This window comes from Marinobacter sp. (genome assembly GCF_034669625.1).
Lineage (GTDB): Bacteria > Pseudomonadota > Gammaproteobacteria > Pseudomonadales > Oleiphilaceae > Marinobacter.
Map to the genome: position 1 here is coordinate 173,015 of NZ_JAXMOY010000005.1, position 57,671 is coordinate 230,685.

At 54.4% G+C, this 57,671-nt stretch carries 51 protein-coding genes (2 of these 51 running past the window's edge); 13 read left to right on the forward strand and 38 right to left on the reverse strand.

The genetic code is table 11. The features are described from left to right. From VOI14_RS06550 to VOI14_RS06580, 7 genes are all read right to left on the reverse strand, one after another. A protein-coding gene (locus VOI14_RS06550) for a DUF4397 domain-containing protein (protein WP_323751229.1) crosses the window boundary here: on the reverse strand, positions 1 to 645 show its 5' portion. It extends 753 nt beyond the left edge of the window; only the first 645 of its 1,398 coding nucleotides appear in the window; its start codon is at positions 643 to 645; its stop codon lies off the left edge, out of view. A 173-nt stretch (positions 646 to 818) separates the two neighbouring features. Beyond that, a complete protein-coding gene (locus VOI14_RS06555; RefSeq protein ID WP_323751230.1) occupies positions 819 to 1,076 on the reverse strand; it encodes a DUF2798 domain-containing protein in 258 nt (85 codons plus the stop codon). Positions 1,077 to 1,159: 83 nt separating this feature from the next. Further along, on the reverse strand, positions 1,160 to 1,930 hold the full coding sequence (locus tag VOI14_RS06560) for an SDR family oxidoreductase (protein ID WP_323751231.1): 771 nt from the start codon (positions 1,928 to 1,930) through the stop codon (positions 1,160 to 1,162). Between the two features lie 15 nt (positions 1,931 to 1,945). Continuing rightward, positions 1,946 to 2,635, reverse strand: coding sequence for a histidine phosphatase family protein (locus VOI14_RS06565; protein WP_323751232.1), 690 nt, complete (start codon positions 2,633 to 2,635; stop codon positions 1,946 to 1,948). Further along, a complete protein-coding gene (locus VOI14_RS06570) occupies positions 2,635 to 3,699 on the reverse strand; it encodes a phosphotransferase family protein (RefSeq protein WP_323751233.1) in 1,065 nt (354 codons plus the stop codon). The genes VOI14_RS06565 and VOI14_RS06570 overlap by 1 nt, the downstream gene beginning before the upstream one ends. 38 nt (positions 3,700 to 3,737) lie before the next feature. After that, entirely contained in the window at positions 3,738 to 4,559 is an 822-nt protein-coding gene (locus VOI14_RS06575; RefSeq protein ID WP_323751234.1) for an SDR family oxidoreductase, read from the reverse strand. Between the two features lie 116 nt (positions 4,560 to 4,675). Next, positions 4,676 to 5,884 carry an acyl-CoA dehydrogenase family protein gene (locus VOI14_RS06580; protein ID WP_323751235.1) on the reverse strand — a complete coding sequence of 403 codons (1,209 nt, stop codon included), beginning with the start codon at positions 5,882 to 5,884 and terminating at the stop codon, positions 4,676 to 4,678. A 149-nt stretch (positions 5,885 to 6,033) separates the two neighbouring features. Here VOI14_RS06580 and VOI14_RS06585 point away from each other — a divergent pair, with 149 nt between their 5' ends. Next, positions 6,034 to 6,933 (forward strand): LysR family transcriptional regulator, encoded by a 900-nt coding sequence (locus VOI14_RS06585; RefSeq protein WP_323751236.1) that lies wholly within the window; start codon positions 6,034 to 6,036, stop codon positions 6,931 to 6,933. On the opposite strand, the gene VOI14_RS06590 is transcribed toward VOI14_RS06585, so the two are convergent. Then, positions 6,930 to 7,286, reverse strand: coding sequence for a hypothetical protein (locus VOI14_RS06590; RefSeq protein WP_323751237.1), 357 nt, complete (start codon positions 7,284 to 7,286; stop codon positions 6,930 to 6,932). The two genes, VOI14_RS06585 and VOI14_RS06590, sit on opposite strands and share 4 nt — an antisense overlap. A 186-nt stretch (positions 7,287 to 7,472) precedes the next feature. On the opposite strand from VOI14_RS06590, the gene VOI14_RS06595 reads away from it, so the two are divergent. Both VOI14_RS06595 and VOI14_RS06600 read left to right on the forward strand, forming a co-directional pair. Beyond that, the gene (locus VOI14_RS06595; RefSeq protein ID WP_323751238.1) at positions 7,473 to 8,627 is read left to right on the forward strand and encodes an isocitrate/isopropylmalate dehydrogenase family protein; all 1,155 of its coding nucleotides are present in this window, start codon (positions 7,473 to 7,475) and stop codon (positions 8,625 to 8,627) included. Between the two features lie 44 nt (positions 8,628 to 8,671). After that, positions 8,672 to 9,931 carry an aspartate aminotransferase family protein gene (locus VOI14_RS06600; RefSeq protein WP_323751239.1) on the forward strand — a complete coding sequence of 420 codons (1,260 nt, stop codon included), beginning with the start codon at positions 8,672 to 8,674 and terminating at the stop codon, positions 9,929 to 9,931. Between the two features lie 81 nt (positions 9,932 to 10,012). Here the strand turns inward: VOI14_RS06600 and VOI14_RS06605 are convergent, their stop codons facing one another. Both VOI14_RS06605 and VOI14_RS06610 read right to left on the reverse strand, forming a co-directional pair. Continuing rightward, entirely contained in the window at positions 10,013 to 10,582 is a 570-nt protein-coding gene (locus VOI14_RS06605) for a DUF1439 domain-containing protein (RefSeq protein ID WP_223133854.1), read from the reverse strand. Positions 10,583 to 10,650: 68 nt separating this feature from the next. Continuing rightward, entirely contained in the window at positions 10,651 to 11,877 is a 1,227-nt protein-coding gene (locus tag VOI14_RS06610; protein ID WP_133006236.1) for a pyridoxal phosphate-dependent aminotransferase, read from the reverse strand. A gap of 157 nt (positions 11,878 to 12,034) precedes the next feature. Here VOI14_RS06610 and VOI14_RS06615 point away from each other — a divergent pair, with 157 nt between their 5' ends. Further along, complete coding sequence (locus VOI14_RS06615) at positions 12,035 to 13,012, forward strand: D-2-hydroxyacid dehydrogenase (RefSeq protein ID WP_323751240.1); 978 nt, start codon at positions 12,035 to 12,037, stop codon at positions 13,010 to 13,012. Between the two features lie 133 nt (positions 13,013 to 13,145). On the opposite strand, the gene VOI14_RS06620 is transcribed toward VOI14_RS06615, so the two are convergent. From VOI14_RS06620 to VOI14_RS06630, 3 genes are all read right to left on the reverse strand, one after another. Further along, complete coding sequence (locus VOI14_RS06620) at positions 13,146 to 13,811, reverse strand: response regulator transcription factor (RefSeq protein WP_323751241.1); 666 nt, start codon at positions 13,809 to 13,811, stop codon at positions 13,146 to 13,148. A gap of 43 nt (positions 13,812 to 13,854) precedes the next feature. Then, on the reverse strand, positions 13,855 to 15,804 hold the full coding sequence (acs, locus tag VOI14_RS06625) for an acetate--CoA ligase (protein WP_323751242.1): 1,950 nt from the start codon (positions 15,802 to 15,804) through the stop codon (positions 13,855 to 13,857). A gap of 193 nt (positions 15,805 to 15,997) precedes the next feature. After that, a complete protein-coding gene (locus VOI14_RS06630) occupies positions 15,998 to 17,536 on the reverse strand; it encodes a fatty acyl-CoA reductase (protein ID WP_323751243.1) in 1,539 nt (512 codons plus the stop codon). Positions 17,537 to 18,279: 743 nt separating this feature from the next. Here VOI14_RS06630 and VOI14_RS06635 point away from each other — a divergent pair. Together VOI14_RS06635 and VOI14_RS06640 are read left to right on the forward strand one after the other, a co-directional pair. Then, positions 18,280 to 18,933 (forward strand): class I SAM-dependent methyltransferase, encoded by a 654-nt coding sequence (locus tag VOI14_RS06635; RefSeq protein ID WP_323751244.1) that lies wholly within the window; start codon positions 18,280 to 18,282, stop codon positions 18,931 to 18,933. A gap of 45 nt (positions 18,934 to 18,978) precedes the next feature. Then, positions 18,979 to 19,986 carry a DUF2156 domain-containing protein gene (locus VOI14_RS06640; protein ID WP_323751245.1) on the forward strand — a complete coding sequence of 336 codons (1,008 nt, stop codon included), beginning with the start codon at positions 18,979 to 18,981 and terminating at the stop codon, positions 19,984 to 19,986. Here VOI14_RS06640 and murI read toward each other — a convergent pair. Then, complete coding sequence (murI, locus tag VOI14_RS06645; RefSeq protein WP_323751246.1) at positions 19,978 to 20,808, reverse strand: glutamate racemase; 831 nt, start codon at positions 20,806 to 20,808, stop codon at positions 19,978 to 19,980. The two genes, VOI14_RS06640 and murI, sit on opposite strands and share 9 nt — an antisense overlap. A gap of 2 nt (positions 20,809 to 20,810) precedes the next feature. Next, positions 20,811 to 21,638 carry an NAD(+) diphosphatase gene (gene nudC / locus VOI14_RS06650; protein WP_323751247.1) on the reverse strand — a complete coding sequence of 276 codons (828 nt, stop codon included), beginning with the start codon at positions 21,636 to 21,638 and terminating at the stop codon, positions 20,811 to 20,813. Between the two features lie 136 nt (positions 21,639 to 21,774). Here nudC and plsB point away from each other — a divergent pair, with 136 nt between their 5' ends. Beyond that, positions 21,775 to 24,246 (forward strand): glycerol-3-phosphate 1-O-acyltransferase PlsB, encoded by a 2,472-nt coding sequence (plsB, locus tag VOI14_RS06655; RefSeq protein WP_323751248.1) that lies wholly within the window; start codon positions 21,775 to 21,777, stop codon positions 24,244 to 24,246. Between the two features lie 31 nt (positions 24,247 to 24,277). On the opposite strand, the gene VOI14_RS06660 is transcribed toward plsB, so the two are convergent. The 9 genes from VOI14_RS06660 to cysM form a co-directional block, all read right to left on the reverse strand. Continuing rightward, positions 24,278 to 25,102, reverse strand: coding sequence for a class I SAM-dependent methyltransferase (locus VOI14_RS06660; RefSeq protein ID WP_323751249.1), 825 nt, complete (start codon positions 25,100 to 25,102; stop codon positions 24,278 to 24,280). Positions 25,103 to 25,120: 18 nt separating this feature from the next. Continuing rightward, positions 25,121 to 25,828, reverse strand: a complete 708-nt coding sequence (gene tsaB / locus VOI14_RS06665) for a tRNA (adenosine(37)-N6)-threonylcarbamoyltransferase complex dimerization subunit type 1 TsaB (RefSeq protein WP_323751250.1) — start codon at positions 25,826 to 25,828, stop codon at positions 25,121 to 25,123. Positions 25,829 to 25,860: 32 nt separating this feature from the next. Next, on the reverse strand, positions 25,861 to 26,514 hold the full coding sequence (gene adk / locus VOI14_RS06670; protein ID WP_323751251.1) for an adenylate kinase: 654 nt from the start codon (positions 26,512 to 26,514) through the stop codon (positions 25,861 to 25,863). A gap of 228 nt (positions 26,515 to 26,742) precedes the next feature. Next, entirely contained in the window at positions 26,743 to 28,113 is a 1,371-nt protein-coding gene (locus tag VOI14_RS06675; RefSeq protein WP_323751252.1) for an HDOD domain-containing protein, read from the reverse strand. Between the two features lie 69 nt (positions 28,114 to 28,182). Next, entirely contained in the window at positions 28,183 to 30,828 is a 2,646-nt protein-coding gene (gene ppc / locus VOI14_RS06680; RefSeq protein ID WP_323751253.1) for a phosphoenolpyruvate carboxylase, read from the reverse strand. 75 nt (positions 30,829 to 30,903) lie between these two features. Next, the gene (mazG, locus tag VOI14_RS06685; protein WP_323751254.1) at positions 30,904 to 31,749 is read right to left on the reverse strand and encodes a nucleoside triphosphate pyrophosphohydrolase; all 846 of its coding nucleotides are present in this window, start codon (positions 31,747 to 31,749) and stop codon (positions 30,904 to 30,906) included. Next, on the reverse strand, positions 31,746 to 33,983 hold the full coding sequence (relA, locus tag VOI14_RS06690) for a GTP diphosphokinase (RefSeq protein WP_323751255.1): 2,238 nt from the start codon (positions 33,981 to 33,983) through the stop codon (positions 31,746 to 31,748). Before relA ends, mazG begins: the two co-directional genes overlap by 4 nt. Before the next feature lie 72 nt (positions 33,984 to 34,055). Then, entirely contained in the window at positions 34,056 to 35,408 is a 1,353-nt protein-coding gene (rlmD, locus tag VOI14_RS06695; RefSeq protein WP_323751256.1) for a 23S rRNA (uracil(1939)-C(5))-methyltransferase RlmD, read from the reverse strand. A 28-nt stretch (positions 35,409 to 35,436) separates the two neighbouring features. Beyond that, the gene (cysM, locus tag VOI14_RS06700) at positions 35,437 to 36,330 is read right to left on the reverse strand and encodes a cysteine synthase CysM (RefSeq protein WP_323751257.1); all 894 of its coding nucleotides are present in this window, start codon (positions 36,328 to 36,330) and stop codon (positions 35,437 to 35,439) included. A gap of 158 nt (positions 36,331 to 36,488) precedes the next feature. Here cysM and VOI14_RS06705 point away from each other — a divergent pair, with 158 nt between their 5' ends. Next, a complete protein-coding gene (locus VOI14_RS06705; RefSeq protein ID WP_323751258.1) occupies positions 36,489 to 39,353 on the forward strand; it encodes an ATP-binding protein in 2,865 nt (954 codons plus the stop codon). Between the two features lie 5 nt (positions 39,354 to 39,358). On the opposite strand, the gene pdxJ is transcribed toward VOI14_RS06705, so the two are convergent. The 13 genes from pdxJ to rpoE all read right to left on the reverse strand — a co-directional run bounded on the left by pdxJ (position 39,359) and on the right by rpoE (position 52,663). Then, positions 39,359 to 40,093: a pyridoxine 5'-phosphate synthase gene (gene pdxJ, locus VOI14_RS06710; protein ID WP_323751259.1), complete on the reverse strand. Its 735-nt coding sequence runs from the start codon at positions 40,091 to 40,093 to the stop codon at positions 39,359 to 39,361. Further along, positions 40,090 to 40,830, reverse strand: coding sequence for a DNA repair protein RecO (recO, locus tag VOI14_RS06715; RefSeq protein WP_323751260.1), 741 nt, complete (start codon positions 40,828 to 40,830; stop codon positions 40,090 to 40,092). The genes pdxJ and recO overlap by 4 nt, the downstream gene beginning before the upstream one ends. A gap of 7 nt (positions 40,831 to 40,837) precedes the next feature. Then, on the reverse strand, positions 40,838 to 41,755 hold the full coding sequence (era, locus tag VOI14_RS06720; protein WP_323751288.1) for a GTPase Era: 918 nt from the start codon (positions 41,753 to 41,755) through the stop codon (positions 40,838 to 40,840). Further along, a complete protein-coding gene (gene rnc / locus VOI14_RS06725) occupies positions 41,755 to 42,444 on the reverse strand; it encodes a ribonuclease III (protein WP_323751261.1) in 690 nt (229 codons plus the stop codon). Before rnc ends, era begins: the two co-directional genes overlap by 1 nt. Continuing rightward, complete coding sequence (locus VOI14_RS06730; protein ID WP_323751262.1) at positions 42,441 to 42,827, reverse strand: DUF4845 domain-containing protein; 387 nt, start codon at positions 42,825 to 42,827, stop codon at positions 42,441 to 42,443. The genes rnc and VOI14_RS06730 overlap by 4 nt, the downstream gene beginning before the upstream one ends. A gap of 26 nt (positions 42,828 to 42,853) precedes the next feature. Then, entirely contained in the window at positions 42,854 to 43,636 is a 783-nt protein-coding gene (gene lepB / locus VOI14_RS06735; protein ID WP_323751263.1) for a signal peptidase I, read from the reverse strand. A 17-nt stretch (positions 43,637 to 43,653) separates the two neighbouring features. Then, on the reverse strand, positions 43,654 to 45,456 hold the full coding sequence (gene lepA, locus VOI14_RS06740; RefSeq protein ID WP_323751264.1) for a translation elongation factor 4: 1,803 nt from the start codon (positions 45,454 to 45,456) through the stop codon (positions 43,654 to 43,656). A gap of 102 nt (positions 45,457 to 45,558) precedes the next feature. Continuing rightward, a complete protein-coding gene (locus VOI14_RS06745; protein WP_323751265.1) occupies positions 45,559 to 48,282 on the reverse strand; it encodes an EAL domain-containing protein in 2,724 nt (907 codons plus the stop codon). Positions 48,283 to 48,406: 124 nt separating this feature from the next. Beyond that, a complete protein-coding gene (locus VOI14_RS06750) occupies positions 48,407 to 49,882 on the reverse strand; it encodes a DegQ family serine endoprotease (protein ID WP_323751266.1) in 1,476 nt (491 codons plus the stop codon). Positions 49,883 to 49,966: 84 nt separating this feature from the next. Beyond that, positions 49,967 to 50,416: a SoxR reducing system RseC family protein gene (locus VOI14_RS06755; protein WP_323751267.1), complete on the reverse strand. Its 450-nt coding sequence runs from the start codon at positions 50,414 to 50,416 to the stop codon at positions 49,967 to 49,969. Beyond that, on the reverse strand, positions 50,406 to 51,452 hold the full coding sequence (locus VOI14_RS06760; RefSeq protein ID WP_416361393.1) for a MucB/RseB C-terminal domain-containing protein: 1,047 nt from the start codon (positions 51,450 to 51,452) through the stop codon (positions 50,406 to 50,408). The genes VOI14_RS06755 and VOI14_RS06760 overlap by 11 nt, the downstream gene beginning before the upstream one ends. Positions 51,453 to 51,469: 17 nt before the next feature. Next, positions 51,470 to 52,030 carry a sigma-E factor negative regulatory protein gene (locus VOI14_RS06765; RefSeq protein ID WP_323751268.1) on the reverse strand — a complete coding sequence of 187 codons (561 nt, stop codon included), beginning with the start codon at positions 52,028 to 52,030 and terminating at the stop codon, positions 51,470 to 51,472. A 15-nt stretch (positions 52,031 to 52,045) separates the two neighbouring features. After that, complete coding sequence (gene rpoE / locus VOI14_RS06770; RefSeq protein WP_416361394.1) at positions 52,046 to 52,663, reverse strand: RNA polymerase sigma factor RpoE; 618 nt, start codon at positions 52,661 to 52,663, stop codon at positions 52,046 to 52,048. 207 nt (positions 52,664 to 52,870) lie between these two features. On the opposite strand from rpoE, the gene nadB reads away from it, so the two are divergent. The 5 genes from nadB to VOI14_RS06795 all read left to right on the forward strand — a co-directional run bounded on the left by nadB (position 52,871) and on the right by VOI14_RS06795 (position 57,161). Then, positions 52,871 to 54,478, forward strand: coding sequence for an L-aspartate oxidase (gene nadB / locus VOI14_RS06775; RefSeq protein WP_323751270.1), 1,608 nt, complete (start codon positions 52,871 to 52,873; stop codon positions 54,476 to 54,478). A 42-nt stretch (positions 54,479 to 54,520) separates the two neighbouring features. Next, positions 54,521 to 54,793 carry a succinate dehydrogenase assembly factor 2 gene (locus tag VOI14_RS06780; protein ID WP_323751271.1) on the forward strand — a complete coding sequence of 91 codons (273 nt, stop codon included), beginning with the start codon at positions 54,521 to 54,523 and terminating at the stop codon, positions 54,791 to 54,793. Between the two features lie 64 nt (positions 54,794 to 54,857). Next, the gene (locus VOI14_RS06785; protein ID WP_323751272.1) at positions 54,858 to 55,253 is read left to right on the forward strand and encodes a hypothetical protein; all 396 of its coding nucleotides are present in this window, start codon (positions 54,858 to 54,860) and stop codon (positions 55,251 to 55,253) included. Between the two features lie 14 nt (positions 55,254 to 55,267). Next, a complete protein-coding gene (locus tag VOI14_RS06790; protein WP_323751273.1) occupies positions 55,268 to 56,236 on the forward strand; it encodes a folate-binding protein in 969 nt (322 codons plus the stop codon). A 91-nt stretch (positions 56,237 to 56,327) separates the two neighbouring features. Then, positions 56,328 to 57,161 carry an HDOD domain-containing protein gene (locus tag VOI14_RS06795; protein ID WP_323751274.1) on the forward strand — a complete coding sequence of 278 codons (834 nt, stop codon included), beginning with the start codon at positions 56,328 to 56,330 and terminating at the stop codon, positions 57,159 to 57,161. A gap of 13 nt (positions 57,162 to 57,174) precedes the next feature. On the opposite strand, the gene ung is transcribed toward VOI14_RS06795, so the two are convergent. Next, on the reverse strand, positions 57,175 to 57,671 hold the 3' portion of the coding sequence (gene ung, locus VOI14_RS06800; RefSeq protein WP_323751275.1) for a uracil-DNA glycosylase. It continues 229 nt past the right edge of the window; only the last 497 of its 726 coding nucleotides appear in the window; its start codon lies off the right edge, out of view; it ends in the stop codon at positions 57,175 to 57,177.

Consider the following 57,671-nt stretch of genomic DNA (forward strand, 5'->3'; position numbering starts at 1 on the left):
CGCAGCGATCAGAAGATCAGACGCCTCGGGTAAGGCAACGGGGCCGCTGTCATAAACCACGGTACTGCTCCCATTAGGCGTAACCCGAACCTGATAATTACCCGCTTCGAGCTCTAGAGGCCCCACCGCCTCGCCGAAGGCAAAGCTGAAATTGGGCTCGGCTGGCAGAGCCGCACCATCCGCCGTCACATAAACCGACACTTCGCCGGCTGCTTCCTGAGCAGCCGGCGAAAGGTGCGCGACTCTGATCCGTGCTGAATTTGCACTTTCTCGCTCTCCATCATCCGTAAGCACCAAAGGAAAAGCGCCCTCAGCCACCGACCCCGTCGCAATTACGTCGTAACGAGTAGCGGCATCGAACCGCGTACTGCCCACTGAAATGACCGTCAATTCGTCACCGTCCGGAAGCTGAGCGTTGACATCGACCGAGTAAAAACCGCTTTCAGGTGTAAGAACGGCTGCCTGCTTGAAACTGGCACCCATCACAAGCGTTTCACCGTTGAAATTAACGTTTACCGGAGGGGCGTCGGCAACGGCATGCAGGACCCGGATATTCGTTCGTTTGGTGCTACCCGAACCATCTGAGCAGCCCGCCAGCACGAGTGTGCCAGCCAGGATAACAGGTAGGACGACGATATTTTTCATGATCAGTTTTCCTCGCATCAATAGATGGGTGCTTCAGGCTTAACAGATTCAAACCGGCACTAATTCAATCCATGAGTAATGCGTTGAAGCTACTTACGGCGAGGATGAGCAGATGGATTTACATTATTTTACATTTGGAACCCAGCGTGAGGGGGGAGCCGGCTTCAATTTGATCAGGTATTGCTATCAGGCCCTGATATCTTTTCGATCGTTGCATCGGCCAGCTTGCCTGCAAGCGGAGCGACAAAGATCACCAACGGAAACGAAACGGCCCAGGCGACCAAAAACGCACAGCCCCAGCGAACCACGAACCCGTCGGCCAGTCCAGTATTGATCAGGGTGATGGTACCCGACATCATCAGAGACATCATGCCGGACATATAAAGTGCAAAAATCAGGCGACGGGCGCGGATAACGGTAAACTTTGACATCAAGAGTTCTCGGCTAATTTCTTTCAAAACAAAAAAGCCGGGAGAGCTAGAACCCTCCCGGCCATCTCATTATACCCTTGAAATCAGATCGTCAGATAACCGCCGTCCGCATTGATGCAGGCGCCTGTCGTATAGCTGGAGGCATTCGACACCAGATAAAGAACGGTGCCCGCCATTTCGTCCGGATCAGCAACACGCTTCATGGGGATATGTGCCATGGCTTGTTTCTTGATTGCATCATTGGTGGTCAGCGCGCTGGCGAATTTGGTATCTGTCAGGCCTGGCAGCAGGGCGTTAACCCGCACATTCTGCTGTCCCAACTCCATGGCGAAAGACCTGGTCATAGAGATGACCGCGGCCTTGGTTACCGAGTAAATGCCCTGGAAATGTCCCGGGTTCACACCGTTCACAGACGCGACGTTCACGATGGAGCCACCGCCGTTTTTCTTCATCAACTGGGCACCGCGGGCGCACATGAAGAAGTAACCACGAATATTGACGTCCACGGTCTTCTGGAAGGCCCCCAGGTCGGTATCTTCAACGGGTCCAAAGTAAGGGTTGGCGGCTGCGTTGTTCACCAGAATATCCAACTTCCCGTGCGTTTGGGCAATGTGCTCCCAGGTAGCTTCGATCTGATCCATTTCACCAATATGGCAGGCAAGGGCTTCGGCACTTCCGCCTGCCTCACGAATACTGCTGGCGACGGTTTCGCAGTCATCAATTTTTCGGCTACTGACGATCACGTGAGCACCGTAGGTTGCCAAAGTACGGGCAATGCTTTCGCCAATGCCACGGCTGGCACCGGTTATCAGGGCAACTTTTCCGGTCAGATCAAACAGGTTCGCGTTGCTCATAGTTATTCCTCAGTGTTATCGGTATGTCACCAGAGCGGGGTTTTCCGCTTCAAGGTGGCTGTAGTTATTGAATACGGCCAGACTGCGTCGGGAGCCGGAATAAAGAATGCGGGAGACGCTGGTATTGGCGATCACGTTGTTCATTTCCAGCGCTTTTTGGTCTGAAAGCTCCAGTAAATACTGGGCAATGACCGCAATAGGCCCACCCGACGTGGAGACAATCACGTCTGTGCCATCGGCCATCTCGACCAGCTGATCCAGTGCCTGATTCACCCGCTGTTTGAAGCCATGCCAGGTTTCGGCGTATTCGCCATCGTATTCGCCGCTTACCCAGCGCTTCACCGCCTTCTCGAAAGCCGTCTGGAACGCCAGCGCCGGCTTTGGAAAACTTGCCAGATCCCGCGCCATCGCTTGCTTATCCGCCCACTCGGGGTGCAGGCGCTCCACCACCTCAACATGATCAAACTCGTTCAGGCCTTCGAGCACCTGCATGTCCGGCAAGGCCGCACCATAACCGGTTGTCAGCGCTTCCACGGTCTCGCGATGGCGCTGGAGATCGCCACCAAAGATGGCGCCAGGCTCCACTTTATCCGCCAGCCAACGGCCCAACACCTTGCCTTGTTCCCAGCCTCGCGTTGAAAGCTGATCGTAATTTTCTTTGCCGAAGCTCGCCTGACCGTGACGCACCAGATAGATCGTCGCCATTACAGAGTGCTCTCGCTAATCAAGCGCAGACAGCGCTTTTCAAGATAGTTGGCCGCGTGACCAAAGGCGGCAAAGCGCTTGTCCTTGGTTTGACCGTTGTAGTAACGGTAGTAGATCTGCTGAACAATCACTGCCAACCGAAACAAACCGTAGATTTCATAGAAATCAAAGTTATTCGCCCGGAAACCGGATTTTTCCATGTAGTACTCCACCACTTCCTTGCGGGTCAACATGCCCGGCTGGTGGGTGGGCTGACGGCGCAACATATGGAACGGGCCTTCGTCATCCGCTTCAATCCAATAAGCCAGAGTATTCCCCAAATCCATCAATGGATCCCCGATGGTGGCCATTTCCCAGTCCAACACCCCCATCACTTCAAACGGGTTATCAGCGTTCAGCACCACGTTATCAAAGCGATAGTCGTTATGGATAACCACTTGGGCCACGTCATCGGGCATTTTATCGTTCAGCCAGCTCATCACCGCTTCGAAGTCACCCACATCTTCCGTGCGCGCCTTGCGGAACCGGTCACTCCATCCACCAATCTGGCGCTGAACATAACCGGCACCTTTGCCCAGCGTGTCCAGTCCCGCGGCTTTCGCGTCAACGGTGTGAAGGTCAACCAGCTTGTCGATCACGTTCAAACACAGCTTGCGGGTGTCCGCTTCGCTTAGCTCCAGGTCACTGGGGAAATCCTGACGCAGGATGATGCCCTTGAGCCGCTCCATCACGTAAAAATCACAGCCGAGTACGCTGTGATCGTCACAGATGGCGACAATGTTTGGTACGTAGGGATAAACCGGCTTCAAAGCCTCCATCACCCGCGCTTCGCGCAGCATGTCGTGGGCTGATTTGGCAATTTTTCCGAACGGCGGGCGGCGAAGTACATAGGACTGGTCACCGTAGTCCACCTGATAGGTCAGGTTCGACGCACCACCCGGGTACTGCTTGATGGTGGGCTGGCCGACCAATCCGGGAATAGCCTGTTTCATGAACTGGTCAACCACCTGGATGTCCAGCTCTTCGCCTTCCCGAATGTCTACGGCCTGATCAATCTGTGTCATTCTTTCTCTCCTGTGATCCTGCGGGCAAGCTCGGCTTATCAGGCGTTGCTTTTGCCTCCCATCTTGTTCATCCAACGCTTGGATTCCTGATGCATCAACCAATCAAACGCTTTCGGTGCATGGCGTTTGAGCATCCACATCCGGCGCTCTTTTGCATGAGGCAAGACCCAAAAATCATTGTTCTTCACGCTGCGAAAGATATCGTCAGCGACGTTTTCCGCAGTGATGCCAGATCGTTTCATCAGCTTGTTGACGTTCTGCTGGATCCCCGGAATATCCGAGCGCATACCGGTCGTCAGATTCGTCGGGAAAAACGCCGGGCATACGCAACTGACCTGGATACCGGCATCCCGCAATTCCTGGCTCAGGGTTTCTGACAGCGCAATCACAGCGGCCTTGGATACGTTGTAGCTGTTCATCAAAGGCGCGAGCATCAGCCCAGCCATAGAGGCGATATTTACGAACGCGCCAGACCCTTGCTCTTTGAACAGAGGAGTAAAGGCTTTACAGCCACGCACAACGCCGAGTACGTTGATATCGAGAATCCACTCCCAATCACCGATGGTGGTGTCTTCAATAGCCCCGGCGGAGCCGACGCCAGCGTTGTTTACCACAACGTCCACACCGCCCCACTTCTTCACCAGGTCGTCCCGGACTTTTTCGAAGTCGCTCAGGCGACGAACATCGCACTCTACAAAGTAACCTTCGCCACCGGCGTTGTTCAGTTCTGCCTCAACCGCAACGCCCTGCTCCGGGTTAATATCCCCGATGCAGACCTTGGCCCCTTCCTTCGCATACCGCAATGCAATCGCCCGGCCCAAGCCACTGGCCCCGCCGGTTATGAATACTCGCTGTGTCATTCGTGTTTTTCTCCGTTTATTTTGGAATTTGTTATGGTCATCCGAGCAAGCATCACACCGCCGGCATCCGGCACCTGACCTCCAGGCCAGGACGCCGCAATCACCCAAGTGAACACTTACTTATATTTGCGAAGCTCGAGTCGGGTCACCATCGCCCGATGAACCTCATCCGGGCCGTCAGCCAATCGCAGAACCCGAGCATAGCCGAACAGTGCTGTCAGCGGGAAATCATCATCGCTGACGCCTGCACCACCGTGAATCTGAATCGCATCATCCACAATCTGCTGCAGCATTGCAGGCACCACAGCCTTGATCATGGAAACCTCCTGTAACGCCCCCGCAATGCCTTTGGTATCCAGCGCCCAAGCACACTTCAACGTCAACAATCGCGCCTGTTCGATGTTCATACGGGCATTGGCGATAATGTCCGGGTTGCCGCCGAGTTTCGCCAGCGGACGACCGAACGCCTCGCGGCTCTGGGAACGCTTTATCATCAACTCCAGGGTACGCTCGGCAGCGCCGATCGCACGCATGCAGTGGTGCACACGACCTGGCCCCAAGCGACCTTGGGCGATTTCGAAACCACGGCCAGGGCCTGCAATGATGGCGTTCTTGGGCAGACGGACGTTTTCAAACAGCACCTGGCCGTGACCATAGGGCTCGTCGTAGGCACCGAATACCGGCAGCATGCGTTCGATGGTGATGCCCGGGGTGTCCAGCGGCACCAGCACCATAGAATGGCGGCGGTGTTTCTGGGCGTCGGGATCAGTGACGCCCATGAAGATACCCACTTTACAGTCGGGGTGTCCAACACCGGTGCTCCACCATTTGCGGCCGTTCAGGACCACTTCGCCGCCATCCACAACAGCAGAGGCTTCCATGTTGGTCGCATCAGAGGAGGCAACGGCCGGCTCAGTCATGAAGAACGCAGAACGGACATCGCCACTCATCAGCCTGGGCAGCCATTGCGTTTTCTGTTCTTCTGATCCGTAGTGGATCAGCACTTCCATATTGCCGGTGTCTGGCGCGTTGCAGTTGAAGATCTCCGGAGCAATGAAGCTGCGGCCGGTTTCTTCGGCAATCAAGGCGTAATCGGAGTTCAGCAGACCACAACCGTGCTTCTCGTCCGGGAAGAACATGTTCCAAAGGCCTTGGGCTTTGGCTTTTTCTTTCAACTCTTTGATGATCGGCAGAACCACCCACCGGTTTTCCTGGGACGCCAGCTCCTTATAGTACTGCTCTTCAATCGGGTAGATTTCGTCTCGCATGAACGCTTTCACGCGCGTCAGATAATCTTGGCCCTTCTCGGAAATATTAAAATCCATGGTGCAGCTCCTCGCGCTTACCGGCCCCACTTTCCGGGGCGCCCGTTCAATCAAAAGGCAGACAGTCTATGAGGCAACATGCTATTACGCGACTGAATTGTTCTAATCGTTTATCATTACCCTGACTTATTCAGAAACGGACGTTCATTATGGCCCTTAATCGACTCGACCTTAACTTGCTGCACGTGTTCGACACGATTTATCGGGAAGGCAGTCTGACCCGCGCGGCCAAGGCCCTGCATCTGACACAGCCCGCGGTGAGCCACTCACTTGCTAGGCTGCGGGACCATTTTGATGACCCGCTGTTTACCCGCCAAGGCAATCAAATGGTGCCCACTCCATTGGCGCGGCGTTTTCTGGAATCGATGCGGCCTGGCCTGAATCAGGTGCAAAGTGCGGTAAACCAATTTCACGCCTTCGATCCCGCCAGCCAGCGCAAGACCTACGCACTGGGGCTGAGAGACGTTCTGGAGTCGACGTTTCTACCGAAACTTATGAACCGGCTGGCGCCCTACCCGGACATGGACATTGCCAGCCAACGCGTGGCAAGGCGTGAAATGGAAACGCAGCTGGCAGCGGGCAAACTGGATTTTGCCATTGACGTGCTGCTGCCCGTCAGCAACCAAACCAGTCACGAGCTGCTGCAACAAGACCGACTGGTGGTTCTGGCGCGCAAGAAACACCCAGCCCTACAGAAGGGGCTGGCCATGTCATCCTATTTGGAAGCCAAGCACGTACTGGTCTCGTCGCGCAGCGAAGGACTCGGTCTAGAGGATTTTGCGTTGTCTCGCCAGGGCGCGCAGCGGGATATCCGATTGCGTTGTCAGCACTACTATGCGGCTTGTCGCGTCGTAGAAGCTTCAGACTTGTTGCTGACCATGCCGGAAACCTACGCCAAGATCATCGCCGAGCGCGCAGAGATAGAAGTGCTGGCCCCGCCAGCCGAAATGCCATCGCTTGATGTCCACCTATACTGGCACAAAGCCTATGAAAGGGAGCCCGCTCTGGTGTGGTTCCGCAAGTTACTGCGCGACCTGCAAGAAAGTTAATAGGCTCCGACTAGCATCAGAAACCCCATAAAGCTGGCGGCGGTGATGCTTAACGACAGCACGACTATGCCAAACCCCCACCAGATAACCGCCCCGCTGGAAATGTTCACGTCATGGCCCAGCAGGGTGCGGTAGAACGCCCAAGGCCCTAGAACAAACGCACCCACCACAGCAAACACTAGCCCTATGGCAATACCGGCAAAGGTCCAGGTCGCCAGAGCCGTGGCCCGGTCGGATACGTGTTCCTGCACGCCATGATGCTCAAGGAACTTCTTGCAGAAGAACCAAATCAAGCCAAACAAAGCAGCCACAAATACGAGCGCACCAATGAACGTGAGAATCCGGTAGAGCACTTGAACATCCTGTTTCCGAGGGGTTAATAGAAGCCTGAGCCATCGATCCGCCACTATAACCATCATCGATCGCAAGACACAACAGAGCCTTGATTTCGTGGTCTATGGGAACTGGCATATAGACACTTCAGGGCTACACTGGGGTTGTTGAATCCGCTTACCCTAAACCGTTCAGGAGGTTCGGGAATGACCCAAACCACCCGTATCGCAGTTACCCCCGGCGATGGCATTGGCCCAGAGGTTGTTGCCGCCGCTATTCACTGTCTGGAAGTTCTGCGCACAAAACACCAATTACCATTGGAATGGACACGCTTCCCGTGGCCTTCTCATGCCTGGCACGAAGAACACGGAGAAAGCTGGCCGGCCGATGCGTTGGCACAGCTAAAGTCATACGATGCCATTCTCCTGGGCGCACTGGGTGACCCCGGCCCGGTCAACGACCCAGACCGTTACTTACTCTCGGACAGTGTCTCGCTCTCGCCCCTTCTCGAGATGCGAAAAGGCTTTGACCAATGGGTCTGCGAACGCCCGGCTCGCCTCCTGCCCGGAGCAAGACAGTATCTGAAAGATGACCGGGCTAAAGACATCGACATGCTGGTGATCCGTGAAAACAGTGAAGGCGAATACGTCGGCCAAGGTGGCCGCCTGCGTCAGGGCAGCACAGACGAGGTCGCCACCCAGATGGAAGTGTTCACGCACCGAGCCACCGAACGGATTATTCGTTACGGCTTCGAGCAAGCGCGAGCGCGAGCGTCCGAACGCTTCGAACAAGGGCGCGCCAGAAGCTTCAAAACCCTGGATGGGCGCACCTGCGAAAGCCAAGTGTGTGTGATCACCAAACGAAACGCGCTGAGGCATTGGGGTGATCTGTATACGGAAGTCTTCGAGGCCGTCAGTAAAGACTACCCCGATGTCGCGACTCATCACGAACTGGTTGACGCGGCCTGCATGAAGTTCGTTCAGTGCCCCTGGGCCTTCGACGTGGTTGTTGCCAGCAACTTGCAGGGCGACATTCTGACAGACCTCGCGGCAGTACTCTCAGGCGGCATGGGAGTCGCCCCTTCGTGCAACCTGAACCCCACCGACCCCGACATGCCGTCAATGTTCGAGCCGACTCACGGCAGCGCCCCTGACATCGCAGGAAAAGACATTGCCGACCCCACCGCCATGCTTTTCACCACAGCTCGCATGCTGGCATGGCTGGGACGTAAGGACCCTAAACTCACGGCGGCAGGCAAAGAGCTGTTTGATGCCGTGGCCGCCGATCTCGCTGAAAAAGGCAGCGAACAACGCAACACTCAGGAAATCAAAGACGCTATTTGTAAACGGCTGGCCCCGTGACTAGGCTGCTAAAGAGTTTCCAAATTCATTCCGGGAGGTAATCAATGACCGACCATAAGGGCAAGCTGTCCCCTTTGCTGAAGCAAGCCACAGGTGTCACTGCCGCCAAAGGCGAAGGTGCTTACATTATCGACCCTGAAGGCCGTCGCTATCTGGATTTCACTTCTGGAATCGGGGTGACCAGTACCGGCCATTGCCACCCGAAAGTAGTGGAGGCGGCCCAGAAACAGGTCGCCACCATGGTTCATGCGCAGGCCACCACAGTCATGAACCCCAGGCTACCGGAATTGGCGGAGAAATTGGGCGAGCTCACGCCGGATCCGCTGAATGCCTTTTTCTTCTCAAACGCAGGTACCGAAGCTGTCGAAGGGGCCATTCGGCTGGTTCGCCAAGCCACGGAACGCCCGAACATCATCGTATTTCACGGCGGCTTTCACGGCCGCACCATGGGTTCACTCTCATTAACCACCTCCAGTGTTGGTTTGCGGGCCGGTGTCAGCCCGATGATGAGCGGCGTTGTTGTCGCACCCTTCCCCCACGCGTTTCACTATGGCTGGAGCGAAGAGGAAGCCACCGACTTCTGTTTGCGAGAGCTGGACCGGATTTTTGTCACATATTCAGCCCCCAAAGAAACAGCGGCCATGTTCATTGAACCGGTGCAGGGTGAAGGCGGTTATGTCCCGGCCAACACCCAGTTCATGCAAGGACTGCGGGAACGCTGCGACCAACACGGCATCATGCTGGTGTTTGATGAAGTGCAAGCCGGCTTCGGCCGCAGCGGCAAGTTCTGGGCTCACGATCACTTCGGGGTCACACCCGATGCCATCCTGATCGCAAAAGGCTTGGCCAGCGGCTTCCCCATCTCGGCGTTGGCTGCGTCAGAAGAAACCATGGCCAAAGGCTGGCCGGGTTCTCAGGGTGGCACCTACGGCGGCAATGCGGTTTCAGCCGCGGCAGCCATCGCCACCATTGACGTGATCCGCGAAGAAGGTCTCGTCGACAATGCTGAGCGAATGGGTCAGCGCCTGCGCAGTAATCTGGAATCACTGAAAAAAGATTATCCAGACATGGCGGACATTCGGGGTATGGGCCTGATGCTCGGAGTGGAAATGCGTCGCGGCGACAGCCCGGATGGAGAGCGGGCCGGCAACATTCTCAAGGAGTGTGAAAAACGTGGTCTGCTGATGTTGCGCTGCGGCCCCTATCAGGAAATCGTACGCTGGCTACCGCCACTGATCGTTAACCAGGCGCAAATTGACGAAGCCACCCGTATCTTTGAGGAAGCGCTGAAAGCAACGGCTTGAACAAGCTTTTCTCCCACAGCAAAAAGGCCGGATGAAACAAGTTCATCCGGCCTTTTTTTACCTGTATGCAGCGACTCGATTCTACTCCGCCATCACAAGTTCCAAACGACCGCTGGCAACCCGGATATCCATCGGCACAATACCTAACAGGCGCTGAGCCGTATTTGTCTCATCCAAACGGTAAACCGGCATGGTTTCCAGCATTTGCGCCACAACCCGCATGACAGAGTCGGTCACCGGCCCCAGATCGCCCTTGAAGAACGGCGAATCAATCGAGCTTTCCAACAGTTGCAGGCGGCGGATGTAGATCGCTTTTTCCTCGCTGTCGTACACCGGCGCGCCTTCTACTTTGAGCGCAAGATCAACCGGCAGCTTGGCCAAAAGTGCATTCAGAGCAACCTGCCCCTTCAGATCAATAACCGCCACATCACGGCCATCAGGGCCCAGAGTAATGTCCGCGTCCGTCAAACTGAGGCTGAGCGGAGAGCCACTTTGAAGCTGTTCGCGATCGTATTTGGCAACCGCATTCTTCAAATGCTGCTCCACTTCACCCTCGGTAATCGAGTACGGGGAAAAACTGGCACAACCGCTTGCCACAACAACCGCAAAGATCAGTGCCAAACGCACAATCGGTTTAAGTATTTCGTTCATGTATCAGCCTCCTCGGAAGACTCCTATAGTGCGGCATCTCCCGGGAGCTGACAACTTACAGTCCTGTATCAGAACTTCTGTTTGGCCATCCAGGGGATAATCCTGTCAAAAGCTTCATCCATCCGTTCGCAGCTGAGTGAGAAGCTGAATCGGAGTGCGTTGGAGCAATGGTCACCGAAGGCATCACCCGGCACCACGCAGACGCCCGTTTCTTTCAACATTCGCAGCGCCACATCGGAGCCATCCACATGGGGTGGCAAATTGGGGAAGGCGTAAAAGGCACCCCCAGGTTTGTAACCCGTAAGGTGAGGTGTACGGTCAATCAAATTGGCGATATTGTCCCGACGTTCGCGATAAATGTTCACCATATCCTGCACACAATGCTGTTCCGCCGTGAGCGCTGCGACTCCGGCAAACTGAGCCGGTGTGTTGGCCACCGACGTGGTAAACATATGATAACGCCGCAACGATTTGATCGCCGCCTGACTCGAGATCACCCACCCCACCCGAAGACCGGCCATACTGTAAGTTTTCGAAAAACTGCTGATACACATGATGTTATCAAGGTCGACGGCACAGCTCAGGACACTGGCAAAATCCTCGTCATCAAACAGCATATGGTCGTACACCTCGTCGGCGTAGACCTGAATGCCCCGATACGCGCACTCTTCCAGAATCGTCTCCACGGTACTTCTGGGGTACACCGCCCCGGTGGGGTTATTGGGGTTGTTAAGCACCAACGCAAAAGTACGAGGCCCCATAGCCCGTATGACATCATCGGGGTCAAGCTGATGGTTGTTTTCAGCATAGGTTGGGATGTACTTCACTTCCCCGCCGGTCATCCGAATCAGCGGCGCATAGAGAAGAAACGATGGATCGGTAACAAGAAACTGTCGCCCCGGCGCCGAGGTCGCCGAGATCGCCAAATACAGCGCCTCAGTCGCCCCGCTGGTGATCAGGATGTTGTCCCGGGTCAACTTTCGGTTATAGCGCTTGCCGTAATAATCTCGTAAAGCCACCAAGAGCTCTGGCAGGCCCGCGTCCATTGTATAGCCTGTCTGTCCGGCGTTCAGCGCATCAATGTAAGCCTCGATAATGTGCGGTGGTGTTGGTTGGTCTGGCTGCCCAATCGAAAGATGGATAACATCTTTCATGCTGGAGGCCATATTCACAAGCTTTCGAATTCCCGATACGGGAATGGCCTGCATCGAAGGATTCCAACTGGCCTTCGCTTTCCGGTACTTCATTTTGCGAGACGTTGCCTGGCCCACACTCTTGTTCAACGGTTCCGGCATGTCCACCTCCTTGCACGTCAGGGGAATAAAGGCTTACCTCGAGCGTAGCACGAAGCCCCGGGGGTACAAGTAAAGACGTTGATTTGACCACAGCTTTGCTGACAACCAGACTGTGTAATCATAAACGTACAGACTGCCAACCCATTCTGGAGCTGACATGACAGAGTCCCGAAAACCGGTTGTAACCGTGCTTACCGCCCCTAATGACCCCACTCCACCGGGCATTGAGCCTCTTCGTGAACACGCCGAGATTCGATTCGCCTGTGATGAACAATCACTCCGCGACACACTTCCCGGAACCGATGTGATGATGGTGACGGACTTCCGCACCGAAGCTCTTGAAGCGGCCTGGCCCGCAGCCGATCGCCTGCAATGGATTCACGCCACCAGTGCCGGCGTCGATGCTCTGATGTTCCCGGCCCTGATCGACAGTGACGTCACCGTGACCAACGCCCGTGGCATCTTTGACCGCACCATTGCCGAGTACGTGCTGTGCTCCATTTTGATGTTTGCCAAAGACTTTCCCGAGTCTCTCAGGCTGCAGGCCAAGCGCCAGTGGAAGCACCGGGATACGGAACGCGCTGAAAGCAAAACCGTACTTGTGGTCGGTGCCGGCTCGATAGGCCGGCAAATCGGCCGGCTGGTTAAAGCCATTGGCATGCATCCCCACGGGATTGCGAGAACGGCCCGAGAATCCGACCCGGATTTCGACGCAGTGCACAGCAATGAAGCCTTGTATGAGCAACTCAAACTAGCCGATTTTGTGGTGATTGCTGCACCGCTAACGCCTCAGACCGAAGGACTGTTTGACGCCAAAGCTTTTTCGGCGATGAAAAACTCTGCCCGACTGATCAATATCGGGCGTGGACCTATTGTGAATACGGAAGCGCTGATCAAAGCACTGGATGACGGAGAAATTGCCGGAGCGGCACTCGATGTGTTCGAGGAAGAGCCGCTACCTGAAGATCATCCACTTTGGGCTCGGGAGAATGTCATTATGACGGCCCATATGGCGGGTGATTTCATTGGTTGGAACAAGGCTCTGACCGAGCAGTTTTTAAAGAACTTTGACCAATGGTCGCAAGGTGCGGAAGTATTTAACCTGGTGAACAAAAAGCTGGGTTACGCCGGCTAACTCCCGACCAGACTTCGGCAAAACTCTCCGAGGCCGTCAAAAACAGCCTCGGAGGATGCGTTTATAAAACAAAGAGACAAAAAACGGGAGCCTAAGCTCCCGTTTTCATTTCAACCATTTACACCGTCGGAACCTAACTTCCTGAAAGCGATTGCTCGGAAGGATCAAGCTCCATTTGCTGGATGGCAATAACGGCCTGAGTCCGATTCCGCACGCCCAGCTTGCGGAACACGGCTGTGATATGGGCCTTGATGGTCGCTTCTGACACATCCAGATCATAGGCGATCTGCTTATTCAGAAGCCCCTCAGCCAACATACCCAGCACGCGGAACTGCTGAGGCGTCAGAGAGGCCAGTCGCTCCGAGAAGTCGGTGGATTCAGACTGCATCCGCTCAATCTTGTCGGCAACGCCTTCGGGTAGCCACACATCGCCTTCCAAAACAGCTTGAATCCCTTCAGTGATCGTCGGAAGTGGCGCGCTTTTCGGGATAAAACCCGATGCACCGTAATCGACAGAGCGTCGCATCACCTGCAAATCTTCGGAGCCTGACACAACCACCACAGGCAAGCCCGGATACTGGCCTCGCATAAACACCAAACCTGAGTAGCCATGCGCTCCTGGCATATTCAAATCCAGCAAAATCAGGTCAGCATCGGGGTTAGCCTCTACCGCCGCCTGTAATGCCTTGATGCTGTCCACTTCTACTGTGTTTACATCCGGCACTGCCTGGTTGACCGCCTGTTTCAAGGCTGCTCGAAACAACGGGTGGTCATCAGCGACGATAATTGTTTGTGTCATTCCACACATTCCTCACAGGTTATTAGTTGGCAAAGGCCATCGTTTAGCTCGACGACCGGCTGCCAATCAGTTCGTCCACAACGCTCGGATCGGCCAATGTGGAGGTATCCCCAAGCTGGTCGTGTTCATTAGCCGCAATCTTACGCAAGATTCTGCGCATAATCTTGCCTGATCTCGTTTTCGGAAGGCCAGGTGCCCACTGAATCACATCGGGGGATGCAATCGGCCCGATTTCTTTGCGTACCCACTGGACCAATTCTTTCTTCAACTCGTCAGAAGGCTCTTCGCCTTGCATCAGCGTTACGTACACATAGATGCCCTGACCCTTGATTTCATGGGGATAGCCCACCACCGCAGCCTCGGCCACCTTATCATGTGCAACCAGTGCACTCTCGACTTCCGCGGTTCCCAAACGATGACCCGACACGTTCAGTACGTCATCAACACGACCGGTAATCCAGTAGTCGCCATCCTCGTCTCTACGTGCGCCGTCACCGGTAAAGTACATGCCCTTGTAAGTGCTGAAATACGTTTGGATGAAACGTTCATGATCACCGTAAATGGTGCGCATCTGTCCAGGCCAGCTATCCAGAATCACCAGATTGCCCTCGGTGGCGCCCTCCAACAGATTACCCTCGTTATCCACCAGAGCCGGCTGAACACCAAAGAACGGCCGGGTGGCCGAACCGGGTTTCAAATCAACAGCACCCGGCAGCGGCGCAATCAGAATGCCGCCGGTTTCGGTTTGCCACCAGGTATCAACGATCGGGCATTTACCGTTACCAATCACACGGTGGTACCACTCCCAAGCCTCCGGGTTAATCGGTTCACCTACAGAACCCAGTACCCTCAAACTTTCACGGGTAGTGCCATCCATGCAGGACTCGCCTTCGGCCATCAAGGCCCGAATCGCAGTCGGGGCAGTGTACAGAATATTGACCTTATGCTTATCAACCACCTGACCCATACGTGAGCTGTCAGGATAATTGGGCACACCTTCAAACAGCAAGGTGATCGCGCCGTTCGCCAACGGGCCGTAAAGAATATAGCTGTGCCCGGTTACCCAGCCAAAGTCAGCGGTACACCAGTAAACATCACCATCGTGATAATCAAATACATACTGGTGGGTCATGGAGGCATAAACCATGTAACCACCGGTAGTATGCAGCACACCTTTCGGTGCGCCGGTCGAGCCAGAGGTATACAGCATGAACAGCGGGTCTTCCGCATTCATGGGCTCTGGTTCGCATTCAGCAGAAGCATGCGCCATCAAGTCTTCGTAACAAACATCTCGGCCCTCGGTCCAGGGCACCTGATCGTTGCCCGTGCGCTTGACCACAATCACACAATCAACGTTGGCTTCACTTTCATGCTTAAGTGCGGCGTCGACATTCTTCTTCAACGGAATGGCTCGGCCACCGCGCAGGCCTTCATCCGCGGTAATAACGAAGCGGGACTTACCGTTAACAATACGCGCTGCGACAGCTTCCGGAGAGAAACCACCGAAAACGACCGAGTGAATCGCACCAATGCGGGCACAAGCCAGCATCGCCACTGCCGTTTCAACGATCATCGGCATGTAAATAGTAACCACATCGCCTTTCTTAACGCCCTGCTCTTTCAGCACGTTGGAAAACTTACACACCTCTTGGTGAAGCTCGCGGTAGGTCACATTGCGGGAGACTGAAGGATCATCGCCTTCAAAGATAATGGCTGTCTGATCCCCACGCTCTGCGAGGTGTCGGTCCAGACAGTTAGCCGATGCGTTCAAAACGCCATCTTCGAACCATTTGATGGACAGGTTGTTGTAATCATAGGTACTGTTCTTAACCTTGGTAAACGGTTTGATCCAGTCAATACGCTTGCCATGCTCGCCCCAGAATTCGTTTGGGTTTTCAACGGACTGGCGATACATTTGCTCGTATTGCTCCGCGGTCACCAATGCGGTTTTCGCGATATCTGGTTGAACCGGATATACCTTCTTATCTGTCATCGTATTCCCCTTGGTCAGAGTTATTATCTTTGTCGAATATCAGTGCAAGGCGGGTGGAACGCAGTGCCGCGTTCGAAAATATGAATACGTATAGTTCAACATGCGAATCACTAAACAATGAATTAGACGAACGTCCAAAGGGTTGCCAGAGGGCGAATCACCGCTCTGGCAACCGTCAAACGATCAAGCCAAATCAAGCCGCGCGTTTAGGCTGCTGTTTCGACTTAAAGCGGGGTGTTTTGCGGGCTTTAAGGGCATATCGATTCAGCCCGGCCAAGTGGATTTTTCGTAGGTAGGCTTCCCAGACAATGGCACGTGCATCTACGGGAAATAAACTTTCATCAACATCACCTGAACGTTTTGCTAGCGCGAGCAACTCGTCATTTCGGAAGATATAATCGGGTGAGGTATAAAACCCGAAGATCGTTGCCAGCGACTGAGTGGTCTTCAGGTTTCTCAGCAATTTCAGATCAGAACTACTCCCCAGACGCTTAAGAACCCCATTGGTCAGACTCAGAGGCAGGCGCACACCGCTCACCACTAGATCGAACAAGGTTCTGTTTACGGCAATAAAGGGCTTGGTGGGCTTTCGGTAAAATAAGTGGTCATAGGCCGCATAATTCACTTTTGCTTCCGCAATCAAGTGATCTATGAACTCTCCGATGGTGACCGGGTTCGAGCTACCACTGCAACACTGGTAAATCCTGTGCGCGTCCGGCTCGACCAATGCTTCCGCCAGCGCAAGAATGATGGAATTGGCGACGAGGTCCACTGGAATGACATCGATAACACCCGAGCGCTCACCCGGAAACAAAGACACTTTCTCCCGGGCATACGCCAGAATAATCGCATCGGCAACTTTAACCCCCTCAATCCAGCCAGCGGCGGGCTCCTCAAGAGCGCTTTCAATAATAGAAGGTCGAACGATCGTCAGGCTTCGGCCGTGCAACGCTTTGACCAACAACTGTTCACCCAGCCATTTGGTAAACGTGTAGGTGTCGCTCCATCCATAACGCCGAGCTTCCCGAAGCCCCAGCTCGACCAACCTCTTTTCCAATGCCTTCCCTGTATATCCGGCACGCTCATCGTCAATTTTTTTCTGAAGTGACCGGATCAGCGCGTCAACCTCGTAGTATCCGTGCTCAGAACGCGGTATCGACTTCTTTGCTGGCTTGATGATGGTTTCGGCCACCTGCCCGCTATTCATGCCATTTACATAGCAAGTAGAAACCTGCAATACCGCCAGTTCAGGATTCCGGTGCGCAAGCTCCGCGATGTTATTCAGGCACAGCGTATTGATCATCAAAGCTTGATCTAGTGCTTCCTGAAAGTTCACGCTGGCCGCAGAATTGATAACCGCATCCAGATCGCCAGCCAGTTCTTGAAAATGCTCATCCGCTATTCCGAACGATGGCTCAGTCACCTCACCGGTGATGCAGTGAATCTTCTCAGCAATAAAAGATTCAAAACCATCTGAATCGTTTTCACGCATTCGATCAAACACCGACGAGGTCGCAACCTCTGCGAGAAAACGACTGCGAGCATCCGAGTGCCGGCGGTTGGCTCGAATCAATAGATAAATGCCACCGATATCAGGCACGGTTCTCATAAGTTTTTCCAGAACGACCTTACCTAAAAAACCAGAGGTACCTGTAATCAGCACCCGTTTGCCCTTAAGCCGACCCAATACTTGAGATGTAGCCATACCCGCTGCTGCCTGATCATTCTCCATTTTCTGAACTCCGTATCTCGACCCCGTTGACCGGATTAAGCAACCCCTAAGGCTAGACGATGCTTTGCTCTTTTTTCGTTCAATATTTGCACAACCAGTATGACAAGACGGTGACGAGCTGCATACTTAATAAACAAGTTTTCGCGGCATACTGCTCCGTCTACCCCCAACTGCCCGCCGAATCTATAGAAAACTACTCACATTACATTCCTGCTAAAGTACAACCTAAATACATCGGACTGAGTATTTGGTCATCCGGAAATATTCTCTAAGCTCGAACGCCCAATAAGAATGAACATCTACTCATGTATTTTTCTGCGAAGAACCAGATGTGATGCCAGCTTTACTCACAACATATAACAACGATAACGTCTGGCGCACTCATATCTCTGTTAAAGCGGCGCGGCTACCGTATCGTTGCTACCCGCAAGTGCAAGGCTTCTTCTACTGGCCAGCACAACCCGCCTCCGAAATCAGCAAAATCCTGAACGCGAGAGACCGTTACCTCATTCATACCTACTGAAATTTAATTGTTCTACATTCCTAATCAAAACGTTGATGAGGTTTGCAAAGCGTTGCACCTCGTTATTTTTTGTATCATGAAATGCGCGCTACTACACATATTTCGCACACCCCCTTCTCTAATCTAAGCCGACACACGCACGTCACTGCAACAACCCTTTAAACGGTTAATAACGACAACAAGGTGGCGGCAAACAGAGACCAGGTAGAAGGCGGTAATCATGCGCGACAAGTACAAATACATCGGTCCCGTTTACGATTTTCTCAGCAATCTCTACAGCGGCAAAAACATTCATCACTGTAAAACCGCCATGCTGGATGTGGAAACCGTCCAAAAAGGCGACCGGGTTTTATTTGCCGGTGTCGGGCATGGTCGTGACGCCATTCGCGCCGCGGAACTCGGGGCCGATGTAACGGTGGTTGATCTGTCGGAAACCATGCTTCGCAAGTTCGGTGATGCCCTGCGTGACGAAGCCCCGCACCTGACCATTCGTCACATTCACAGCGATATCATGAAAGTGGATGAGGTTGGCCAGTACGACATGGTGGTCGCAAACTTTTTCTTGAACGTGTTCGATGAAGACATGATGGTTAAAGTGCTGGAACACCTTATCAGCCTGGGTCAGTCAGATGCCAAAATCGTGGTTGGCGATTTCTGCTACCCGACCGGAAATATTTTTTCTCGTACGTTCAAAAAGCTGTATTGGTATATGGCCGTTTTTGTCTTCTGGCTGTTCGCCAACAATGCCTTCCACAAGATCTACAACTATCCCGAACACATGCAGCGCCTGGGTCTGCAGGTGCGTAAAAAGAAACACTTCAAACTTCTCAACATGGATTGCTACTGGTCAATTCTTGGCCAGAAAAACGCCTAAAACCGATTAACCAGCATAATAAAAACAGGTTACGGGAGCTTTACTATGTCAGACCAGATTCTCGCACTCGACGGCATCAACGATAACGCTGATAGTCACTTCACCTTCGCGGAGCGGGTGAACTGCCTGAAGCAACACGGCACGCATTCCCAGTCGTTTTCCACCCTGCAACCCGGAATGCAATATTTTGATGTACCGGGCGTAGGCTACATGGCCTACATGCGAAAATGGGGCGGCACCTTCGTGCTGTCCGATCCGGTCGCTGCCGAGGCCGACTTTCCGGTGATTCTCGAGCAGTTCCAGCAAACATTCCCGAACGCCTCATACATCCAGGTATCCAAGGCTGTTGTGGACTTTCTCCATTTGCGCTTCGGCCTTTACGGCACACAGTTTGGCTGCGAATCGCGAATCGATCTTCAAAAATGGTCACTGACGGGGAAAAAGAAGCAAATCCTGCGCACTGCCTTGAACCAAGCCGAAAAGCATGGGATCACCGTCAAAGAGCGCTACAGCGACGACCATACCCGGGAAATATCAGAAGCATGGATTCGTACCCGTAAGTGCAAGAGCAATGAGATACGATTCCTGATTCGACCGATGGAAATGGATTACCGAGAGAACGAACGGCACTTCTATGCCTATCAAGACGGTAAGGCCGTTGGCTTTATCTATTTTGACCCGATTTACCGCAACAATAAAATCATCAGTTACGTGCCCAATATCTCGCGGGCAAATGCGGACTTTCGCCAAGGCATTTTCTACACCTTGATGGCCCACGCCATGAACGTATTTAAGGAAGAAGGGGTGCCGTTTATTGATCTGGGTTTGATTCCACTGTCGCTGGACAAAGCGACAGAACACCAAGAAAGCCAGCTATTGAAAAAACTGATGCACGGCATTTATGAGAAAGGAAACTTTCTATACAACTTCAAAGGCTTGGAATTCACAAAATCTCGTTTCCGGGGCGAAAACTTCAAAACCTACTGTTGTCACAAACGAGCCATTCCGGCCGTTGAATTCTTCGCGATGTTCAAGCTGACCCGGCTACTTTAAGCTGGGCCAGCGGCTCTTCACCTCGGCGGCAGGGATACCCATGCCATCCAGAAACCGTGCAATATCGGCGGGTGCCGGGCCGGTAAAACAAGCTGCAATCAGAACCGCACCAGACACACCTTCGGGGTTCTTCGCCTCAGCCAGCAAACCCACTTGTTCCAGCCAATGTGCGACACGCCGTGCAATCGCCTCTCCTGATTCCACCCAGAACACCACGTCAGGTAAACTTTTTCGAAGCCAGGGCAACAACAGCGGGTAATGGGTACAGCCCAAAACCACAGTGTCCACCCCCCGTTGATGTAACGGTAACATCACCTCGTCTAACAGCGCTTGCTCCAGTTCGCGCCCGGATACCAATTCCTCCGCCCAGCGCACAAGATTCGGGTCGCCTAATCGGGCCACCTCGCAATCACCGGCAAAATCCCTTATTAATTCGTCCAGATACGCTCGTTTGATCGTAGCAGGGGTAGCCAGCAAACCGATCTTTCGATTCACGGAGTAAGACGACGCCGGTTTTATGGCAGGCACCACACCCACCACCGGTATCTCGGTCTTAGCTCTCAGGTGGGGCAAGACGACCGTACTTGCGGTGTTACAGGCAATGACGATGACATCACAAGACTCTTGCTGAAGACACTGTTCAATCAGCGTGCAGCAACGATCTATGACCACCTGTTCCGGCTGATCACCGTAGGGAAAACCGGCATTGTCAGCCAGGTACACCAATTTTGCCCCTGGCAAGGCCCGATGAATGCAGGCCGCCACGCTGAAGCCACCCACACCGGAATCGAACACCAGTACTCGAGGGTGACGCTCGCCCATCTTCAGGATGACTCTCCGCCAGCAGCAATGGCGTCTTTCATGCTATGAATCAACTGCCCTGCAATGGTGGTCACCGGAGGGACGGGGGGATGTTCATTCGAGGTGTACCAGCCAGCATCGGCCAGCTCATCTTCCTGAAGCACGAGTTCACCACCCTGATAGTCAGCAAAAAAACCCATCATCATTTGGTGAGGAAATGGCCAGGCCTGGGAGCTCTGATACCGGATATTTCCCACATCCAGCCCGGTTTCTTCTTTCACTTCTCGAATAACGGCTTGTTCCAAGCTCTCGCCCGGCTCAACAAAGCCGGCGATCAAGCTGTAAAAGTTACGGGTAACACGCGACGACCTAGCCAACAAGAACCGATCATCGCGCCGGATAACCACAATGACACAGGGTGAAATTCTGGGATACCAAGGAATATTGCAGCGACCGCACCAACGGGCACGTTCTCTCGGGTGTGCTTGCGTAGATTCACCACACCGGCCGCAGAAACGGTGGTCTTGCCACCACTGCCAAACTTGATACCCGGTGCTAAGAAGCTCTGTAGGCGCCTCCGGCATCTGCAATATGGCATCCCTAAGGGTAACGGTACTCAAACCCGGCAGCCCCGTGTCGGGCAAGGTGCTGACAAAAAGCCTATGCCCACACCAGGTGCCCATGGCCAAAGCTTCTGGTCGGCTGTCGCCCATTTCGGGCCCACCCCAGCGCAAAAACCACCCATTACCGGGTTTTATAATGCTGCTACCGGAAAACGCCAACAGCAGGTCGCCATCTTTTGGCGCCTCGTCACTCCAACCGGGCACCCACTGCGCGCTGTGATTCCCCATCGCCCTACCCCAATTACCTAATGCCGAAAAGTAATGTAACACATCAAATTAACCGTCCAGAATGACTATACGACTTTTCGCCCTCGCGACAACCCGTTAAACTTGGCCACTGTTTCTAGGTCCGGAGTTACACCTTATGCGATTTTATCAGGGCGTTCGCAGCCTGATCCTGTGTTTTTTCCGCAAGATTCTGTTTTTATGGGTTCGCACAGACGTCAGCGGCAACACGTTGGAAGATCTCGGTCTCGATCCTGAAAAGCCGGTGTGCTACGTGCTCCAGTACAGCTCCCTGTCCAGCCGCCTAGTTCTGGAGCAAGAGGTCATCCGTGCACAATTAGCCGGCCCCGCACCGGAATTACCGGTCAAAAACAGTGCTACCCATTCGTTTTTCTTCCTCTATGAACGGGTTGGCGGGCTCTTTCGGGGTGGCCGACAAAAACCGGTACCGACCAAAGAGTTCAGTGAACTCGTTGAATTCGGCGTTAACCATCCTGAACAAGATGTGCAAATAGTGCCGGTTTCGCTGTTCTGGGGGCGCTCGCCGGATAAAGAAAAGTCCCTGGTTAAACTCCTCCTGTCTGACACTTGGTCCGTCGCCGGTCGACTACAGAAACTGTTATTGATTCTGGTTCACGGCCGTAGCACCTACGTGCAGTTCAACCAGCCGTTGTCACTTAAAATGGTGGTTGACGAGTACCGTGACAACGAAGAAAAAGCCAGACGCAAACTCGGCCGCATTCTGCGCACCCATTTCCGGCGCGTACGCCAAGCCGTTCTCGGCCCAGACTTATCCCACCGCCGTACGCTCGTTGAGGGCCTGCTGCGCACCCAAGCGGTAAAAGAGGCCATACGAGAGACCGCCGCCAAAGAAGACATCGCACCCGAAAAGGTACGCGCGCGGGCGTTCAAATACGCCGACGAAATTGCCGCCAGCATGTCCGTAGTAACCATCCGTTTTATGGAGCGGGTGCTCGCGTGGCTTTGGAACCGTATCTACAACGGCATTGCTATCAATAACATTCAAGTTGCAAAAGCGGCGGCGCAAGACAGCACGGTCGTTTATGTACCTTGCCACCGCTCTCACATCGATTACCTGTTGTTGTCCTATGTGCTCTACAAAAACGGCCTTATGCCGCCCCACATTGCGGCCGGCATTAACCTGAACATGCCCATTGTCGGCCCCATCCTTCGACGGGGTGGCGCCTTCTTCATGCGCCGGAGTTTCAAAGACAACCCGCTATACGCCACCGTCTTTAACGAATACATGCACGTGATGTTCACACGGGGTTATTCGGTCGAATATTTCGTTGAGGGCGGTCGATCCCGTACCGGGCGTATGCTGCCACCTCGTCCCGGCATGCTGTCTATGACAGTGCGCAGCTTCCTGCGTGACAACCGGAAGCCGATCGTTTTCGTGCCAGTGTATATCGGTTACGAGAAGGTGATGGAAGGTCGCTCCTATCTCGGTGAACTGCGAGGTAAAAAGAAACAGAAAGAAAGCGTATTTGGGCTCGCCAAAACCGTCCGTAAACTCAGCAACTCCTTTGGCCGCGTCTCTTTGAACTTCGGTGAGTCTATCCCGCTGGCTAACGTGCTGGACGACGTTCGAAGCACCTGGCGCGACGAGGCCTATGATGCAGAGTATCGACCTGACTGGCTCAATGAAGCAGTCTCCGAGTTGTCTCAGCGAGTGGCCGGCAACATCAATGCTGCGGTGGCAGTAAACCCCATTGGCATCACGGCGACCGTATTGCTAGGTACCGAGCGTATGGCCATGGACGAAGGTCAACTCGTGCGTCTGATGGACCAATTCGCCGGCATGCTCAAAGCCTTCCCCTATGCCGACACGGTTACACTGCCTGAAGGTGACGCGAAAGAATGGCTAACCTACTGCGAAAATATGGGACTGGTGAACAGACTGCCCCAAAAGCTGGGCGACATCATCTCACTGGAAGGCTCCAACGCCATTCTAATGACCTATTACCGCAACAACATTCAGCACCTGTTCGCCCTGCCAGCACTGATTGTGAGTTTGTTTGAGAACAAGGTTTGCCTGCGCCGGGAGAAAATCATTTTCCTGGCAAGCGTCGCTTACCCTTACCTTCAGTCAGAACTCTTCCTTCGATACTCACAGGAAGAAATTGAAAGCATCATCCATCAATGGATCGATGTATTGATTCAGCAAGGACTGCTTGTAGCCATTGAGGACGGCAAGCTGAGCCGCCCCGAAGAAGGCACAGAAGCCATGCTGCGAGCACGCATTCTCTCGCGCTTTGTCATCCAGACCCTTGAGCGCTATCACATCGCTCTGGGCATTCTTCGTAAATATGGCTCAGGCAAACTGACGGCCGCTGAACTGGAAGAACAAAGCACGCTGCTGGCGGAGCGAATGTCGATTCTGTTTGGTCTGAACGCGCCGGAGTTTTTCGACAAAACCCTGTTCCGCAGTTTCATTGCCAACATGCAGAAAAACGACGTGCTCATTGCGGATGAAGAGGGCCGCTTGTGTTACGGCGAAGGACTGGATGAAGTGGCAGAAGATGCCCGATTGGTGCTGAGCGTTGAGAAGCGGCAGGCCATTCAACAGATCACTATGATGGACGCCTGAACCACGAATGCCTGACCGGGCTGAATGTGCTTCAGATCGGCAGGGCTTTCAGCGGATATATGTCATAGCGGCTGCTTTTACCCTCAACCTGCGCAGCCGGCTCCAGGCCCTCCACTGAGGGTGCCTTGCGAGGCCGTTTAACGACCACCCGGTAGCGAGCAGCGGCAAGTGCGGCTTCCAGCAACTGCGCCGAATCATCGTCGTCGCCAACCACCTGCCGGAACACCTGCATTTCCTTCTTCACCAGGGCCGATTTATCACGGTGGGGAAACATCGGGTCCAGATACACCACATCCGCGACTTCCTCACCGGCTTGTCTCAGCCAGTCCACGGAATTACCGGTCAACAAGGTCATGCGTTGGATCACAGACGCGCACTCGGCATTCAGTGCGGCGCGAGCCAGGCCGTCCGCCAATAACGCGTGAATGACCGGGTTGCGCTCGAACAGCGTGACCTTACACCCCAACCCTGCCAACACAAACGCATCTTGTCCCAATCCTGCCGTAGCATCAAGAACGTGCAACTCGGCTTTGGTTTTCTGCAAACCAACGGCTCGAGCAACCAATTGCCCCGTGCCACCGCCATGTTCGCGTCGATAACCCATTTTCCCGGTAACAAACTCGGCCCTGACAGGCCCGGGCGCACCTTTTCCAGTCAACTGCAGGGCTAGCCCCTGATCATCCATCATCAGCAGTACGGGGAAGTCTTTGACTAGCTTTGGCTTCACCATGCCCAACCACCTCAAGCCCAGCTCCTCGGCAAGACGTTTGGCCCCATGGTTATCGCCCAGAGGGGCACAACCAACGGCAACAATGTGTTCAAGAGGAGTGGAGTTCACCGGTGAGCTATCAGGCATGGCATTACTCTCCCGAGCCTATTCCCGCCCCGGGAGTTTCTTCCAGGTAACTTCATCGCGGACATACACCGGTTGAGCCTGCTCGGCAGAAACCGCCTGACCCGCACCAAAGCCGGGGATGGCCAAGCGAGCGACATGAGCCGCCCTTGGCACCAGAGAAATATTAACAGAGGTGACCCTGGCTGCAACGGCCTCCGGCATGTCGCTCTGAAACTTCCAGCCTTGCCCTGCGCCAAACCAGCTTCCGGCGAAAACATTCGAGTCCGGCAAGCTGACGTTGCCCGGATGACACACGCGTTCGTCACCCTGCAAGACGGGCAGCCCATCACGACAGGCGAATGTCGCCCAATACACCTCGCTCATGCGCGCATCGAAAGCGACAGCAACACCACTGCCCTCAGGCAAGTCGTGTTCTTCAATGGCATTGAGTGCGACGGCGGCCAAAGACGACACCGGCACGACCGGCAGATCCAAGCCCCAAGCCAAACCTTGAATGACACCGGTGGCAATACGTAACCCGGTAAACGAACCGGGACCACGGGCAAATGCCAAGGCATCCAGGTCAGAAGGTTTCAGCCCCTGCTCCGCGAGCAGTTCGCGAACCATGGGCATTAAAAGGCGGGTATGGCCTCGCGGGGCCAGTTCAAACCGCTCAGTAATGTGGCCATCCAGCCACAGAGCGGCGGAGCAGCCTTCGGAAGACGTATCCAGTGCTAACAACTTCACAGATCAGGCCTCCGCGGCTACCCCGGTTTCAATTACTTAAGTTGCGACAGGATCTGGTCGCGAATGCTATCCAGGCTACCAACACCTTCAACGCGAACGTACTTAGGCGCATCTGCAGGTGCCTTCTCAGCCCAACCCTGATAGAAATCAATCAGCGGAGCAGTTTGGTCATGATAGATACCCAGGCGCTTACGTACAGTTTCTTCTTTATCGTCTTCACGCTGAACCAGATCTTCACCGGTTTCGTCGTCTTTGCCGGCAACCTTCGGCGCATCGTATTTCACGTGATAGATACGGCCACTGCCCTCGTGCACACGACGGCCAGATAGACGGCTAACAATTTCTTCATCATCGACAGCGATTTCTACAACGTAATCGATATCAATACCCTGATCCTTCAGCGCTTCGGCTTGAGGAATCGTGCGCGGGAAGCCATCCAGCAGGTAGCCGTTTTTGCAATCAGGCTGCTGAACACGCTCTTCAATCAGGGCAATAATGATGTCGTCGGACACCAAGCCACCGGAAGCCATGACTTCTTTCACCTGCTTACCCAGCTCAGATTCAGCTTTAACGGCAGCACGCAGCATGTCGCCGGTCGAGATTTGAGGGATATCGAACTGGCCAGTGATGAATTGGGCTTGAGTGCCCTTGCCTGCACCTGGCGCGCCTAGCATGATGATTTTCATAACGTTGTGCTCCCGTTGTCTTAAATTATCGTTTGAAAAGTTGTTGCAAAAACCCGCGTTTTTGCGACAACCTCTCTCAAAGTCCGAGGCTGTTTCAGCGAGCCCCGACAAGAATCGAGGCCGCATTATACGAATTCAGCTCCTGCAGAGAAAGTCGACCTCTGTATCATCGCGTATTTTAAATAGAGGCCGGCTGTATATAGCAGAACTGAGCTAATGCCTACTGGCTCAAGATGACAAGGAGGATGCGAGTACATCCAGGTCAGAAGATACTTGTTCAACGTCTTGCTTAATCAGCGCCAGGTCGGACAAATCCAACCCTATAGCTGCAGCCAGAGCAGGTACATCACCGGGATTGAACTCATCCCCGATGCCCTGCTCTTTCAAAACGGCATTGGCCAGCTGAACCATGGCGACATATTCTTCATGGTCGCCGTGATATCCGATCTGCTGGTGCATCCCTGCCGCCTTGATCACCGGCTCCGGCAATTGCCACAGCCGATGCAGGATACCACCGATAGCACCGTGACCAACCGAAAGAATCTCTTCTTGCTCACTGTGCCCAAACACTTCCTGCTCCAACGCCTGCAGGCTGGCTTCCGGATTGATTTCCATCAGCGCATTCAGCTCATCAAACTCTGTCGGAAACAGATGCCCTACCAGCAGCAAGCCGAAGTTATGCAGCAAACCGCACAGGTAGGCCAAACCTTTATCGTGACCGACACGAGCAGCCACACTCTGGCACAGGAAGGCGCAGTAAAGCGAGTGACGCCAGAAGTTGTCCATCCCCAACGGGCCTTTGCGCGGTACATCAAAGGCTTGAACGGAGGCGATCCCCAGCGCGATATGAGCCACCCGATCAAAGCCCAGCACGCGGGTAACCGCCTCCTGAACCGAATTAATCTGACCGGGATAGGCAAACAAAGCAGAGCGGGCATAGCGCATAATCTGCGCCGTCATGCTGGGATCGAATTCAATCAGTTCCGACAATTCCTTGGCCGAAGCCTCAGGATTTCTTGTCAGGCGGAGAAGGCGCAACGCCAAGGCGGGCATCGGCGGCAAGCGGTACACGTTCTGAAGCTTGTCTGCGACGTCCTCCAGCGTCAACGCCTCGCGCTGTCCAACAGCTTGCCCATGAATAACTAGGCGTCCCTCCCTTGCGCCCGCCAACGCGAGCCTTAGCGAACGAGCATCCATCTCCACCAATGCATGGCCAGTGCCTGCCGTGAAGGCAACCAGTTCAGCAGAACTCACCCCCTCATCCACTAGCACCGGCAGGTTCCAGGCGGCACCAATAGGCGGAACAAAACCGGGAGCACAATCGCTGAACAAGCGCGTAAGTTGACGGGCGGTCAAAGGCTGCAGACGACGACCGGTCAGCTGTTGCACTGAATCCAGATCAAGGGTGCTATCGAAGCGGTGCACGGCCATAACCACACCGGCAATGTCGATCAGCATGGTGGCCTGAATAAAGTCGTGCTGTGGCCGCCCTGAAGCCAGCACCAAAGCATCCATGCTGCTGGCCACATCGATTTCAATTTGCCGATAGGCAATACTCTTTCGGCTCAGAAAATTCGCCAGCTTCTCTGCCACTGCCAAGAGTGCATACTCCTTTTATTGTTATTGTCAGGTCTTGAATACGGCTATACACCACCCGGTGATCAGACATTAACCCGTGTTGCGCATGCCGGCGGATATCCCTGCCATGGTCACCTTGAGAGCTCGTTCAACCAGTTCGGGCACATTGGCTTTGCCCTCAGATTCCCGATCTCGCCGCAGCAATTCAGCCTGTAAATAATGCAAAGGGTCGGTATACGGATTACGCACTCGCATTGAGTGAGCAAAGACCGGCTCATCCGCCAGCAAATCACCCTGCTCTTTCAATTCAAGCAAGCGTTCAATACACCCTTTGAGGCGCCTCCGGAGGCTCGCTCCCAGCGTTTTCAGCGCCTCATCTTGCACCAGCGTTTGCTCATAGTATGTGGCAATACGAAGATCTGCCTTGGCCAACACCATCTCGAGCATGTCTACGTAGGTTTGAAAGAACGGCCAGCCCTTCATCATTTCCCGCAACTCTGGCAAACGATTCTGTCGCGTGGCTTCTTCAAGCGCCACATCACTTCCTAACCAACTCGGCAGCATCAAACGCATTTGGGTCCAGGCGAAGATCCACGGAATGGCTCGCAGGCTTTCGACTCCACCGGTTGGTTTACGCCGTGCGGGGCGACTGCCAAGCGCCAACTTACCCAGCGCTGTTTCCGGCGTCACTTGCCGGAAATAAGGTACAAAGTCCGGATTCTCCCGGACCACATCGCGATAGGACTTGAGCGAAATCTCGGTCAGCCAATCCATCACCTCACGCCAACTGTCCTTGGGTACCGGTGGTGGTGCTAAAGTCGCCTCGACGACGGCGGTGGTATAAAGCGTCAAACTTTGAACCGCCAGCTTCGGCAAGCCGAATTTAAACCGAATCATCTCGCCCTGTTCGGTGATTCGGAAACTGCCGTTCACGGAACCAGGCGGTTGCGACAGGATTGCCCGGTTGGCCGGGCCGCCGCCGCGCCCTACCGTGCCCCCACGGCCATGGAACAACGTCAGATGAACGCCATATTGGCTGGCCACTTCCGTCAACTTTTCCTGCGCCTGATACTGTGCCCAAGCAGCCATCATCTGACCCGCATCTTTGGACGAATCCGAATAACCGATCATGACTTCCTGACGGCCCCGGCAATACTCGCGGTACCAATCCACCTGATACAGAGCCGCCATGGCATCCGGCGCGCCCTGAAGGTCGCTGAGCGTTTCGAACAGCGGCACAACACGCATGGGGAATTTCATGCCGGCTTCCCGCAGCAACAGGATCACGCTCAAGACATCCGAAGGCTGACTGGCCATTGAGATCACGTAAGAACCCAATGCTTCCGGGGTCTGCTGGGCGACCACTTCGCAGGTTGCCAGTACTTCACCAACTGCTTCAGACGGCTGCCAGCCGCGGGGAATCAGTGGTCGTCGACCCTGCAACTCACGCAACAGAAATTCTTGCCGCTCCGGCTCTGACCAGGACGAGTAATCACCCATACCCACATAGTCTACGATTTCGGCCACAGCCTCGGCATGACGAGCAGCTTCCTGACGAATATCAAGACGAATTAACGGCAGTCCGAACGTATGGGCCCGGCGAATGATGTCCAGCAGCGGACCATTGGCAATATGCTCCAACCCACAGTCCACCAGGGATCGGTAACACAACTCTAAAGGTGCCGTCAGGTCTTCGTTTTCAAACAAAATGCCTGTGGCGTCAGCGGCTTCGCCTTTGGCTCGGGCTGCGGCCCAATCACGGGTTTTGCTCAAGCGATCCCGCAATTGCCCCAAGACTACTCGGTAAGGCTCCCGGGACTCACCCGCTTCGGCCATCAATTCCTCACTGCCCTGCCACATCGACAGTTCGGCACGTAATGCTTTGATGTCTCTCAGATAAAGGTCTGCGGCCATCCAGCGGCCGAGCAAAAAGACTTCTTGCGTCACTTCATGGGTCACGTTCGGATTACCGTCACGGTCCCCCCCCATCCAAGACGCGATTTGAACGGGCGTGGCGGCAATGGGCAAGCCCTTGCCCGAAGCCTCCAAAAGCGATTTATCCAAATTGCGCAGGAATCGCGGCAGCGCCTCCCAGAGGCTGTTTTCAATAACCGCAAATCCCCACTTGGCCTCATCAACGGCCGTGGGCCGCTCGTAGCGGATTTCGTCGGTATGCCATGCTTCTGTGATCAACTGTGACAGGCGGCTAACGATGTCGTCCCGCTCGTCTGGACGTAAATCGCTGTGATCCAATTGCTCGAGGCAATCGGATATCTCGTCATACTTCATAATCAAGGTACGGCGTGCCACTTCGGTCGGGTGCGCCGTCAGCACGAATTCTATGTGCAGGTCAGCTACTTTCCGTTGCAGCTCTTCAGGCGCAACACCGCCAGCCTTAAGACGCTCGAACACTTCCGTCAGAGATTCCACCGTCAAATCCGACGCGTGGCCCTGCTTACGGCGAATGCCATGATACTGTTCGGCCAAATTGGCGAGATTCAGAAACTGGTTGAAGGCGCGGGTAACCGGAAGAAGCTCATCATCACTCAACTGCCCGAGCAAGGTCACCAGGCGCTGGCCGGAACCGCTTTCTTGCAGTCGGTCGGCCTTGGCTGCCGCCCGCAGTTCCTCAATTCGGTCATAACAATCTTGCCCGGGGAACCGTTGAATGCTTTGGCCCAACAGTTCACCCAGTAAGCGTACGTTCTCTCGCAGTTCAGGATGCAATTCAGTCACGCTGAGTTCCTTTTAAATGAACAGAAACAATCTGAACTTACGATACTAAGGTTTCGCCAAGAACGCTAACAGGCCTCAGGGAGAGCCCTTTTCAACGCCTTTCACTTGTTGCCAGATCGCATCAAGAGCATCGAGACTTTCGCTATCCAGATCCCGCCCTTGGGCTTGCAGGAACCTCTCAATCGCACGAAATCTTGCGTCAAATTTGTGATTGGTTCTTTCCAGGGCCCGCTCCGGGTTTACTTTCATGAACCTGGCCAGATTCACGCACACAAACATCAGATCACCCAGCTCGTCCTCAACCGCGTCGCGGTCACCGGTGCCAGCTTCCGCCGCTTGCCAAGCCTCTTTCAGCTCGTCAATTTCTTCATGCAGCTTATCAAACACCGGAGCGATATCTGGCCAATCAAAGCCATGATTCGAAGCGCGCTTTTGCAGTTTTTCAGCCCGCGCGATGGCCGGCAAGGTGTGCGCGATACCATCAAGTCGACTTACCGGCTCTTCGGTAGCAGGCCGGTTGGCGCGTTCTTCGGCTTTAATGCGTTCCCAACTGGCTTTGATCCAGGTCTCATCCGGGCGATTATCCGGATCGATCCGGCTGTCCAGAGTGCCCTCCGGGAACACATGAGGGTGCCGCCGAATCAGCTTGCGAACCAGATGATCTACGATGGCATCGAAGTCGAAATGGCCGTCTTCTTTACCAATCTGACCGTAAAAAATCACCTGAAACAGCAAATCCCCCAGCTCATCTTTCAAATGCGGAAAATCCTCCCGGGCGATGGCGTCTGCCACCTCGTAGACTTCCTCGATCGTATGGGGCACGATCGTGCTGTACGTCTGTTTTGTGTCCCATGGGCATCCGGTTTCCGGCTCACGCAGGCGCGCCATCAGGGCTTTCAAATCTTCGATCGAATAACTCATGTGCGCTTTCGCCTTACGTCGATGATGTTCGGTAAGTTACGAACCTGCGCCAGTAGGCGGGCCAGCTGTTCCAGACTGGAAATCTCGACGGTTACCCGCATAGTGGCCGTATTTTCGTCTTTGTTGCTCTGAGTTTGCAGCGCCAGCACATCACACTTGGAATTCGAGAAAACCTGAGTGATGTCCCGCAACAGGCCCGAACGGTCATAGGCTTCAATCTCGATCTCCACCGGATACACCGCGGCTGGCTGGCCACCCCAGTTGACTTCAATGATGCGATTCGGCTCGACTTCCCGAAGGTTAAGGAACGTCAGACAATCCTGCCGATGCACAGTAACCCCGCGGCCAACGGTGATGTAACCGCCAATTGGATCACCGGGTAACGGTTTGCAGCAGTTGGCCACTTGCGTTTTGAGATTGCCTACACCACGAATCTGAATATCCGAGTCGGTGCTGTAACCGCTCTTGCGGGTTGGGCTCAACTTCAGATCCAGCTGCTCGGTTTTCGGCTCCAGCATCTGCTGGGCCACATTCGCCACATGAGCAGGCCTTAGATCACCTGCACCGATGGCTGCAAACATATCGTCTGCGGAGTGATAGTTAACTCGTTTGGCCAGCTCGGTCAGGCTCAGGTCGTAAAGTGACAGGCGCTTGAACTCGTCCTCTAGGATCGCCCTGCCATCGACAATGTTGCGGCCACGGTCTTGCTGCTTGAACCAGCTCGTCACCTTCGCTCGGGCACGGGAGGTCTGTATGTATCCCAGACTGGGGTTCAGCCAATCGCGGCTGGGCGCAGGATTATTCGACGTCAGAATAAAAACCTGGTCCCCGGTTTTGAGCGGATAGGTCAGCGGCACTATTCGACTGTTGACGCGAGCGCCCCGACAAGCGTGACCGACTTCCGTGTGAACGCGATAGGCAAAATCGACCGCCGTTGCGCCTTGCGGCAAATCCACCACATGGCCTTCCGGCGTGAAAACATAGATACGATCGGGCACAAAATCCGATTTCAGGTGGTCGGCCAAGCCGGACAGATCACCCAGCTCTTCCTGCCACTCCAAAACTTGGCGCAACCAGTTTATTTTGGCGTCGTAGCCGCTGGATTTGTTGTTCGTATCCGTTCCTTTATACAACCAATGGGCACACACACCCAGTTCGGCCTCTTCGTGCATGGCGTGAGTACGGATCTGAACTTCCATTACCCGCCCCTCGGCACCCACAACCGCGGTATGCAGCGACTGATAACCGTTCTCTTTCGGGTTGGCGATGTAGTCATCAAACTCATTCGGGATGTGGCGCCATAGCGAGTGCACAATACCCAGCACCGCGTAACAATCCCGCACCTCCGGCACCAGAATGCGCACGGCCCGGACATCGTATACCTGGGAAAAATCGATGCCTTTCCGGCGCATCTTCCGCCAGATGCTGTAAATGTGTTTGGCACGTCCACTCAGTTCGGCCCGGATACCCGACGCTTTCAATTCAGTCTGCAGGGTGTCGAGCACACGACGAATGTAACCTTCCCGGTCCAGGCGTTTTTCATCCAGCAAGCGGGCGATTTTTTTATAGGCGGTAGCGTGCAGGTAGCGGAAGGACACATCCTCCAACTCCCATTTGATGTGCCCGATCCCTAGCCGATGCGCCAGGGGGGCATAGATATCAAACACCTCCCGGGCCACTTTCATGCGTTTTTCTTCGGAAGTGTCTTTGATCGCTCGAATAGCACAGGTGCGTTCGGCCAGCTTGATCAGAGCGACCCGAACATCGTCAACCATGGTGACCAGCATCTTGCGGACGTTATCAAGCTGCCCTTCGCTCTGGCCCAGGACGTTGCCTTTTAGCGGGTGATGAATCGAGGAGATCGCGGCCATCTGCTGAACACCATTGATCAACCCGGCCACTTCGTCACCGAATTCCTTGCGGATTTCTTCCAGCTCAACCCGCTCTTCTCGCACCGAGCGATACAAAACGGCAGCCACCAAGCTGGCCTGATCAAGATGCAGCTCGGCCAAAACCTGAGCCATCTCCAGACCGGTGTGAAAACTGTTGGCCCCAGGTGCCCATAGACGGTCTTCACGGAACGCCTCAAGAGCAATGCGGTCGGCTTTTTCACAGGCCTGATGCAACTGCTCCGGGTTTTCCAGGTGGGTCTGTTCCGCAATTCGATGAACCCAACGGCTAATATCCACTTCGCCGTCGCCGGTTACCCCGTAATCTTCCCTAACTTTTACCATAGCAAGGACTTACCTGATGCTGGCCCGGTTGCCAGAGTCTACCCTGACCTCGGAAAACCGGGCGCTTCAAACTTATTTGCGCTTGTCGCGCTCGAACAAGGCGATCGACTCCACATGGGTGGTGTGCGGGAACATGTCCATCACACCCGCACGAACAAGGCGGTAGCCATTATTCACCATGACACCGGCGTCTCTGGCCAAGGTTGCCGGATTACAAGAAACATAGACAATCTGGTCCGCGCCAAAAGCCGTCAGATATTTACAGATATCCTCGGCTCCGGAGCGTGGCGGATCAATTAAAATCTTGTCAAAACCTTCTTTGGCCCAGCTTTGCTCTGTGAAGTCGCCGTGCAGATCAGCCCCGAAAAACTCCACGTTATTCAGACCATTCAGCTTTGCGTTCTCACGGCCACGCACCACCATGGCATCATCACCTTCCACACCCACAACATGACCGCCCTTTCGAGCCAACGGCAACGTGAAGTTGCCGAGACCGCAGAACAGATCCAAAACCCGATCACCGGGCTGAATATCGAGCCATTCAACCGCGCGGTGCACCATTTGGTTGTTGATACCAGCATTCACTTGAGTGAAATCCATCGGGTGGAACTGCATGGTCAGATCGAACTCTTCCATGCGGTAGCTCAAGCGCTCATCATCACGACCAGAAGACTCGGGCCAAATCCGATGAACGGTATCAGGGCCTTTCGGCTGCAGATAGATATGCAGGTCATGCGCCTGACCGAAGGCAACCAGTTTCTCCTGATCGTCAGGCACCAGCGCGTCCATATTCCGGAACACCATGGCCGCGTGATCATCGCCGCAAGCCACTTCGACTTGCGCAATCCGATCAAAGGCCTCCATGCCGTGCAGCAATTCCCGCAGCGCCATGATTCGCTCGCCAATGCGAGGATCAAGCACCACACACTCGTCAATATCGGTGAGGAAACTGTTACGCTTCTCCCGGAAGCCAACCAGAACGGACTCTCGCGCTTTAACGTAACGAACACCCAGACGGGCTTTACGGCGATAACCAAGCGACTCCGGTGAACGCATGGGCTCCACCCACTCTTCCGGCTCAATACCGCCAAAGTGCGCAAAATGCTCGCGCAGGGTATTTTCCTTAAAGCGAATCTGCGCATCGGCGCTCATGTGCTGAAGACTGCATCCGCCACACAAGTCGGCAAATTTACACGGTGGCTGCTGGCGGTCCGGTGCGGCTTCCAACACTTCCAAAGTGCGAAGCTCATCAAACTTGCTGCGACTGCCCACCACTTTTGCCATGACAGTTTCGCCCGGCAAACCGCCATCAACGAACTGCACTTTACCGTCGGTACGGGCAATGCCCCGGCCATCATGTCCCAGGTTTTCAATCTCACAACGCACGGGTTCTTGCGGCAGAACCTTACGGCGGCGTCTACTCATATCAGATAGTCTCTTGTCAGTTTCCGGCTCAGGCGCTCGGGAATACACCGGTGGATAAGTAACGGTCTCCGCGATCACAAATAATGGCAACGATTACGGCGTTTTCAACCTCTCTGGAGAGCCGGAGCGCTGCCGCAATTGCACCACCGGATGAAACACCACAAAAAATCCCTTCTTCTCTGGCTAGGGCTCGCATGGTGTCTTCCGCTTCCTGCTGGCCAATGTCCAGCACGGAATCAACTCTTGCGGCATCGTAAATTTTTGGCAGATACGCTTCGGACCAGCGTCGGATACCCGGAATAGAAGCACCCTCTTCCGGCTGCAACCCGACAATCTGAACCTCCGAATTACACTCTTTCAGGTAACGGGACACCCCCATTATGGTACCGGTAGTCCCCATGGAGCTGACAAAGTGGGTCACACGCCCCTCAGTCTGCTCCCAGATCTCCGGCCCGGTGGTGCGGTAATGGGCCAACGGGTTGTCCTGATTGCTGAACTGGTCTAGCACTTTACCCTTGCCCTCGGCTTCCATACGGATCGCCAAATCCCGGGCACCTTCCATGCCGACTTCAGGAGTGACATTAATAACCTCGGCCCCGTACGCTCGCATCGACGCCCGGCGTTCCTCACTCAGGTTATCCGGCATAATCAGGACCATCCGGTATCCCTTGATGGCCGCAGCCATAGCAAGAGCAATCCCGGTGTTGCCCGACGTTGCTTCAATCAAGGTATCACCGGGGCTGATGTCACCACGGCGCTCCGCTTCCTGAATCATACTGACAGCAGGTCGATCTTTCACTGAGCCAGCAGGATTGTTGCCCTCCAGCTTCGCCAGAACGACGTTACTGGTGTCACCCAGCAAGCGTTGTAAACGCACTAATGGGGTGTGGCCGACATAATCTTCAACAGTGGGGAAAGTCATATTGAAACCCTGTGATACACTTTCGGGGTCGAATCATACTCGCTATAGCCGTTATGTCCCAATACAGCTTATCGCTATATCCATGACCTCCGGCTATAACAGAATGACGTGCCTTACCCGGCATCGCCGGGAACTCATGAGAATAACAGGAACAAGATATGCGGCGGTGGGGCATTCGCAAAAAAGTCTTGGTGGTAACACTTGTTCCCACCCTCGTCACCACGTTGCTGCTGGGGCTGTTTTTCACCCACAGCTGGATCAACAACATTGAAAGCCTGCTCCATGACCGAGGCGAGTCCCTGTCACGCCAACTGGCAGCTGGTTCGGAATACGGCCTGTTTACGGCTAACAGGAGCCTGCTCAGCAGCCTCTCCAACGCCTTGCTGGAAGAGCAGGACGTCCGCTCAATATCTTTCTTCGCATCCGATGGCAAACGGCTGCTGCATACCGGTCCGGGCAGTTCCGGCTCCATCTCCCCTGACGCTTTTAAACCCGATCAAGAAGTTAAATTAACATTTAACCACACCACTCGATTCATCAATCCCGTCCACCTTCAGGATCTGGGCATTGAGACCATGATCGACCCAGAGGCTCGTTTGACCGCCTCTCGGGCCCGAAATCCTCTGGGCTGGGTGATGGTTGAGATGTCCCACACCCGGACCGAAAAGGAAACGTACAAGGCCCTCCTGATCTCTCTCCTGATGATCATAGGCGGTGTCTTCCTGAGCATAGGCATCGCCATGCGTCTCAGCAGAGCATTCACTGACCCGGTGTTTCAGCTGAACGAGGCGGTCGCACTCCTCAAAGAAGGGAAATTGGAAACCCGGGTGTATACCAGCGCAGGCCCAGAGTTCGAGCAGCTGGAATCTGGTTTGAATGACATGGCATCGGAGCTTGGCAAAGCTCAAGCCGAAATGCAGCAGAACATCGATCAGGCCACCGAAGACCTGCGGGAAACGCTGGAAACCATTGAAATCCAGAACATCGAGCTGGATTTTGCCCGTAAGGAAGCCCTTGAAGCCAGCCGGATCAAATCCGAGTTTCTGGCCAACATGTCCCATGAAATCCGCACACCACTGAACGGCATCATCGGATTCACAGAGCTGTTGCTGAAAACCCCGCTACCACGGCAGCAGCGTGATCACCTGAACACCATTCGCAAATCCTCAGAGATTCTTCTGACCATCATCAACGACATTCTGGACTTCTCGAAGATCGAAGCCGGCAAGCTGTTGCTCGACCGTGTCCCCTTCCCGCTTCGGGATATCGTCGAAGAAGTAATGACCATGCTGGCACCAGCGGCACACGCCAAGAATCTCGATCTGGTGCCGTTAGTGTACAACGATGTACCCGATCACATTGTGGGCGACCCCTTGCGTGTAAAGCAGGTCATTACCAATCTGGTCAACAACGCCATCAAGTTCACCCAAACCGGTGAAGTCGTGTTGCGCGCCAGCCTTGAAGAAGAGGATTCCGAGAACAACCGCGTCACTTTGCGCCTCAGTATTACCGACTCCGGGGTGGGCCTGTCTCGCGCCCAACAGCAATCTCTGTTCAATGCATTCAGTCAGGCGGACGCTTCGACAGCCCGACAATACGGAGGCACCGGCCTGGGGCTTGCCATTTCCAAGCGGCTGGTGGAAGAAATGGGCGGTGAAATCGGGCTTAACAGCGAGTTAGGCAAAGGCTCAACCTTCTGGTTCACACTCACCCCAGAGCTCTCGTCAGCCGCTGACAGCAGGCTACCGAAAGAAGCGCTAAGGGGTGAGCGGGTGATTTACCTCGAACAGCAGAAGACCACAGGGCTGGCCGTAGAACACTTGTTACGGGATTGGGGCATGACCGTCGACCGCGTCTCGTCGCCGGCAGCGCTTCAGGAACACGTTGAAGAGGCACAACTCCATCAGGAAGGCTATGCAGCAGCGATTATTGGCATCACTCGCCACTTACTCAATTCCAGCCAGTACGGCAACTTACTCCGAATGCTGGAAGTGGAGAGGGACTGCCGAACCCTGCTTTTAACCCCCACGCTGGAAACACTCGATACGCCGCTTTCAGGCTTAACCAGCGGCCACCTAACCAAGCCAATATGCCGGGATTCGCTCTATGACGAACTACTGGCACTAATACACGGCATCCGTTCCGGTCACCGCGAAGACACACCGGTAGCAATAACAGAGCGCAACCACGTTAAAGCTCCCCGAATTCTGGCAGTCGACGATAACGACGCAAATCTGAAGCTGGTCATCACACTGCTTAAAGACTGCAAAATTAATGCTGAGGGGGCCTCCAGCGGATTCGAGGCACTCACAAAAGCCCGCAAGAAACCGTTCGATCTGGTGTTCATGGATCTACAAATGCCGGGAATGGATGGCGTGGAAGCAACCGCACGTATTCGAGATTTAGACTCAGGCACGCATTACACCCCAATCATCGCATTGACCGCTCACGCCCTTGCAGACGAACAAGAGCGACTCTCGCAGCAGGGTTTCGATGGCTACATGCCCAAACCGATCAGCAGCCGCCAGCTAAACGAACTGGTTCGTGAATACACGGGGTACGACTGCAAAACCACCGGTCCGTCCTTCAAAATCTCCGAGATCAGGGATACCCGGCGGTCCCTTCGCCCCTCTAACCGGCGGATACAACAAGATTGCATGAGCATCAGGGAGAGCACTCAGCTCGCTGCAGGCAAGGCCGATCTGGCAGAAGAGTTGTTCAGCATGCTGCTCGAACAGCTTCATACCGACGCTCCCCGGATTCAGGCACTCTGGAATGAGGACGATCAGGAAGCCTTGCTGGAATGCATTCACAAACTGCACGGAGCTACCCGATATTGCGGCGTACCCGAACTCCGAGCCGCCGCTAACCGGTTTGAAACCGCACTGAAATGTGAAGCTGCCGATCGTGAAATCCTGAAGGATCAGCTGATTTCTGCCATCGAAAGATTGCAAAACTGGAGTGAGCAAACCGACTGGCAATCGCTATTCCGTGAACAGCAACAGCAGCCGGAAACATTCTAGACGTGCTAGGCCCGCGCGCGGTCCAAGATCGCGCGCATGTCCTTCACGGCGTCTTTCAATCCGGTGAATAAGGCTCGAGCAACAATGGCGTGACCGATGTTCAACTCATTGATACCCGGAATCGCGGCCACTCTTTCGGTGTTATGGTAATGCAGCCCGTGCCCGGCATTCACAATCAACCCTTGCGCACGGGCATAGGCGACTGCTTCTTCCAATACCTTCACTGACGTTTCGGCCTGGGCTGGCGTTGTTGCTTCGGCATATTCGCCCGTGTGCAGTTCAATAACGGGCGCGCCACAACGTACAGCAGCATCTATCTGAGCGGTGTCCGGATCAATAAACAGCGACACTTCCGCGCCGATGTCCGTCAGTCGCTTACACGCCTTGGCCACTCGCTCTTCCTGCCCTACGACATCGAGACCGCCTTCGGTTGTCAGCTCTTCTCGTTTCTCTGGCACGAGGCAAACGCATTCCGGCTTCACCTGTTCGGCAAATGCCAGCATGGCATCGGTGACCGCCATTTCCAGGTTCATTTTGGTCTGCAAAACGTCCTTCAGCAGCAACACATCGCGGTCCTGAATGTGTCGACGGTCTTCCCGAGGGTGCACGGTGATGCCATCGGCACCCGCCTCTTCAGCGACCAAGGCGGCCTGTACCGGGTCGGGATAGCGGGTACCCCGCGCTTCACGCAAAGTGGCCACATGATCAATGTTTACACCAAGCAACACTCTGGGATTCATAAGGTTCTCTCTGATGAAGAAACGGAATGGCTGAAAAGACTTCGGCTGTGTAGCGGCTTTCCCTGCAACAGAAAATCGACAAGCACGCGCATGACGCGTTTAGCCGTTTTACGCGCCGGCTCGTTGCCGTAGTCGTCATTAGCCAGCGCAATCAAGGCGTCGCCGGGCAGTCGCCCTAAGCGAACGTCGGCACCACTGGCCGCGACAATACCCTCAGCAGGATCATAACCATAATACTGACCAACCTCTACCGGGCTTCCGGTATCGGTTGTTTGATCCCATGAAAAATCGTAACCCAAAGCCCCCGCAAAGGCTCGCTCGAAACGCCGCAATATAGGCTCGACATCGCCGCTTGCCGTAACACCGGACAAAGCCTGAAGGCTTTCGATGTAACTGGCAAACAACTCTGGGTGGGGGTCAGCAGCAGGAAGAATGCGTTGCAGAAGTTCATTGATGTACAGCCCGCTATACAACGCTCGGGTTTGACTTAACCGGGGTGCAGCTCGCAATTCCAGTTGCACCAGAGTTTTGAGATCGCTTTTACCCGCCCAATCAATCAACAGCGGCTGAAATGGTTGTAGCTGTGCTTTAAGCGGACTCTTGGCGCTATTTCCACCTCGGGCAATCATGCTCATACGGCCATGGTTCAGGGTAAAGACATCCACCTGCAACGCGGTTTCCCGCCATGGCCGCCGATGGATGACATAAGCGGGCTCCTGTTGCACCGCCCCTCTCATATCAACCTCAGAGGTCGTTCATGCCCAGACTTTTCAGGGCACGGTCACTATCGGCCCAACCACGTTTTACCTTGACCCAAAGCTTGAGCATAACCTTGGTGTCGAACATGCGCTCCATATCGATCCGGGCTTCCTGACCAATGCGGCGCATCCGGTCACCCTTGTCACCAATAATGATCTTTCTCTGGCCTTCACGCTCAACCAGAATCAGTGCCGAAATATGAAGGGTCTTGCCTTGCTGTTTAAACTCTTCGATTTCCACCGCCACCGAATACGGCAGTTCAGCGCCCAGTTGGCGGGTGATTTTCTCCCGCACCATTTCTGAGGCCATAAAGCGCTGGCTGCGATCCGTAATCTGATCATCCGGGTAGAAATGCACACTCTGCGGCAGAAAACGGCCTACGGCTTCTTGCAGGGGTTCCAGGTTGGTCTCACGGAGCGCAGACAAAGGAATGATTTCAGCGAATTCCCGCTTTGCCGCCAAGGTTTCAAGATGCGGCAGCATCAATTCACGATTTTCCAGCTTATCAACCTTATTGATGGCCAGAATGACCGGGCACTTAACGCGCGCCAGCTTTTCAAGCACCATCTCGTCGGCGGTGGTCCAAGTCAGTTGGTCAACAACAAACACCACAACGTCGACATCCACCAAAGCAGATGTTGCCGCCTTGTTCATGTAGCGGTTGATTGCCCGAGGCTCTTCTTCATGCATGCCCGGCGTATCAACATAAATCGCCTGTACGTCCCCTTCGGTTTTGATACCCAGTACTTGATGGCGTGTGGTCTGGGGTTTGCGAGAAGTAATGCTCAGCTTCTGCCCGAGGATGTGGTTCAACAGCGTAGATTTACCCACATTGGGTCGACCTACGATCGCGACAAATCCGCAACGGCTGTCCGGGTTATCTGGGGTGGTTATATCGTTCATCATGAATTCTCCACGCCCAGTTTCTTAAGGGCACTTCGGGCGGCCTGTTGCTCAGCAATTCGGCGACTGCTGCCGGTGCCAGTGGTTTTGCGATCCAGTGACGATAGCGAACACGTCACATGGAATGTTTGATTATGGGCTTCGCCATCCACCGAAATGACTTCGTACAGCGGTAACGGAAACTGGCGCGATTGCAGATATTCCTGCAACCGGGTTTTGGGGTCTTTCTGGGTATCCTGAACGTCCAACCCGGCCAATCGCTCTGTAAACCAACGCAATACCTGCTCACGGCAAGTATAGAAATCACTGTCCAGATAGATGGCACCGATGATGGATTCTACTGCATCGGCCAAGATGGACTCGCGGCGGAAACCACCACTTTTCAACTCACCCGAACCCAACCTCAGGTATTGGCCCAACTCGAACTCGCGTCCGATTTCGGCAAGGGTGACCCCTTTCACCATGCGGGCTCTGAGACGGCTCAACTGGCCTTCACGGGCTGCTTCGAATTTCAAAAACAGGTGCTCGGCGATCACCATATTGACGATAGAGTCGCCCAGAAATTCCAGGCGTTCGTTGTTCTGGTTGCCAAAGCTTCTATGAGTAAGCGCCAGCAGCAGTCGTTCAGGGTCTTTGAACTGATAGCCGATGCGGCGCTGAAGTTGGTCAAGATCTGGTTTTAAGCTCACTGGCCTTTAAACTCGTACTCGTGTTGGAAGTGGACGACCGTATCGACCCTGCCAAACAGGTTATTGCGAACTTCATAATCAACGTTTATGAGCACCAGATCGCCGTCTTTATCAACGGTGATATTTTTGGCATCAAAGCCGCGTACGTTGTTCACACTTAATTGCTTGTTGATCACCCCGCGGACCTGAGCCGGCCCCATTTTGGAGAGGCCATCTATGTTCTCAAGGTTCTCGAGGGCTTCCTGAATGGTGAAGTCATCAAGATAAGCCGGACCAACTTTGAGGACAAACGTCAGCAGGCCAGCAAAAAACAAGGCTACGATCATCATCGTCAAAGCACTGCCCTGCTGATACTTCATACCCGAGGGATATCCATTCTTCATGCGCGTTCGCTCCGAACTCTTCGAGATCATTCAATACCACCCACTCGATCAAAAGATGGCAGACTTGTGAGAGATTTCCAGTGCATCCAGATACCAAAGGCCTTGCCGACCACCAGCTCATCAGGAACCGTGCCCCAGAAACGGCTGTCGTTACTGTTATCCCGGTTGTCCCCCATGACAAAGTAATGGCCATCGGGAACCGTCCACTCACCTTCACCAGACCCAGACATGCGCCCCATGGTGATGTAGATATCATGTTCAACACTGCCCATACTTTCGCGCCAGCGCTCCATCGGAGGCAACCGCGCGACAAAATCCCGAGACACCGGCTCATCGTTGATAAAGAGCTGTTTGTTACGATAGCGCACCGTGTCGCCCGGCAAACCAATCACTCGTTTGATGTAATTGGTAACGCCATCTTCCGGAAAGCGAAAAACCATTACGTCGCCACGCTCGGGGTCGCCGATCTCGACAACCTTGGTACCCGCCACTGGCAGCCTCAGTCCATAGGCGTATTTGTTCACCAGTATGAAATCGCCAACCTCCAGCGTGGGCAGCATAGAGCCGGATGGTATCTGGAAAGGCTCGATCAGAAACGACCGCAGCACGAGCACAACGGCCAGCACCGGAAAAAATGAGCGACTGATATCTACCAGCCAAGGCTCTTTTGGCTCTTCCGGGCCTTCAGCAGTCGGTTTTCCGTTCACGCTGGCCAGCCGGCGTTTTCTCAAAAACAACTTGTCCGCAAGCCAAACTACACCCGTCACAAAGGTGAGAACGACCAATACCAGTGGAAAATCAATATCCATCGGGTGCCTTAGCTCTATTAATTATCGACTTTCAACACAGCAAGAAACGCTTCCTGAGGCACCTCGACATTACCCAGCTGCTTCATACGCTTTTTGCCTTCCTTCTGCTTCTGAAGCAGTTTCTTCTTACGGCTGACGTCGCCACCGTAACACTTAGCCGTTACGTTTTTGCGTAACGCTTTCACAGTTACCCGTGATACCACCTGAGTCCCGATAGCCGCTTGAATGGCAATATCGAACATCTGTCTGGGGATCAGTTCTTTCATCTTTTCGATCAACTGACGCCCCTTACGGTGGGCCAGATCACGGTGAACAATGATTGCCAACGCGTCTACTCGCTCGCCATTGATCAACACATCCAACCGAACCAGATTCGCGTCTTGGAAACGAACAAAATGGTAATCGAGCGAGGCGAAACCGCGGCTTGCGGATTTAACCCGATCAAAGAAGTCCATGACAACTTCCGCCATCGGAAGTTCATAACTCAGCTGCACCTGAGACGACATGAAGTGCATGTTTTTCTGAACGCCCCGCTTCTCTTCACACAGGGCAATCACATTGCCCAAATGCTCCTGCGGCACCAGAATATTGGCTTCAACAATCGGTTCGCGCATCTCTTCGATGGAACCAACGTCCGGCAGGCGGGACGGGTTGTCTACCGACACCGTCTCACCCTGTTTGGTAACCACCTCATAGATAACCGTCGGTGCGGTGGTAATCAGATCAATATCGTATTCGCGTTCCAGACGCTCCTGAATAATTTCCATGTGCAACATGCCCAGGAAACCACATCGGAAGCCAAACCCCAGCGCATCGGAATTTTCAGGTTCGAAAAACAGTGACGCGTCATTCAGGGTCAGTTTTTCAAGCGCGTCCCGGAAGTCGTCATAGTCATCCGCACTGACCGGGAACAAACCTGCGTAGACCTGCGGTTTGACCTTTTGGAAACCCGGCAGCATCGGGGTTTCATCAGCGTATTTCTGATGCACGATGGTGTCACCCACCGGCGCACCGTGGATATCCTTAATACCCGCAACCACGAAGCCTACATCGCCCGCTTCCAGAATATTGGTATCGGTCGGTTTCGGGTTAAAGATCCCGACCTTATCCGCGTTCCAGGCCTTGCTGGTCGACTTGATAACAATCTTGTCGCCTTTGCGCAGAACACCTTCGATGACCCGAACCAACGATACAACGCCCAGATAGTTATCAAACCAGGAATCGATAATCAGCGCCTGCAACGGTGCACTTCGGTCACCTACAGGAGGCGGGATCTTCTGGATCAGATCCTCAAGCACGTCTTCTACGCCCAGACCACTTTTGGCACTGCAGCGCACCGCGTCTTGAGCTTCAATGCCGATAATGTCCTCAATTTCAGCCGCCACACGCTCTGGTTCGGCCTGAGGAAGGTCCATTTTGTTCAGTACCGGAACAACTTCCAGACCCTGTTCCAGTGCGGTGTAACAGTTGGCAACCGACTGCGCTTCTACGCCCTGACCGGCATCCACGACAAGCAGCGCACCTTCACACGCATACAGGGAACGGGACACTTCGTATGAAAAGTCTACGTGCCCCGGCGTGTCGATAAAATTCAGTTTGTAAGTTTCGCCATCCCGAGCGGTGTAGTTGAGCGTCACGCTTTGGGCTTTGATGGTGATGCCCCGCTCTCTCTCGAGGTCCATGGAGTCGAGCACCTGAGCGGCCATTTCACGCTCGGTCAAACCGCCACAGCTTTGAATAAAACGATCCGCCAGCGTGGATTTACCGTGGTCGATGTGGGCAATAATGGAAAAGTTACGGATTCGGCTCAGTTCAGTCACAGACAATGATTACTCATATAAGACGTGGGATTGAGCCCGGTATAGCCGCTACGGGTCCGGGAACGGCGTGATTTTACCGGTATCCGGCCGCTATTGCCATGATCAGGAAATAAGCGGCTTCTCATACTGGCGAATCAAGAACCCGATCAAGGCATCTTCATCCAGTGGATAGCTGAACAAATTGCCTTGGCACTGGGCACAACCCGCCGACTTCAGGAAGGCCAATTGCTGCATGGTTTCAACACCTTCGGCGACGACAGTCAGGTGCAGTTTGTGCGCCAGGGCAATCACCGCTGAAGCGACATCGGTCGCGCTAACGTTGTAGGGGATATCACGAATAAACCCATGGTCAATCTTGATGACATCCAGTGGCAGCTGCTGCAACGCGACTAGTGAGCAGGATCCCTTTCCGAAATCATCCAATATCAGGCAAACACCCAGATCATTCAGCGCCACCAACAATTCCCGCAACATGCGCGGGTCTTCGTTCAACAATTCCGCTGGAAGTTCCAGCTCTATCCGATCCGCGGCCACGCCAGTCTCGGTAATGACCCGGCGTATCAGGTCCAGAAAGCCGGTGTCGGTGATTTGACGAACTGAAAAATTAATCGCCATTTTCAGTGATTCGAAGCCTGCGCGCTCCAGCGCCTGAACCTGGATGCAGGCTTGCCTGAACGCCTGCTCGCCCAGTCTGACAATCAATCCGGTTTCATCAGCCAGATTAATAAACTGCTGAGCTGGAACAATGCCCTTTTCAGGGTGATGCCAACGCAGAAAGGCCTCAACCCCAATCACTTTCTGGCTTACCAGATCCACTTTCGGCTGATAATGCAACACGAAGCGATCTTCATTAAGCGCTGTCGCCAACTCTTCCTGCTGTAACATTCGACGCGCAGCCTTGATGTTCATAGCCGGCGTGAAGAATTGGTAATTGTTTCGGCCCATCTCCTTCGCTCGATACATGGCCAGATCCGCGTACTTCATCAGCGTGCCTACGTCTTCGCTGTCATGGGGGATCATGGCAACACCAATACTGACCGTTACGCCAACATCGTGATCGTTAAGCCTGACTCTCTGGCACAGTCGCCGCAAAATAGTCTCCGCTACTTTGCTGGCGGCCTCAGTTCCACTGACTCTCGAGAGCAAAACAACAAATTCATCGCCGCCCAAACGCGCCACGGAATCTTCTTCTCGCACACAACCTTGAAGCCACTCCGCCACCTGCCGAAGCAACTCATCACCACAATCATGCCCCAACGTATCGTTGATTCGCTTGAAACCATCCAGGTCCAGATACATCAACGCCGCCGGCTCTCCGCTGCGACGGGAACGGCGAACCACGTGGTTCAAACGATCACGGAACAACTGGCGATTAGCCAAACCGGTTAAAGGATCGAAAAAAGCCAATCGGTGCAATTCAGACTGGGCCGCTTTCAGCTGCGTGAGGTCTCGTAAGCTCAACACCACACCGCCGACCCCGGGCACGTTTAACATCGAGGTAAATGTCCCCTCCATCTCACGGCAATGACCTTCTGCGTCATTGACGCGCGCCCGCACCGCTGGCATTTGCTTGCCTGGAGACAACATTGCATCGGTGAATGCCTGCTGCAATCCGAGCCAATCTTCGGCATTGACCAACGATTTAAAATCCAGATCCGCGACGCGGTCAGGGTCAAAACCGAGGATATCCAGACCGGATGGGCTTGCATACGTGGGTTTACCCGCCCGATCCATCACCAGCGTCACGTTCGCGGCACCTTCGGTAATCGCCCGATATCGGCCCGCGTTGACCTGCGCACCCAAACGAGACCGCACCAGCGACAACACAAACAGGTACATCAAAACACTGATCGCCAACCCTGAACCCAGCACAATTGGCGGGCGAGGGTCCGAGGCTAGGTAATCAAACGCGGGCGTGGAGCGGGTTTGAAGCAGCCACTCCCGGCCACCGTGAGACAAAGTCTGGCTAAGTTCAAAACTGAACTCATTATCCAGCGACCCCAGATTGGAACCGTACATGAGCGTACTTCTGGACACGACAGCCGAATCATAAATGCGCACATCAAGAAACGGGGAAATCAACCCGACAATACCATCAAGCAGGTTATTCATTCGGAACGCACTGAACACATAGCCCGCCAGCATCATTCGGCGTTCGACCCGGACATCAGGAATGGTTCCGCCTTGATACACCGGGTAATACATGAGGAACCCTGCCTGATCTTCGGCCAAAGACTCCTGAACCAATACCACCTTGCCCGTCACCATCGGTTTGGCATCATCCCGAGCCCGCTCCATGGTGACACGGTGTATGGGATCGCTGAACGCATTGTAACCGAGAGCGCTTAAATTTCGTTCCGTACCCGGTTCAAGGTACACCATGGGATAGTAATCTGGCCCAGCCCCCAAAGGCTTAACCAGATATTTGTAAACCCCTTGCGCTCGAACGAAGGCGATGTGATCGGCCATTTGCCGCACACCAATGCGCTGGACAAAGCCGATCCCCTCAATTCCGGGGTAGTAACGGTTGATGTCTACTTTTTCAACGTACTCTCGCCACTCATCACGACTGACCTCGCTCTTCACAGCAAAGAGACCCGCACTGCCCGCCAACACCTGTTCGTAGTTAAGCAGGCGTTCTTCAATAGCCGTTTTGAGTTGTAAGGATTGAGCTCGGAACTTGGCTTCTGCACGGTCCTCCACCAATCGGATGGATACCTGCCATAATAAAATGGTGACACCAACGGAGCCGATAAAAACGAGCAAGGCCAACCACGAGTTGCGCAGCTTAAGAAGTTGGCGGAGGGATAATTCCTTATTTTTCATATTGTCACCGGGTCCATCCCATGACCTAGATTTCAAAAAAGATCCGGTGAGTATAGCAAAAGCTCCCGGGCATGTCGTGACACGCTCCGGGAGCCAACGCACAGCTTTAACGGACAGACTTGGATTACGGCCTCATCACCAGATAAATTGGTCGGCCCTGACGTACGACACGCACAGACACCGCCTGGCCTTTTGGCAAATCTTTTACAACCGCCCGAAAAGCTTTCAGCGACTCGACTCGATTGCGGTTTATTTCGGTGATGATATCCCGGTTTCGGATGCCCGCTTCAAGCGCAGGCCCTCGCTCAACGTTGGTAACCAACACTCCGCTTTCAACACCCGCTGCACGGGCATTTTCCGGCGTCAGTGGTTCAACCGTCAGGCCAAGCGCGCCTGCGGTCCCACTACCATGGTCATCGGTCTTGGATTGGCTTGCGCGACCGTCCTCTGGCAACTCTCCGATTTCAACATCCAGTTCTATCTCGTCACCGCCCCTCAAAACGGTCAACCGGGCGGACTCTCCCACCGGCGTGCGGCCCACTTTGGGGGGCAAATCCGAGGACAGTTCAATTTCCTCACCGTTGTACTCAAGAACGATATCGCCGGACTGAAGACCTCCGGTCTGAGCGGGTGAATTCATCATGACCTCGGCGATCAGGGCTCCTCGGGGGCGTTTCAGACCAAAGGTCTCCGCAAGATCGCGATTGACCTCCTGAATCAACACGCCCAGCCAACCACGGGCCACAGCCCCCTCATCGCGAAGCTGGCGAAACACGCTCATGGCATCATCAATAGGAATAGCAAAAGACACGCCCATGAACCCACCGGAACGCGTATAAATCTGAGAGTTGATACCGATGACTTCGCCGTCCAGATTGAAAAGCGGCCCACCCGAGTTACCCGGATTGATGGCAACATCGGTTTGGATAAAAGGAACATAGTTTTCCGAGGGCAGCGACCGGCCAAGCGCACTGACGATACCCGCAGTCACCGTGTAATCGAATCCGAAGGGAGAGCCAATCGCAAACACCCACTCACCAACTTTGAGTTCTTCAGAACTACCAACCTTTACCACTGGAAGGTCTTCCGCATTTTCGATTTTCAAAACGGCCATGTCGGAACGGGGATCGGTGCCCACAATGGTCGCGGCAAACTCCCGGCGGTCGTTCAGCCGAACCACCACTTCATCGGCACCCTCGACCACATGATTATTCGTCAGTACATAACCATCTTTTGACACAATAAAGCCCGAGCCCATTGAGCGAGTCGGCTGTTTGCCGCCCGGAGCTCCGCCGAAGGGGGAGTTGGGGCCACGAAAGAAGTCCTGCAGAAACGGAGGTAACTGATCCAGCTGACCCTCATCGAATGGTAGCCCCTGAAAACGGGACCGGCGACCGGCTGGCTCACTGGTGGTACTGATATTCACCACCGCACTGGAGTTTTCCTCAACAAGCTCGGTGAAATCCGGCAAACCACGCGCAGCGACACTCTGGCTCCATACCGCCGTCACCAAAACAGCGAAAATCAGCCAAGCACCCAGAACAAAACCCGGCCGGAACCCATCACGATAACGAGCGACCGGCGTATTAGTTTTTTGCATGTTGAACCCTCTTAATTTGGCCGTAGGTCTGTCGTTACAATTTATGGCTGGACACCCACTTTTCAACTTAAAAATTGGTAGGTTTTAGAGACAAGAGACCGACACAATCCTGTTCACTCGAACCATGTGAGGCTGAAACCGATCACCCGACCGCGATTGCCAACGGCGAACCAGCCAGAACCCCGTTGCCAAACCGAGTAGCGCACCCACAATGGCCACCAGATCCATTTCGCCAAGCAACCGGTAACCGCCAATACTCATCAGCACCATGAACAACAGCGGCACCCCGTATACGGCCAAAGAGGCCGTTAGCAGAGATTGCTCATCGACTCCGATCACAACCTCGTCGCCCACTTGCGCATCGCCCGTATTCAGCACCAGCACCTGATTGGCTTTACCGCCAGAGACCGCTGCAAGCGCACGCTGACCACAACCGGCTCGGGCAGAACAACTTTCGCATGCACTGATTTGAATGGTCTGCACCCAGGCTTGCGGACCCTGAAGGGCGATGACTTTTCCGGTCTCAGTGATCACTGGCCACCCACCCTCGCGCCAGGGCATCATCGATCGACACCGCATTCGCGACTTTTCGGGCGGCTCCAGGAGGAATTTCTCCGACAACTACAATCAGAAACGGCCGCTCTGCCACCAACACTTCATGGATATAGACGGTAGATGCGCCAACCCGGGAGGCGCCCGTTGGCATTTTGAGCCCTTTCACCGGCTCAACGAACACCGAAAATGTTGCCAAGCCATCCGAGAACGCGACCGCTTTGCCGTTGCTCGAGCTGGGTGTGGCCGCAGGCATGTAACCTTCAGGTCGCCAATTCAACGTCCAGCCGGTCATTCGGCCGACGGAAGACTGCTGCGGCTCCGGAGTCCCGAGATGACGGGTAACCTCAAGTCCCTGGGTTTGGACTTCAAACTTTTCATCAGCAATGTCGTCGGTAATTTTCAAACTGGTGTACTGGAAATGTTCCAGAACGGTGTCGTCGACATCCCGCACGTGGCTTTTTACCAAAAGCCCTGTTTCTTTTTCAATCCAGAGACGATGGCTATACCGATAAGGGTCTTTGGCCGTCAGATCCACTGTAACCACATCGTAGCCAGCTACCCGGTCCCCACCAACCAACTCCGGCTGATACCACTGACTGACTGGCATTAACTGGCTGGCAAACGCCTCAGCGAATGGCCCCGACGGAATGACTTCATCCAGACGGATTCGCCCCTGATCCGGCAACACACAGACCACATCCATACCTTTTCTGACAATCTCGCCTGAGCCACCATCTTGCATGACCAAGCGTTCTTCCACCTGACCGTCCCGGTACCGGTGTGCGATGCCCATGGAATGCACCTGATCACCTCTGGCGTATACAAATACGCCCTCATAGGAGGTCATGTTCAGTGCCGGGCCCAGCCGCTCCAGCCAGTCCATTGCTGACATCGATGACGGAGTTTCGGCCGCCTCACCTTGAGCATGTGCCGACATGCCTGGCGCAAGGAAAACCAGCGCCGCGAGCATCAGCACTCGAGCCATGGCGAGCTTACCTTTAAGCGGAAATTTCATATCCAGACACCTCGGGCTCAATAGCCGCCGTTCGCACTTACCATTCTCGCGTACCCCATTGAGCCCCGCCCGGCCCCGACACTGTTATGCTGGGCATGCTCCAGCAAATACTGACGTACCTGTCGCAGCTGCTGCTCATCGAGCCGCTGCAGGGCTACTTCTTCCGTACTCAGGGCTAACTGGGGTCCACTCTGATCTACTCCAGTCACCGCCAACGCATTCTCAGTGTCCCCCGGCGAGGTCCCCCAACCAGCTCCGGCACCAAATCCGACAACCAGCGCCAATGCAACCATAGCCGCCACCGGCCAATGCCAATAACCGCCAGCACGCATTTTGGCCGTCGCAGAGACTGCTTCCGGGGGCTCCTGGTCATCGATCGCAGCACGCACAGCGCCTGCGACATCGACGCTGTATGAGGCACTCGGTGCTTCGTGCATCAAGTCGCGAACCTGCTGCCATCTCTGCCACTGCTCTCTGACTTCGTTCTGATCGTCGTGCGAAAGCAATCTGCGCACTGAAAGCTCGTCCGCTTCATCGTCCATCATTGCTGACAGAGTTTCTCTGAGACGCTCATCCATCGGGTGCAACCTCACTTACGTCACTGAATTATTAAGAAGTGGACCAATGTGGCGATCCACTGCATCCCGGGCCCTGAAAATCCGGGAACGTACGGTGCCAATCGGGCACTCCAGAATCCGGGCAATGTCCTCATAACTAAGACCGTCATATTCTCTGAGCAAGAAAGCGGACCTTAGTTCCTCGGGCAACGCGGCAATCGCTTCAGCCAACGCCGTTTGCAACTGATCTTTTTGCAGCAGTTTTTCTGGTGAGGCCACGTCCCGCAACCGGCGGCCATCGTCGTAATTTTCCGCCTCGGAAGAATCGGAAGTCCCTTGAGGCCTGCGACCACGTGCTTCCAGGTAATTTTTTGCGGTATTCACAGCAATACGGTACAGCCAAGTGTAAAATGCACTGTCGCCACGGAACCGGTCGATTGCCCGAAACGCTTTAATGAACGTTTCTTGCGCTAAATCCATCACTTCGTGGCTGTCGTATACGTATCGGCTGATAATGGAGGCTACCCGGGACTGGTATTTCACCACCAGCAGGTCGAACGCCGACCGATCCCCATTACGAACCTTGCGCACCAGCTGCAAATCCGTCTGGCTTTCAGTCTGCTCACTCGATTTAGAATCTGTATCGGAAATCATGGACGAAGCAACGGACTGTCCCGTTCGGTTGGCCATCTGGGTGGCTTTTAATAGGCTCACTTGTGTCATTGTGTCATTCCGGCGTTCATACATGAACCCAGGTTGCCAACAGCAACTGGCTCGAGACATATCCATCGGGCCAAATAGACAGCAAGCACAAAGTTTAGTTCAATACACTTCCACATTATGGCCTGCGACAACGACCCAATGCCACAATCCTACGAATACGATGTTCTTATTATCGGCAGCGGCGCAGCCGGACTGACTGTCGCTTTGAATTTGCCAGAGCACTTAAACATATGCGTAATCAGTAAAGCCGACATTAGTTCCGGGGCCACGCTCTGGGCTCAAGGCGGGATTGCGGCTGTTCTCGATGCAACCGACTCGGTCGAAAACCATATTCAGGATACCCTGAACGCGGGAGGCGGCCTCTGCCACGAAGATGCCGTGCGTTTTACCGTAGAGCACGGCAAAGAGAGCATTGATTGGCTCATCGAATCTGGCGTGACCTTCACCCGCAAAGAAGAAAATGACCAATATCACCTGACCCGTGAGGGCGGCCATAGCCATCGCCGCATCATCCACGCAGCCGATGCAACCGGTCAGGCCGTGTCCACAACGCTGGCCAGCCAGTCAGTCGCCAAGCGCAACGTTGAACTCAAATCCGGCCGAGTCGCGGTGGACCTGATCACCAACCGCAACCTGTCGTTGCCGGGAAATCGCTGCGTAGGCGCCTACGTACTCAATCTTGAAGACAACCACGTGGAGCTCTACCGCGCACGCTTCACGGTTATTGCAACCGGCGGCGCCTCCAAAGCGTATCGTTACACCACCAACCCCGACGGGGCGTCCGGCGACGGCATCGCCATGGCATGGCGGGCCGGCTGCAGGGTCGCCAACATGGAGTTCAACCAGTTCCATCCGACCTGTTTGTACCACCCTCATGCCAAATCCTTCCTGATCACCGAAGCCGTTCGCGGTGAAGGCGGTATTCTGAAACTGCCCGATGGCAGCCGGTTCATGGATAAGTTTGACGAGCGCGCCGAGCTCGCACCCCGGGATGTGGTTGCCCGGGCCATCGACCACGAAATGAAGCGTTTAGGTGCTGACCATCTGTACCTGGACATCAGCCACAAGCCGGCTGATTTCATCAAGCATCACTTTCCGACGATTTACGAGAAATGCCTCGGTTTCGGCATCGACATTACCAAAGACCCCATTCCCGTCGTGCCTGCGGCCCACTACACGTGCGGCGGTGTCATTAGCGACGAACGCGCCCGAACCGACATCAACCAGCTTTACGTGGTCGGCGAAGCCGCGTTCACCGGTCTTCATGGCGCCAACCGCATGGCCAGCAATTCGCTACTTGAATGTTTGGTCTATGGCCGCGCGGCAGCTCAAGACATTGCTCGCCGGGAAGCGAATATTCCAACCGTGCCTTCCGTGCCCGTATGGGACGAAAGTCAGGTTCGCGATTCCGATGAAGACGTCATTATCTCCCATAACTGGGATGAGCTGCGTCACTTCATGTGGGACTATGTCGGCATTGTGCGGACAACTAAGCGACTGCACCGAGCCAAACACCGGGTGGACCTGCTACAGGGTGAAATCAACGAGTTCTACAGCAACTACCGGGTTACCAACGACCTCATTGAATTACGGAATTTGGTCACCATATCAGACCTGATCATATGCTCCGCTCTGCAGCGGAAAGAGAGCCGCGGACTGCATTACACTCTGGACTACCCGCAAGCTCAGAGCGACGCCCGCGACACTGTGCTGGTACCAACAACTTATCGAACTCTGGCTCCTTGAGTCAGGGCCTTCATCAAAAAACGCCTAAAGACGGAACCCACTATGTCCGACACCAAAGAATCAAACGCGCACACTGAGTTCCATCGTCTCTGGTGGCACAGCCGTCGCGGCATGCTGGAACTGGACGTTCTGCTTTTACCCTTCCTGGAAGAAGCCTACCGAGACGTAGAACCAGAAGATCAAGCACGCTACCAAAAGCTACTTAGCTGCGAGGATGCGGATATGTTTGAATGGTTCATGCAGCGCAGCAAACCCGAGGATCCGGATCTTCGTCGCATCGTCGAGATGATTCTAGCCCGTGTCCAACCGGATTAAACTAACACTGCTCCCTTCCATTTCTGCAGGACTCATAGCAACCATCCCGTGGCTTGGACTGGCTATGTTTACCGTTGCAGCGGCGCTGGAGACCTCACATCTGTTGCTCGTACTGATCATTCCAGTACTTGCTCTGGGCTGGGCGTCATTTCAGCGCTTCGGTTTATTAAAAAAACCGAATGCCATTGTCGCTTTATCCAATGACACCTCAGGATTGACATGCCAACTGGCTAACGGCCGCCATTTGCCAGTCACCGTCACCAACGCCAGCTTCCTGAGCTCCAAATTGCTCATTCTGCAACTCAAACCGAGCGACCGAAAATCGGGTAGCATGATTGCAATCATTACCGGCAACATGGGCGCCCCGACGTCGAACACTAACGACACGGCCTTCAGGCGCCTGCGGATGTTACTTCGAGCAGGTTCGCCTGAACCCAGGCACAACACTCCTTCGCATTAGTTCTGGAGACTATCGTGAGTAGACAGGATTCTCAGCAACTCGCACACACCAACGGCTACGCTCTCTTGAGCCATCGCATCATGGCCCGCATCAGCGGGCCGGGAACCGACAAGTTTGTGCAAGGCCAGTTCACTCAACACGTGGACGAAGTAACCAGCGACCAATCCCTCAGGGCCGCCGCCTGCACCCCTAAAGGCCGCGCTTACTGCCTGACACGTTTGGTTCGGGATGGCGAAGACCTGTTGCTGGACCTTGACGCCAGCCAAGCCGAGTCCACCGTTAGTCATTTAAAAAAATACCTGATGCTCTTTCGCGGCACCACCATGGAAACCCTGTCCGCAGCCCGAATCATCGGACTGATCGGCGAAGCCGCAGCCGCATCGGTAGCCGGAGATAGTGCGCACTCTTTGACCCAGCCCGGCCAAACGCTGAAAGTTGGCGACAGTCACCTGATTCGCATTGAAAACACCGCGGACAACACTGCTCGCTATGAATGGTGGCAACCTACGGGCGAACATTCTGTTCCCGAAGATGCACCTGAAATAGACGTAGAAAAGTGGCAGATTTCAAGCATCGCCGCAGGTGTACCCTGGCTGACAGAAGCCTCTCAAGAAGCCTATGTGCCGCAAATGCTTAACCTGCAACACCTGCAAGGTGTTCACTTCAAGAAAGGGTGCTACACCGGGCAGGAGGTGATTGCTCGCATGCATTTCCTTGGCCAGTTGAAAAAAAGCCTGTACCGACTATCTTTCAACAACACTCAACAGCCTCCGGCCGTTGGCTCGAAGCTACTGGCAGATGGCAAGAATGTCGGTGAGGTGGTCAATGCCTTATTGACCGGCGAGCATGAGGGCCAAATGCTTGCGGTCATGCGGCACGATGCCAGCGCAAAGGTGCTTGCCATAGACGGAATGGAAGGGGCGAAGATCCAGCTCGAGCAATTACCTTACGCCGTGCCTGAACAGCAACCTTCTGATACATAAGTTGACAGGAATAACCGCTGTTATTTGCTATAAATGCAGCCATAAACAGAGCCCTGTAACAGGGCCTCATTTAAGCGGGAACAGACGGACTATGGCAGACATTATCGACACCATTAAAGCTGACCTGACCAGCGCCATTGAGAACGACAGGTTAATCTTGCCGACTCTTCCAGAAGCAGCCCTGCAAGTCAGAGAGATCGCAGAGTCGGAAGACACCTCGATTGCGGATCTGGTGACGGTGATCAGCAACGACACGGCACTGTCTGCCCGCATCATACGCGTTTGCAACAGCCCTCTGTTCCGAGGCACCCGTGCCATTGAGAACCTGAATATGGGGGTGAGCCGCCTCGGCATGGCGTACACCAGCAATTTGGCAATGGGCCTGGCGATGGAGCAAATGTTCCAGGCCACCTCCGACATGGTCGACAAGCGGCTCAGGGCCACTTGGCAAACCAGCACTGAAGTCGCCGGCATCTGCCATGTACTGGCTCAGCACTACACCAAGCTAAGGCCGGACCAAGCCACTCTGGCCGGATTGGTACACTTGATTGGCGTGCTACCTATTCTTCGCTATGTTGAAGATCAAAGCCTTGAGTTAAGCGGCATCGTACTGGATGCCGTGATCGAAGAATTGCATCCGCGTATTGGCAGCCTGATCCTGAAAAAATGGAAATTCCCGGAAGCGTTGCAGAATGTCCCTCTGGAATACGCGAACTTCCAGCGTGAAGTGCCCGAAGCAGACCATGCCGATCTGGTTATGATTGCAAACCTGCAGCTAGTCGCCGGCACCAATCACCGGTGGAACGAGATGGATTTCGCGTCCATTTCAGCGTTTGGCCGGTTGGGACTGGATCCCGAGATGAACCTGGCCGAGGAAGAAGACCTGAGTGCCCAGATGGAAGCAGCCATGGTGCTATTGGGGTAAACGGGCGCCTTAACTAGAAATCGAGCAGCTCCTGCTGCGGGGACGCCAGCGCCCACTCTATTGGGCTCTGGTGATTTTCAAGCAACCATTGATTGGCGCGAGAAAAATGCTGGCACCCGAAGAATCCGCGGTAGGCACTGAGCGGTGACGGGTGAGGCCCCTCCAGAACCAGATGGCGATCACGGTCAATGATCTGCCCCTTCTTTTTGGCATAACTGCCCCAGAGCAGAAACACCACGCCCTGGCGATGCTGATTCACCAGCTCGATCACCCGATCCGTGAAGACTTCCCAGCCCTTGCCTTGATGGGCGCCAGCCTTACCCCGCTCTACCGTCAGCACAGCATTCAGCAACAAAACACCCTGCTCTGCCCATGACTGCAGACAGCCGTGACCGGGTGGTGCAATGTTCAAATCCTGTTGGATTTCTTTGAAGATATTCGTCAGGGAGGGGGGTGTTGGCACACCGGGAGCAACGGAGAAACACAGGCCATGGGCCTGACCGGCACCGT

Excerpts from the sequence above, each read along its gene's own strand:
- VOI14_RS06555 (WP_323751230.1), bottom strand. The coding sequence starts at position 1,076 with ATGTCAAAGTTTACCGTTATCCGCGCCCGTCGCCTGATTTTTGCACTT.
- VOI14_RS06560 (WP_323751231.1), bottom strand. The coding sequence starts at position 1,930 with ATGAGCAACGCGAACCTGTTTGATCTGACCGGAAAAGTTGCCCTGATA.
- VOI14_RS06565 (WP_323751232.1), bottom strand. The coding sequence starts at position 2,635 with ATGGCGACGATCTATCTGGTGCGTCACGGTCAGGCGAGCTTCGGCAAA.
- VOI14_RS06570 (WP_323751233.1), bottom strand. The coding sequence starts at position 3,699 with ATGACACAGATTGATCAGGCCGTAGACATTCGGGAAGGCGAAGAGCTG.
- VOI14_RS06575 (WP_323751234.1), bottom strand. The coding sequence starts at position 4,559 with ATGACACAGCGAGTATTCATAACCGGCGGGGCCAGTGGCTTGGGCCGG.
- VOI14_RS06580 (WP_323751235.1), bottom strand. The coding sequence starts at position 5,884 with ATGGATTTTAATATTTCCGAGAAGGGCCAAGATTATCTGACGCGCGTG.
- VOI14_RS06585 (WP_323751236.1), top strand. The coding sequence starts at position 6,034 with ATGGCCCTTAATCGACTCGACCTTAACTTGCTGCACGTGTTCGACACG.
- VOI14_RS06595 (WP_323751238.1), top strand. The coding sequence starts at position 7,473 with ATGACCCAAACCACCCGTATCGCAGTTACCCCCGGCGATGGCATTGGC.
- VOI14_RS06600 (WP_323751239.1), top strand. The coding sequence starts at position 8,672 with ATGACCGACCATAAGGGCAAGCTGTCCCCTTTGCTGAAGCAAGCCACA.
- VOI14_RS06605 (WP_223133854.1), bottom strand. The coding sequence starts at position 10,582 with ATGAACGAAATACTTAAACCGATTGTGCGTTTGGCACTGATCTTTGCG.
- VOI14_RS06610 (WP_133006236.1), bottom strand. The coding sequence starts at position 11,877 with ATGCCGGAACCGTTGAACAAGAGTGTGGGCCAGGCAACGTCTCGCAAA.
- VOI14_RS06615 (WP_323751240.1), top strand. The coding sequence starts at position 12,035 with ATGACAGAGTCCCGAAAACCGGTTGTAACCGTGCTTACCGCCCCTAAT.
- VOI14_RS06620 (WP_323751241.1), bottom strand. The coding sequence starts at position 13,811 with ATGACACAAACAATTATCGTCGCTGATGACCACCCGTTGTTTCGAGCA.
- acs (WP_323751242.1), bottom strand. The coding sequence starts at position 15,804 with ATGACAGATAAGAAGGTATATCCGGTTCAACCAGATATCGCGAAAACC.
- VOI14_RS06630 (WP_323751243.1), bottom strand. The coding sequence starts at position 17,536 with ATGGAGAATGATCAGGCAGCAGCGGGTATGGCTACATCTCAAGTATTG.
- VOI14_RS06635 (WP_323751244.1), top strand. The coding sequence starts at position 18,280 with ATGCGCGACAAGTACAAATACATCGGTCCCGTTTACGATTTTCTCAGC.
- VOI14_RS06640 (WP_323751245.1), top strand. The coding sequence starts at position 18,979 with ATGTCAGACCAGATTCTCGCACTCGACGGCATCAACGATAACGCTGAT.
- murI (WP_323751246.1), bottom strand. The coding sequence starts at position 20,808 with ATGGGCGAGCGTCACCCTCGAGTACTGGTGTTCGATTCCGGTGTGGGT.
- nudC (WP_323751247.1), bottom strand. The coding sequence starts at position 21,638 with ATGGGGAATCACAGCGCGCAGTGGGTGCCCGGTTGGAGTGACGAGGCG.
- plsB (WP_323751248.1), top strand. The coding sequence starts at position 21,775 with ATGCGATTTTATCAGGGCGTTCGCAGCCTGATCCTGTGTTTTTTCCGC.
- VOI14_RS06660 (WP_323751249.1), bottom strand. The coding sequence starts at position 25,102 with ATGCCTGATAGCTCACCGGTGAACTCCACTCCTCTTGAACACATTGTT.
- adk (WP_323751251.1), bottom strand. The coding sequence starts at position 26,514 with ATGAAAATCATCATGCTAGGCGCGCCAGGTGCAGGCAAGGGCACTCAA.
- mazG (WP_323751254.1), bottom strand. The coding sequence starts at position 31,749 with ATGAGTTATTCGATCGAAGATTTGAAAGCCCTGATGGCGCGCCTGCGT.
- relA (WP_323751255.1), bottom strand. The coding sequence starts at position 33,983 with ATGGTAAAAGTTAGGGAAGATTACGGGGTAACCGGCGACGGCGAAGTG.
- rlmD (WP_323751256.1), bottom strand. The coding sequence starts at position 35,408 with ATGAGTAGACGCCGCCGTAAGGTTCTGCCGCAAGAACCCGTGCGTTGT.
- cysM (WP_323751257.1), bottom strand. The coding sequence starts at position 36,330 with ATGACTTTCCCCACTGTTGAAGATTATGTCGGCCACACCCCATTAGTG.
- VOI14_RS06705 (WP_323751258.1), top strand. The coding sequence starts at position 36,489 with ATGCGGCGGTGGGGCATTCGCAAAAAAGTCTTGGTGGTAACACTTGTT.
- pdxJ (WP_323751259.1), bottom strand. The coding sequence starts at position 40,093 with ATGAATCCCAGAGTGTTGCTTGGTGTAAACATTGATCATGTGGCCACT.
- recO (WP_323751260.1), bottom strand. The coding sequence starts at position 40,830 with ATGAGAGGGGCGGTGCAACAGGAGCCCGCTTATGTCATCCATCGGCGG.
- era (WP_323751288.1), bottom strand. The coding sequence starts at position 41,755 with ATGAACGATATAACCACCCCAGATAACCCGGACAGCCGTTGCGGATTT.
- VOI14_RS06730 (WP_323751262.1), bottom strand. The coding sequence starts at position 42,827 with ATGAAGAATGGATATCCCTCGGGTATGAAGTATCAGCAGGGCAGTGCT.
- lepB (WP_323751263.1), bottom strand. The coding sequence starts at position 43,636 with ATGGATATTGATTTTCCACTGGTATTGGTCGTTCTCACCTTTGTGACG.
- VOI14_RS06745 (WP_323751265.1), bottom strand. The coding sequence starts at position 48,282 with ATGAAAAATAAGGAATTATCCCTCCGCCAACTTCTTAAGCTGCGCAAC.
- VOI14_RS06750 (WP_323751266.1), bottom strand. The coding sequence starts at position 49,882 with ATGCAAAAAACTAATACGCCGGTCGCTCGTTATCGTGATGGGTTCCGG.
- VOI14_RS06760 (WP_416361393.1), bottom strand. The coding sequence starts at position 51,452 with ATGAAATTTCCGCTTAAAGGTAAGCTCGCCATGGCTCGAGTGCTGATG.
- VOI14_RS06765 (WP_323751268.1), bottom strand. The coding sequence starts at position 52,030 with ATGGATGAGCGTCTCAGAGAAACTCTGTCAGCAATGATGGACGATGAA.
- rpoE (WP_416361394.1), bottom strand. The coding sequence starts at position 52,663 with ATGATTTCCGATACAGATTCTAAATCGAGTGAGCAGACTGAAAGCCAG.
- nadB (WP_323751270.1), top strand. The coding sequence starts at position 52,871 with ATGCCACAATCCTACGAATACGATGTTCTTATTATCGGCAGCGGCGCA.
- VOI14_RS06780 (WP_323751271.1), top strand. The coding sequence starts at position 54,521 with ATGTCCGACACCAAAGAATCAAACGCGCACACTGAGTTCCATCGTCTC.
- VOI14_RS06785 (WP_323751272.1), top strand. The coding sequence starts at position 54,858 with ATGTTTACCGTTGCAGCGGCGCTGGAGACCTCACATCTGTTGCTCGTA.
- VOI14_RS06795 (WP_323751274.1), top strand. The coding sequence starts at position 56,328 with ATGGCAGACATTATCGACACCATTAAAGCTGACCTGACCAGCGCCATT.